This is a genomic window from Rhodobacter sp. (assembly GCA_020637515.1).
Lineage (GTDB): Bacteria > Pseudomonadota > Alphaproteobacteria > Rhodobacterales > Rhodobacteraceae > Pararhodobacter.
Window position 1 is genome coordinate 449,290 of the sequence record JACKKG010000001.1, and the last position, 57,671, is coordinate 506,960.

Below are 57,671 nucleotides of genomic sequence, written 5' to 3' on the forward strand. Positions count from 1 at the left end.
CCCCTACCAGGCGCGCACCCTGCGCACCCGCGACCCCTCGGGCATTCCGCTGGAGTTCTACGTCACCATGGACCGCCTGCCGCCGATCCATCAGACGTTCAAGCTGTACAACGGCGTGAAGCCCCTGCGCATCGATCATTTCAACATGTTCAGCGCCGACGTGGATGCCTCGATCGCGTTCTACAACGCCATCGGGTTCCGGGTCACAGAATACACCGAGGATGCCGAAAGCGGCAGGGTCTGGGCGGGCTGGATGCACCGCAAGGGGGGAGTGCATGACGTGGCCTTCACCAACGGACGCGGGCCGCGATTGCATCACACCGCCTTCTGGGTGCCGACGCCCCTGAACATCATCGACCTGCTCGACCTGATGTCCACCACCGGCTACCTGGCCAATATCGAGCGCGGCCCGGGGCGGCACGGAATCTCGAACGCGTTCTTCCTGTATGTCCGCGACCCGGATGGCCACCGGATCGAGATCTATTGTTCGGACTATCAGACCGTGGACCCTGATCTGGAGCCGATCAGATGGGACCTCAAGGACCCGCAGCGGCAGACCCTGTGGGGCGCGCCCGCACCGCGTTCGTGGTTCGAGGAAGGGTCGGTGTTCGACGGCGCGACCATGGTCGACTCGGCCCTGAAGGCGCAGCCGATCATCGCCCCCTGAGCGGGTCCGGTCCCGATTGCGCGCGCCCGGGGGGTTTTCCACCCCCCGGGACCCCCCGAGGATATTTGGAGCACAAAGATGAGACCACGTTTCGCCACCATCGAGGCCGACGGCCAGCAGGTTTACGGGGCGGTCGTCGCTGGCGGCGTGGTCGCGCTGTCGGGCGACTTTCCGCAGTGGCGCACGCTCAGGGACGTGATCGCGGCGGATGGCCTGGGGGTGCTGGCGCGCGCCGCCGAGGGGCGCGCGGTGACACATCCCGACGGCCGCTTCGCCTTTGCGATCCCGGTGCCCGACCCCGAAAAGATCCTGTGCGTCGGCGTGAACTTCCCCGACCGCAACGCGGAATACAAGGACGGCAGCGCGCAGCCCAGCCACATGTCGCTGTTCCCGCGCTTTGCGCGCAGCTTTACAGGGCACGGCCGGCCGCTGATCCGCCCGCCCGAGAACCACACGCTGGATTACGAGGGCGAGGTGGTGGTGGTGATCGGCAAGGGCGGCCGCCGCATCCGCCCCGAGGACGCCTATGGCCATATCGCGGCGCTGACGTTGTGCAACGAGGGCACGATCCGCGACTGGGTGCGGCACGCCAAGTTCAACGTGACACAGGGTAAGAACTGGGACAACTCGGGCGCCATTGGGCCCTGGCTGGTGCCCTTCGATGACCCGGCGCAACTGGACGAGGCGCGCCTCGTCACCCGGGTGAACGGCGAGGTCCGGCAAGACGACAGGCTGGCGCGCATGATGTTCCCGATCCGCGAGGAAATCGCCTATATCAGCACCTTCACCACGCTGGTGCCCGGCGACATGATCGTGACCGGCACCCCCGCCGGAGCGGGGGCGCGGTTCGACCCGCCGCGCTATCTGAAGCCCGGTGACCAGGTCGAGATCGAGGTCGCAGGCATCGGCCTGCTGGCGAACGGAGTGGCGGACGAATGACCCCGGATCAGCACGACGCCGCCGGCGCGGCCTTGTTCGAGGCCGAGCGCACGGGGCGCCAGATCGGCCTGCTGTCGCTGGCCCATCCCGGCATGACGCTGGACGACGCCTATGCCGTGCAGGCGGCGCTGGTGCGCCGCAAGGTCGCCGCCGGCCGTCGGATCATCGGCTGGAAGATCGGCCTGACCAGCCGCGCGATGCAGGACGCGCTGAAGATCGACACGCCCGACTCGGGCATTCTGTTCGACGACATGCTGTTCCCCTCGGGCGCCGAGGTTCCCGCAGGCCGCTTCATCCAGCCGCGGGTCGAGGCCGAGATCGCCTTTGTCCTGAAGGCCCCCCTTCGCGGGACCGATGTCACCCGCGCGCAGGTGCTGGACGCCACCGACTTTGTCGCGCCGTCGCTGGAAATCCTGGACACGCGCATCCTGCGGGCCGACCCCGGGACGGGCGCGCTGCGGGTGATCGCCGACACCATCAGCGACAACGCCGCGAACGCCGGGATCGTGCTGGGCGCGGCGCGTCACGATCCGCGCGTGGTGGACCTGCGCTGGGCAGGCGCGATCGTGAAACGCGACGGCGTGGTCGAGGAAACCGGCCTGGGCGCCGGGGTGCTGGACGACCCGGTCACCGGCATCGTCTGGCTGGTGCGGCGGCTTGCCCACTACGGACAGGGCCTGTCGGCGGGCGAGACGGTCCTCTCGGGCAGTTTCATCCGCCCGGTCGAGGCCCCGCCCGGCAGCCGGTTCGAAGCCGATTTCGGAACCTTCGGCAGCGTTTCCATTTCTTTCGCCTAGATGGCCCGCTGCCGGGCGCTTCCAACGCGGCCAGCGATGGTGTAGCGTCCCCGCCATTGGCAAGGCACGTCGAGGCATGAACGAGAACCACCACTTCCTGGTTCAACAGGTCGGCAAGGGGGACAAGCAGGCCCTGGCCGCGCTGTATCGTGCCTATGAACGCCCGGTCTACAAATTCATCGTCTCGCGATTGAACGATCCGCACGAAGCCGCCGACATACTCCACGAAGTCTTCATGGACATCTGGCGTGTCGCCGCCACCTTCGAGGGGAGAAGTCAAGTGCGGACCTGGATCTTCGGCATCGCCTATCGCAAGGTGATCGACGTTCATCGCAAGCGCGCCCGGGTAACGGTCACCGACGAGGTGCCCGAGCCCCTGGATATGGCCGAAGCCGCCGACGCGGGCTATGCCGCCCGCGAGGAAGCCGCGCATCTGGCCCATTGCATGGGCACCCTGTCGGACGACCACCGCAGCGCCGTGTCGCTGGCCTTTTACGAGGACATGACCTGCGCCGAGATCGCCGAGATCGCGGGCGTGCCCGAGGGCACCGTCAAGTCGCGCCTGCATCACGCCAAGAAGCTGCTGCTGCATTGCCTGTCCGGCCGCCTGAAGGGGAGGGCCGTGGCATGACCCGCACCCGCGACGCCATCGAACTGGACCTGCCGTTCCATGTGAACGGCACGCTCGATCCCGCGCAAAGCGCCGAAATCGAGGCCTGGCTGGCCGAGGACGCGCAACTGGACGCCGAACGCGCGGCGCTTGCCGCGATCCGCGACGGAATGCAGGCCCAGGACATCCGCAGCCCCGGCGACCTTGGACTGGCCCGCCTGATGCGCGACGTGGGCCACGAGGCCGCCGCCAGCGCCCCGCCGGCCGGCCCGCGCCGGACCTGGGTGTGGCAGGCCGTCGCCGCCATCGCGGTTGCCGGGTTCGTGACGCAGGCGTTCTGGCCCGGCGCGCCCCGGGCACCGGAGGGGGATTACCGGATGGCCTCGGCGGTGATGCCGGGCGGTCTGGTGGTCGCCTTCCTGCCCGACGCGACCGAATCCGCCATTCGCGACCTGCTGTTGTCGGCCGGGCTCGAGATCGTCTCGGGGCCCTCGGCGCTGGGGTTCTATCGTCTCGCCGGGGTGGAGGGTGGCGACCTGACTGCGGCGGCCGAGGCGTTGAGAGCCGCGACAACCGTGGTGGAAAGTGTGGAGAATGCCCAGAACTGACGTCCGTCGCCGCCCATGGCTGGCACGCCTGATCGCAGGACTGGTTCTCGTGCTGGGATTGCCCGGCGCGGGCCTTGCGCAATACGGACCGCCGTCACCGATCGGGGGCGGCCTTGCCGGCTCGTCCGAGATCGCCAGCTTCGGCGACGGCAGCGCCGAACCCCCGGCCACGCGCGTGCAGACCGCAGGGGGCGGCGCTTATGAATATGTCGTGGTCGGCCCGCAAGGCGATTCCGACGCGGTGCGCCGCGCCATCGAGGCGGCGGGCGGCACCGTCCTGCGCACCGGCACACTGAGCGCGCTGGGCGAGGTGACGACGGTTTCCACCTTTCCCAGCCAGGCGTCCTATGACCGCGCGCGGGCGCTGATCGCGCAACAGGCTCCGCGGTCGTCGCTGGCGCCGCAGCATCTGTATCGCTTTGCCGCCGGTGCCGGGCCCCGGCTCTACGCACCCGGCCTGATCGGCGACCCCGCGCCGGGGCGCTGCCGGCTGACGCGGCCGGTGACGATCGGCATGATCGACGGGCCGGTGAACCCCGACCACCCGGCCTTGCGGCGCGCGGATGTGACCTATGAGACGCTGGTGCCCGGCACGCTGGTGCCCGGCGCCGATCACGGCACCGCCGTTGCCGCCCTGCTGGTCGGCGAGGACGACGGCGGCGCGCTGGCGGGCTTTGCCCGCGGCGCGCGGCTTTACGCGGTCTCGGTCTTCAGCGAACGCGACGATCTGGAGGGTGCCAGCGTCGAACGGGTGGCGCAGGGGATCGACCGTCTGGTCGCGCATGGCATCAAGCTGATCAACCTGTCGCTGGCCGGCCCCGAGAACGCGGCGCTGGGGCGCGCGATCTCGGCCGCGGCCGCCCGGGGCGCGGTGATGATCGCCGCCTCGGGCAACGACCGTCGCCCGCATGTCGCCTGGCCCGCCGCCGCGCCCGAGGTGATCGCGGTCACCGCCGTCGATGCCGCGCGCCGACGGTTTTTTCTGGCCAACACGGGTGCCGAGCTGGAATTCGCGGCGCCTGGGGTCGATATCTACGCCGCGCGCGAACGCGGCGCGGGCTACATGAGCGGCACATCCTTTGCCGCGCCTATCGTCACCGCGCTGGCGGCGCGGCAGATGGCCCATGGCGTCCGGTCGATCGGGGCGATCCGTCAGGCGTTGCAGCGCGGGGCGCAAACGCTGGGGCCCGGCCAGCGCAACACCGATTTCGGCTGGGGTCTGGTGCGCGCGGACGGCTGCTGAGCGGCACCGTTCGACCGCAAGCGCCCCCTGGGTCCAGGCAGCCCGCGCCTCGGGGGCATCGAGCCCCCTCGGCGCGGCGCGCGGTCCGCGCGCACCCCTTGCCACCTTGCCGCGTCGAACATTCCGAAAAAACTTTGAACCCGCAGGCGCCGCCGGCCGACCTATCCCTGTGATCGGATGCGGCCCGTTCGGCAAGGTTGCTGCCCCTTGGCGGTTCGTCCCTCGTTCCCGCCTTGCCTGGAGCATCCCGTTGCACTCTGTCCCATCGACTGACGCCCCGGAGTTCGCTCCGGGGCTTTTTTTCGCCCCCCGTCCGGCACCCATTCGGCGCCCGGCGGCGCGCGCGCGAGGCGAAGATTTCTTTGAACCGTTTCGGCGCCCGCCACGACCCATGAACATTGAAGCGGGGCAACCCGCCGTATCGGGACCAGTTGCCGCGTCTTACCGGCTTTCATCACGCAAGCTTGTTCCAGACCTTTTCAGCACGCAGGCGCCTCGGAGGGAGACCTCCGGGGCGTCGATTTGACCGAAAAGGACGTTGGCGCGCCGCGCCGACACCCGCCGGAACGCCATTCCCCGCAAACCGCCCCGAACCGACCGGAATCCTGCGCCGCCGGGGCCCCGTAGATCAACCGCCCGCTGCGCCCCGTTGCCTGCGGCCCGCCGATGCCTTAGCCTCGCGCGCAAAGCCACAGGGAGGCCCCATCATGACCCAGACCGTCGGTTTCGACACGCTTCAGATCCACGCCGGCGCCCGGCCCGATCCCGCCACCGGCGCGCGCCAGGTGCCGATCTACCAGACCACCGCCTATGTCTTTCGCGATGCCGATCACGCTGCCGCGCTCTTCAACCTGCAAGAGGTGGGCTACATCTATTCGCGCCTGACCAACCCGACCGTGGCCGCGCTGGGCGAACGGCTGGCGGCGCTGGAGGGCGGCGCGGGCGCGGTCTGCACGTCGTCGGGGCACGCGGCGCAGATCATGGCCCTGTATCCGCTGATGGGACCGGGCAAGAACATCGTGTCATCGACCCGGCTCTATGGCGGCACGATCACCCAGTTCACCCAGGTGTTCAAACGCTTTGGCTGGTCCACGCATTTCGTCGATACCGATGATCTGGCCGCCGTCGAGGCCGCCATCGACGAGAACACCCGCGCCATCTTCTGCGAGACCATCGCCAACCCGGGCGGCTATGTCACCGACATCCCCGCGCTGGCGGCGATTGCCGACCGGCACGGCATTCCGCTGGTCGTGGACAACACCACGGCAACGCCCTACCTGGCCAACCCGATCGCCATGGGCGCCACGCTGGTCGTGCATTCGACCACGAAATACCTGACCGGCAACGGCACCGTCACCGGCGGCGCGATCATCGATTCGGGCACCTTCAACTGGTCGAACGGCAAGTTCCCCTCGCTGTCAGAACCGGAACCCGCCTATCACGGGCTCAAGTTCCACGAGACCTTTGGCAGCCTCGCCTATACGTTCTTCGGCATCGCCATCGGCCTGCGCGACCTGGGCATGACGATGAACCCGCAGGCGGCGCATTACACGCTGATGGGGGTCGAAACCCTCAGCCTCAGGATGCAAAAGCACGTCGCCAACGCCGCCAAGGTCGCGGCCTGGCTGGAAACGCATCCCGCGGTCGAGGCCGTCACCTATCCCGGGTTGGACAGCTCGCCCTACAAGGAACGCGCCGCGCGGATCGTGCCCAAGGGCGCGGGCGCGCTGTTCACGGTTGCGCTGAAGGGTGGCTATGACGCCTGTGTGCGCTTTGTGGATTCGCTGGAGCTGTTCAGCCATGTCGCCAACCTGGGCGACACGCGCAGCCTGGTCATCCACTCGGCCAGCACCACGCACCGCCAGCTCAGCCCGGAACAGCTGGTGGCGGCGGGTGCTGCGCCCAACGTGGTGCGCCTGTCGATCGGCACCGAGGACGCGGACGACCTGATCCGCGACCTCGACCAGGCGCTGAACGCCTCGCAGGGCTGACCCGCGCTTCACGCAAATGTGGCCCGGCAGACGCACTGCCGGGCTTTTTGTTTCCATCGGCGGATTCCTGCTATAGGGAGGGAAAGTCCCGAGTCGGTGACTCGGCCTGTCCCCGTTGGCTGTGGTAAACGCGCGGCATGAAACCGAATTTTGCCCTCAAGCTGTCGAATGACGGCGTCGAGTTCCTGCACCGTTCCGCTGGTGGCTGGGTTCCTGTCGGGACCCTGTCCTTTGCATCCGAGGACGTCGCACAAGGCTGCGCGCAACTGGTCGCCAAGGCCCGGGATCTGGAACCGGGCGGGGTCCGGACCAAGCTGGTGCTGCCCGACAGTGAGGTCCGCTATGAAAGCGTGATCGCCCCCGGCCCCACGGACGAGGCCCGCCGCTATCAGATCGAGGCCGAGATCGAGCGGCTGACGCCTTACAACATCGACGAGCTGGCCTATGACTGGGCGGTCGAGGAAGACTCGGCGCTTGTGGTGATCTGCGCCCGCGAAACCCTGCTCGAGGCCGAGACGTTCGCCGAGGGCTACGGTTTCAACCCGGTGTCCTTTGTCGCCCTGCCCGCCGCCGGTCAATTCGTCGGCGAACCCTTCCTGGGCGAGACGAGCGTTGCGCGCGCCTATCTGCCCAAGGGCGAAAAGGTGCAACGCGATGCCGAGGCCCTGCGCGTAATCGCCGCGCCCCGCGCCGAACCGGCCCCGGCCGCGCCCGCCCCCGCGAAACTGGCGCAACCCCGCGAACCGGCCAGCCCGGCGGCCCCGGTGGCGCGCCCCGTGACGCCGCCGGTAGCGCCGGCGCCCGCGCGCCCGGTTCCGCCCCCGGCCCCGCCCCTTGCGACCGCAACCCCGGCGCCCGCGCCCGCCGCCAGATCCGCGTCGGCTGACAAGCCGGCGGTGCCGGCCATGCAGGACGCGCGCGCCAAGGTCGGCGACCTGGTGCGCCGGATGGGCACGCGCCTGCGCCGCGAACAGGCCAGCGCGGCGGACAAACCCGTGCCCGCGCCCCAAACTCCGGCGGCTCAGGCCACCGGGACGCCCGCGCCCGTGGCGCCCGTGGCCGCGCCGCGCGCGCCGATCGCGACCCGGCCCCAGACCGGAGCGACGTCCGGGGCGATGGCCGTGCCGAAACCCGCAGCGCCGGGCGCCGTCGCAAAGGATGCCGCCGCGCGGGATACCTTGAGCAAGGGCGCCACCGACAAGGCCCCGTTGCCTCCGCCCCCGCGCCCTCTCGCTGGCCCCGCGGCCAAGGCCCCGGCCCCTGTGGCCGAAGCGCGCGCGGACCTTACGCCGCGCCCGGTGCCGGGCGCGCCCGACGTCCCCCCCGGCGGGCCTGCGTTTGCCTCGCGCCGGCGCCCGGCGCCGCCACAGACCGGCCCGGCCGGACCCAGCCTCGCGGCCTCGGGGCCGGGACCGTCGAAACCGGCGGGCGACGCGCCCGGCGGGCGAATCGCAGTGACGAAAGGCCGGGACGGTGCGCGATCCGCCGCCGGGGCGTTGACCGCGCGTCTGGCCCGCAACGTTCAAGGCGCGATGGCCCGCCTGACCGCGCGCAAGAGCGATGCGGACAGCCCGCAGCGCGCCGACACCCGGCGCCGTGCTTCGACCGTGCCGGATGCGATCGTGCCCGCCTCGCGACCGCCGGTCAACGAACAGGACAAGGTGCGCGAGGCCGAGGCCCTGACCATCTTCGGCGCGCGCGGCATGCAGCGCCCGCAGGCCAGCATGGCCGGGCGCGGCCTGATGATCGCGGGCGCGGCGCTGCTGCTGCTGGTCGCGGTCGCCGTCTGGACGCTGTATTTCTCGCCCTCGCCGACGCAGGTCGCAGACAGTGGCGACAGCGTGCAGACCACGGACCTGCAAACGACCCAGGCCGCAGGCGCCATCGCGGCCCCCGACCAGGTTGCAACCGAAACGCCCGCCCCGGCGGATACACCGCAGTCCGCGGACGCCGCCGCCCCCACCCCGGCCGGGGGCGATACGACGGACCCGGATGCGATGCTGCAATCGCTGGTCGATCAGGCCCTGAACGAGGCCCTGCCCACCGAAACGCTGGATCAGGCGACGCAGGCCATGGCGGCCGCGCCCACCGATCCGGCCGACGCGGCGCAAACCCCGGACACGGTCGGAACCGCCGATGCCGGGGCCGAGGCGACCGACACCGCGCAAGCGCAACCCGACAACGCCCCGAGCGACGGGACAGCGCAAACCGAGGCGGCGCAAACTGCCGGGGCGCAGCCCCGCAGACAGGCGCAGGCGGGCACCGCCGCCAGGCACGTCCGAAGCCAGCGACACGCCACAGGTCGCTGCGACCGAAACCGCGGATCAGCCGCTGTCGCTGCCGACCGGGTTCCAGGTGCCCCCCTCGGCCGAGGTGGCCTTTGCGCCGCGCCGCCTGCGCCGCCGCCGCTTTGGAACGCAGTTCACCTTTGACGATCAGGGGCCTGGTCGAGGCTTACGCCAGACGGCGCGCTGACGCCATCCGGGCGTCACCGTCTATGCGCGGCGCCCGCCGTGGTGCCGGCACCACGCCTGGCCGGCATCCCGCCGCCACGCCCGCCGGACGCCCGCCGCCTGCGAGCGGAGAAGCCGCGTCGAGCCCCCGCCCAGCCCGTGACGACGGCCATCGAGAATGCCGTGGCCGAGGCCGTCGGCACCCTGCGCCCGAGGCCCCCGCCGCGACCGCGCTCGCGCCCGAGGTCACCTATGACGACACCCCGCGCGCCGATCCCGCGTTGGCCCGGTTCCGCCCGCAACCGCGCAGTGCCCGGGTTCGGGCGCTGACCGCTCCTCAGGCCCCGGCAGCGCAGCCCGAACCGGACCCCGGCACCGATCAGACCCTGCTGGACGCCCCGGCCGAGGGGACGCCGACAGACACCGCCGCGCTTGAAACCCCTCCTCCCGGAGGGGTTTCGCTTGCGGCCCTGCGCCCTCAACGCCGGCCCAGCGATTTCGCCGCGCCCGCCGATCCGACAGCGACCGGCACCCCCACGGCGGATGAAATCGCCGCGCTGGACCTGGACGGCGCCACGCCCGAGGCCGTCACCCGATCCTTGATCCCCGGCGCGCGTCCGGACGATTTCGCCCAGCGCGCGGAACAGGTTCTGGCCGCGACCCAGGCCCAACCGGCGACCGGCGGGGCCGCAGGCGACGATGGCGAACCCGACGCCGGCAGCGCACGCGCCGCGCCCGAGATCCCCACCTCGGCCTCGGTCGCGCGTCAGGCCACCGAAACCGACGCGATCCGCCTCAATCGTGTCAACCTGATCGGCGTCTTCGGAACCCCCGACGCGCGCCGCGCCCTGGTCCGCACCTCGAACGGGCGGATGGTGCGGGTGTCGGTGGGCGACCGGCTGGACGGCGGCCGCGTGACGGCAATCGGCGAAGACGAGCTGCGCTATTCGAAGAACGGCCGCGATGAGGTCCTGCGCATCGGCGGCTGACCGCCGCGTCCGCCCCCCCCCGGCCGGACCGCACGAAAACCCCCGGGCCCGCACGCGGCGCCCGGGGGTTTCGTTTCGGGCCGCGCGCCCTCAGGCGACGTGTTGCAGCGCGACCGCCGGCGTGACGCCCAGCGCGTAGCACACATCGCGCGTCAGGCTGGCGCGGTTCAGCGTGTAGAAGTGCAGCGCGGGCACGCCCTCGCCCAACAGGGTGTCGCACATTTCGGTGCACAGCGCGGTCGCCAGCAGGTCCTCGCGCCCGTCGCGCTGCGCTTTGGCAAAGGCCTCGTCCAGCCAGGCCGGAACCGAGGCGCCGGTGGCCAGCGCAAAGCGGCGGATCCCTTGCCAGTTCTCGATCGGAATGATTCCCGGCAGGATGCGGCTCGCGTCGATACCCGCCTTGTCGGCCTTGTCGCGGAACCTGAGAAAGGTCTCGGCCTCGAAGAAGAACTGCGTGATCGCCTGATCCGCGCCCGCTTCGAACTTGCGCTTCAGCCAGGCCACATCGGCGCCATCGTCCGCGGCCTCGGGGTGGCGTTCGGGATAGGCGCCCACGCGCACCGTGAAATCGCCTGTCTCTTTCAGCGCCGCGATCAGCTCCAGCACGTTCGCGAACCCGTCCGCATGGGGGCGGAACGCGCCCTGGCCCTTTGGCGGGTCGCCGCGCAGCGCAACAATCTGGTTCACCCCGGCGGCGGCATAGCCGCGGGCGATCTCCAGCGTTTCGGCGCGGCTGGCATCGACGCAGGTCAGATGCGCGGCGACGTTCAGGTCGAACTCGCGTCCGATGGTGGTGACGGCTTCATGCGTCAACTGCCGGGTGGTCCCGCCGGCACCATAGGTCACCGACACGAAATCGGGCTTCAGGGGCGCCAGCATCCGCACCGTGTCCCACAGCCGAAAGCTGGCCTCCAGCGATTTGGGCGGGAAGAATTCGAACGAAACGCGGGGTGCGGTCATGGTGGTCCTGCTCCTTGGTTGCCCCCTTGTTGCACGCGCAGCAATGTGAGACAAATTCATTGTTTTCATCATCTGCATGAGGTGAGCCGCATAATGCATCTGGAATTCCGGCACCTGCGCACCATTCGCGCGATTCATCAGGCGGGCGGCGTGGGCCGCGCCGCCGACATCCTGAACATCACCCAATCCGCGCTGAGCCATCAGTTGAAGGGCCTCGAGGACCAATGCGGGGTCGAACTGTTCGTGCGCCGCACCAAGCCGCTGCGCCTGTCCGCGGCCGGGCACCGGATGCTGAAACTGGCCGAGGACGTGCTGCCCCGCATCGACGCGCTGGAAGAGGAATTCCGCGCCATGATCGCCGGCAAGACCGGCCGCCTGCACATCGCCATCGAATGCCACGCCTGTTTCGACTGGCTATTCCCGGTGCTGGAACGCTTCCGCCACGCCTGGCACGACGTGGACGTGGACATCCGCCCGAACCTGGCCTTCAACGCCCTGTCCGCCCTGGAACGCGAGGACGTGGACCTGGTCGTGTCCTCGGACCCTGAGGATATCCCCGGAATCACCTTTACCCCGCTCTTCGACTACGAGCCGCGCTTCATCGCCGCCGCGACCCACCCTCTGGCGGCGAAGCCCTTTGTCGTGGCCGAGGATTTCCGCGACGAGGTGCTCATCACCTACCCGATGGACCGCACCCGGCTGGACATCTTCACCGGCCTCTTGAATCCCGCCCGGGTGGAACCCCGTTCGGTGCGGCCGGTCGAACTGACGGCGGTGATCCTGCTGCTGGTCGCCTCGGGGCGGGGGGTGTCGGTGCTGCCGGACTGGGTCCTGCGCGAGGTGAAATACAACGCCGACTACATCACCCGCCCGGTGACCGAACGGGGCCTGACGAAACGCCTCTATGCCGCGACTCGCAGCGAAGATACGGTGAAACCCTTCATGGCGCATTTCCTGCGGCTCGCCCGCACCGAACCCGTGAAATTGCAGAGGGCCTGATGCGGATCGTCATTCTCACCGGCGCGGGGATCTCGGCCGAATCGGGGCTGGGCACCTTTCGCGACAAGGACGGGCTGTGGACCCGCTACGATCTGAACGATGTCGCCACGCCCCAGGGCTTTGCCCGCAACCCCCGGCTGGTGACCGAATTCTACAACGCGCGCCGCGCCAATTGCGCCCAGGCCGAACCCAACGCCGCCCATTACGCGCTGGCGCGTCTGGAAACCGCGCTTCCCGGGCAGGTGCTGATCGTCACCCAGAATGTCGATGACCTGCACCAACGCGCGGGCGCGCGGGCGGTGATCCAGATGCATGGTGCCCTCATGTCGGCCCTGTGCGCAGCGTGCGGCCACCGCTGGCCCGCGCCGCCCGTGATGACCGAGACCGATCCCTGCCCCGCGTGCGCCGCGCCCCGCACCCGGCCCGACGTGGTCTGGTTCGGCGAGGTGCCCTATCACATGGACACCATCGCAGACGCCGTCGCCAGGGCCGAGATCTTCGCCGCCATCGGCACCTCGGGCCAGGTCTGGCCCGCTGCCGGCTTCGCCGCCGAGGCCCGCCGCGCCGGCGCGCATTGCGTCGAGCTGAACCTCGAACCATCCGAGGTGTCGCGCGCCTTTCACGCCCACCATTACGGCCCCGCCACGCAGGTCGTGCCTGCCTGGGTCGATACCCTTTTGCCAACCTGAGGTTCCGCCATGCCGACCGTCCCCCTCCTGTCCGACCAGACCGCCAGCGCCGCCGCGCTCGCCGTGTTCGACGACATCCGCGCCAAGCGGAACACCGACTATGTGAACAATTTCTGGCGCGCCCTCGCCAACGATCCCGCGCTGCTGAAAGCCACCTGGGAACGCCTCCAACAGGTCATGGGCCCCGGCGCGCTGGACCCCTTGTTCAAGGAGATGATCTATGTCGCCGTGTCGGTCGCGAACGGCTGCGAATATTGCATCCACTCGCACACCGCCGCTGCCCGCTCAAAGGGCATGACCGACGCCATGCACGGCGAACTTCTGGCGGTGATCGCCATGGCCGCGCAGACAAACGCGCTCGCCACCGCGCTTCAGGTGGAAACGGACGACCGCTTCAAGACCTGACCTGCTGCACCTCGCTTCCCAGGACGCCCCCGCCCCCGGGCGGGTGGGTGGCGCGGGGGGCTGGCCCCCCGCCCTGCCTTTACGGCAGCAAAACCGTCGAGCCGGTGGTCGTGCGCGCTTCCAGCGCCCGGTGTGCCGCCTGAACCTCGTCCAGCGGGAACCGCTGATCGATGCGGATCGTGACCTCGCCCGACAGAACCTTGCCGAACAGATGCCGCGCCATCGCCTGGCAGGTCTCGTGCTCGGCGATATGCACGAACAGCGTCGGCCGGGTGATCTTCAGCGATCCCTTCGCCGCCAGACGGCCCAGATCGAACGGCGGCACCGGCCCCGAGGCATTGCCGAAGGTGATCATCATCCCCAGGGGCCGCAGGCAATCCAGCGACCCGTCGAACGTAGCGGCGCCGACCGAATCCATCACCGCATCCACGCCCTTGCCGCCGGTCAGCGCCCGCACCTTGGCCGGCCAGTCGGCGTCGCGGTAGTTGATCGCATGGGTCGCCCCGTGATCCAGCGCCATCTGGCATTTCTCGTCCGAACCGGCGGTGGCGATCAGCGTGATCCCCTCGCTGCGCGCCCATTGGCAGGCAATCAGCCCCACCCCGCCGGCGGCGGCGTGAAACAGCACGGTATCCCCCGCCTTCAGGGGCGTCGTGCGGTGGAACAGGTATTCGACGGTCAACCCTTTCAGCATCATCGCCGCGCCGGTCTCGAAACTGATGCCGTCGGGCAAAGGGCAGACCTGCGCCGCCGGCATCACCCGGGCCTCGCAATACGCGCCCGGAGGCTGGCTGGCATAGGCCGCCCGATCCCCCGGCTTCAGATGCGTGACCCCCTCGCCCACCGCCTCGACCACGCCGGCGGCCTCCATGCCCAGCGCGTGCGGCAGGCTCATCGCGTAAACCCCCGACCGCTGGTAGACATCGATGAAGTTCAGCCCGCAAGCGTGATGCCGGATACGGATCTGCCCCGGCCCCGGTTCGCCCACGGGCTGCTCGGCAAGGGTCAGGACCTCGGGTCCCCCCTGCGCGTTGATGATGACGGTCTTTGCCATGTCGGCCTCCCTGACTGCGGCGCAAAGATGGCCCGCACCGCCCCCCGGGGCAAGACCCACCCCTTCTTTGTGCCGGAAATATCCTCGGGGGGTGAATTCGCGGCACGCGAAGAGGGGGGCAGACAGCCCCCCTGCCGCGCGGCGCGTCCGCGCCGCGCCGGGTCGCCCGAGGGCTGCGGCCTGGAAGGCCGCCGGCCGAGGGCGAAACCCCCGCGCCCGGCGGATCAGCTCCGCAGCGCCGGCAAGCCCACGCCGGTGCTTTCGAACCCGCCGTCGGCCGCGATGATCTGGCCCGTCACATAGCTCGCCTTGTCCGAGCACAGGAACACGATCACCTCGGCGATCTCGCGTTCGCTGCCGTAGCGGTTCAGCGGGATCGCGTCATGATAGGCGTCGATGATGTCTTGCGTGTGCACCGCCATCGCCAGCTTGGTGCGCACCGGCCCCGGGCAGACGCAGTTGCAGCGGATCCCGTGTTCCCCCAGTTCCGCCGCCTGCTGCTTCGTCAACTGGATCACCGCAGCTTTCGAGGTCCCATAGGCCACCCGCAACGTCGAGGCCCTCAGCCCCGAGATCGAGGCGATGTTCACGATCGCGCCCCGGCTCTCTTTCAGCGCGGGCGTCACCGCCTGGCTGACCAGGAACACCCCGTCCAGATTGGTCTCCATCACCGTGCGCCAGCGGCGGAAATCCGTCTCTTCGATGGGGCCGAAATCGGCCACGCCGGCGTTGTTCACCACCGCATCGATGCGACCGAACCGCGCCAGCACCTCGGGCACCATGGCCGCGACTTCGGCCGGTTGGGACACGTCGCAGCAAAAGCCACGCGCCCCTTCCAGTTCCGCTGCGGCGGCGTCCAGCGCGGGCTGGTCGCGGTCGATCATGGCCACCTGCCACCCCTGTTCCAGAAACAGCGTCGTGGTGGCCAGTCCGATGCCGCGCGCGGCGCCGGTTACCAGGGCAATCTTCTGCATGGGCTCTCCTCGGCTCGATCCGGCCACGATGGCGCAGAGCATCGCGAACATCAAGAAGGCGGCGCGCGCCAACGGGCCCTTGTCACGCCGTCGTCCGGCGCTAGGCTGGCTCCATCCATTCGCGGAGGGATCATGCCGATACTCGCCATCGACCAGGGCACCACGTCGAGCCGCGCCATCGTCTTTGGCGACGATCTGGCCGTGAAGGCCCTCGCGCAGCAGGAATTTCCGCAGCATTTCCCGGCCTCGGGCTGGGTCGAGCACGACCCGCGCGACCTGTGGCGCAGCACGCTGGACACCTGCCGCGCTGCGCTGGATCAGGGCGGCCCGGTGCAGGCGATCGGCATCACCAACCAGCGCGAGACCCTGGTGATCTGGGACCGCGCGACCGGCGCGCCGATCCACCGCGCCCTGGTCTGGCAGGATCGCCGCACCGCCGATCACTGCGCGCGGCTGAAGGACCAGGGCCACGAGCCCGAGGTGACAGCCCGCACCGGCCTGCTGCTCGATCCCTATTTCAGCGCGACAAAGGCCTCGTGGTTGCTGGACAACGTGCCCGGCGCCCGGGCCCGGGCGGCGCGGGGCGAGCTGGCGCTGGGCACCGTGGACAGCTTTCTGATCTGGCACCTGACCGAGGGGCGCGTGCACGCGACCGATGCCACCAACGCCGCGCGGACGATGCTTTACAACATAGGCACAGGCCAGTGGGACGCCGAGCTGTGCCGCCTGTTCGACGTGCCCATGGCGCTGCTGCCCCAGGTGCGCGACTGCAATGCCGCCTACGGCGAGACCCGGCTTTTCGGCCCACCGATCCCCATTCTGGGCGTTGCCGGGGACCAGCAGGCGGCGACCATCGGCCAGGCCTGTTTCCAGCCGGGCATGATGAAATCGACCTATGGCACCGGCTGTTTCGCGCTGATGAACACGGGCACGACACGGGTGCCCTCGCACAACCGGCTTCTGACGACCGTTGCCTATCAACTGGACGGGCAGGTCAGCTATGCGCTCGAAGGGTCGATCTTCATCGCCGGCGCCGTCGTGCAATGGTTGCGCGACGGGCTGAAGATCATCGCCGCCGCGCCCCAGACCCAGGCGCTGGCCGACTCCGCCGATCCGGAACAGACACTCATCATGGTGCCGGCCTTCACCGGCCTGGGGGCGCCCTATTGGCAACCGCACGCCCGGGGCGCGGTGTTTGGCCTGACCCGCAATTCGGGACCGGCGGAATTCGCGCGCGCGGCTTTGGAAAGCGTGGGTTTTCAGACCCGCGACCTGGCCGAGGCGATGTGCGCCGACTGGGCGGCCAGCGGCGAAACGGCGGCGCAGGGCGTGCTGCGGGTCGATGGCGGCATGAGCGCCAGCGATTTCACCATGCAATTCCTGTCCGATGTTCTGGGCGCGCCCGTGGACCGGCCCAGGGTTCTGGAAACGACGGCGCTGGGCGCAGCCTGGCTGGCCGGGCACAGCGCGGGCATCCTGCCGGACGCCGCGGGCTTTGCCCGCCACTGGGTGCTGGACCGCCGGTTCGAACCCACCCTGCCGCCCGCGCGGCGCGAGGCCCGCTATGCCGCCTGGAAACGGGCCGTCGCGGCGACCATCGCCGCCGCCTGAGCCCCTCCGCGCCTAGACCTTTGGCCGACCAAAGGCGTGGATCATGCGGTTCAGCTGCCCCTCGGCCTTGCCCCGCACCAGGCGCAGCGATTGCAACGCCAGTTTCGCCATCATCGTGTGGGCGGTCACGTCGGCGCGGGCGATCACCCGGCACCCCCCGTCGGGCAGATCGTAGAAATCCAGCGCGATCCCTGCGCTGGCCAGGGTCGAGGCGACATCGAGGTGCATCGCCTCGTTCTCGGTCACCTCTTCTAGCCGGGCGGTGAACTGGCGGGGTTCGTTGCGCCAGGTCACGGCGCAATCCCATCGCGGCACGGGCTGCGTATGCGCCAGGCGGCTGGCGATGCCGAACTTCTGCATCACCTCGGAAAACCGCCCGGGATCGCGAAACGCCGCCAGCACGCGCGCCCGGGGCCGCTGGAAATCGCGCGTGGTCTCAATCCGCATCCGTCCGTCCCACAGGGCCGGGGGCCGGGGTCCGGCCGATCGCGCCAGCCAGCCAGCGCGCCAGCAATTCATGGGCAATTGCCCCGGACCGGGGCCGGCGCACGCGGGGGTGGGTCCCGTCGAGCGCCTGGGCCAGTTCGTCGCGGGTCAGCCACAGCGCGTCGTCCAACTCGTGGTCCAGGGTAATCGCATCGGTTTCGGCATCCGCGGCAAATCCCAGCATCAGCGAATTCGGCCACGACCAGGGCTGCGAGGCGACATAGGTGACCGCCCCCACGCGGACGCCGGTTTCCTCGCGCACCTCGCGGCGGACGGCGGCTTCCAGCGATTCGCCCGGCTCGACAAAGCCGGCCAGGGTGGAATACATCCCCTCGGGCCAACCGGGCGATCGGCCCAGCAACACGCGGTCGTCCTTTTGCACCAGCATGATGACCACCGGGTCCGTGCGCGGGAAATGCGGCGTGCGGCACGCGGGGCAGACCCGCTGCCATCCCGCCTGCGCGATGTCGCTGGGCTGGCCGCAGGCCGAACAAAAGCGGTGCGAGCGGTGCCAGTTCAACAACGCCCGCGCGGTCGAGACCATCGCCGCCTCGACCCCGTCCAGACGCATCATCAGCCCGCGCAATTCGGCGTAGCGATACCCCTCGGGCAGGGCGGGGTGCGGGTATTCGGTGGGGTCGAAAAAGCCCGACATCGCGGCCTCGTCCAACCCCTCGGGCACCCACGAGGACAGATCGGCGGCGAATCGTGCCTGGCCATCGTGGCGGCCCAGAAAGATCCACGCCTCGGCCGCATCGGCCAGCACCGGGTCCGCGGGCGCCAGCCAGGCGATTTCAACCTGCTCGGCGCCCCGGATCAGTGGCCTGCCGCGCCATAGCGGCAGAACCCGCGTGTCGGAATCCTGCCGCAGATTGCCCAAAGTCTGCGCATCCCCGCGCAGTTCGGCCATCCGGTCATCCCATTCGGCGGAAAAGACTATGTTGCGCGACAAGAATACCCCCTTTGGATTGTGTTCTCCTTATGCCATTCTGGAAACCTTGAAAACACACCGGCTGAATTCCGTTTGTATTGCACATTGCAATTCAACCCAGAGGTGTAGATACTTGCCGCGTAAGTGTCTGTGTTTTGTCTCAATTGTGCCATTGAGTCTCGACAATTTAGCAGCGCACTGTGCGCACCCTTCGTGTTCTTGTCGGTCAGGCGACAGTGGGATGTGAAACCGTGATTGCCCGAGGGAAGTCCTTGCTCAATTCTGCACTCTTCAGTGGCCTGGCCGTCGGGCAACGCGCCGTGCACCTGCGGGTGATCGAGACCACGGACCTGCACCAGCACCTGCTCCCCTATGATTATTACGCGGATCGCCCGCTGGACGGCATCGGCCTGGCCCACGCCGCCCATCTGATCGACGCCGCCCGGGCCGAGGCCCCGAACGCGCTGCTGTTCGACAACGGGGATTTCCTGCAAGGCACGCCAATGGGCGACCTGGTCGCCTATGAGAAGGGGCTGCGCGACGGCGATCTGCATCCCGTCATGGCGGCGATGAACGCGCTGAGCTTCGACGCGATCACGCTGGGCAACCACGAATTCAACTATGGGCTGGATTTCCTGATGAAGACCCTGGGCGGGGCGGCCTTTCCGGTCGTCTCGGCCAACCTGGCGGTTGCCAAGGGCACCGAACCGCGCCGGGACCGCACCCTGGTCAAACCCTATGTGTTGCTGGACCGGATGTTGCAGGACGATCTGGGCCATCCGCATCCGATCCGCATTGGCATCATCGGCTTTGCCCCGCCGCAGGTCATGAACTGGGATCACGCGGCGCTGGAAGGGCGCCTGCAGGCGCGCGACATCGTCGAAGCCGCCCGCGCCTGGGTTCCCGAAATGCGCGAGGCCGGGGCCGATCTGATCCTGGCGCTGGCGCATACCGGCATCGGCTCGGCCCGCCACGCGGACGGGATGGAGAACGCCGCCGTTCCGCTGGCCCGCGTCGCGGGGATCGACGCGATGCTGACCGGGCACAGCCATCTGATGTTCCCCTCGCCCGTGTTCAACGACCTGCCCGAGGTGGACGTCGCCGCCGGCACCATCGCGGGCAAGCCGGCGGTCATGGGCGGCTGCTGGGGCGCGCATATCGGCCTGATCGACCTGTTGCTGCTGCGCGAGGCCGGCGAATGGCGCGTTCTGGGCACCCGGTCCGAGGTGCGCTCGCTGAGCGAACGCAACGGGACGGCGAAACCGCACGCGGTGTCGCGGGTCGTGGCCTCGGCGCACGAGGAAACCCTGCGGGCGATCCGCCGCCCGGTCGGGCAGAGCGATCGCGCGCTGCACAGCTATTTCTCGCATCTCGGGGTGATCGGTTCGCTGCAACTGGTGGCCGAGGCCCAGCGCGACTATGTGCGCGCCCGTCTCAGGGACCCCGAGCTTGCCGACCTGCCGATCCTGTCGGCCGTCGCCCCGTTCAAGGCGGGGGGACGCAACGGCCCGGCGGGCTATACCGACGTGCCCAAGGGGCCCCTGGCACTGCGGCACGTGGCCGATCTCTACCCGTTCCCCAACGCCATCGCCGCGCTGTGCCTGACCGGGACCGAAGTGATCGAATGGCTGGAACGGTCGGCCTCGGCCTATAACCAGATCCGCCCGGGATCGACCGGCACGTTGCTGCGTGACGCCGAGGTGCCCGGCTACAATTTCGAGGTGATCGACCCGCTGGATGTCGTGTTCGATCTGTCGCAGCCTGCCCGCTACGGGCCCGACGGCGCCCTGATCGACCCGCAGTCGCGGCGCGTGGCCTCGGTGTCGCTCGACGGCCAGCCGCTGGACCCGCAGGCGCAATACATCCTGTGCACCAACAGCTACCGAGCCGGCGGCGCGGGCAGTTTCGTCGGCGCCCGCGCGGCCAATCTGGTGCTGGCCGACGAACGGGTCACCCGCGACATCCTTCTGGGCCACATCCGCCAGAACGGCACCAGCGCCGAGCCGGCCGGGGTTGCCGCGGCCGGGCGGCTTCGGTTCAAGGCGATGCCCGGAACCTCGGTCATCTTCGAGACCGGCCCCTCGGCGCGCCGCTACATGGACCAGATCGCCACGTTCCAACCCGAACCGCGCGGCCTGACGCGCCAGGGCTTCCTGCGGCTGAAACTGGACCTGTCGAACGGCGCCTGAACGGGGGACCATCCGCAGATCCCGCAGCCAGTCGTGCGGGCCATGCCCCCCCGGCGCGCGGGCAAGGACACGGCCCACGAACGACAAGGGGCCGCGTGTGCGGCCCCGGTCTTTCATTCTGCGGTAAGGTGCGTGCTCGCACGCACCCTACGGCGTCAGCCATCCTTGCGGATGACGGCATTGGTGGGATCGTAGGGGCTGTCCTCGGCCACAACCGCATCCCATTCCTTCAACTGGATCTTGACCTTCAGCCGGGTGCCGACCTCGGCCAGATCGGGGCGGACATAGCCCATCCCGATCTGCTTGCCGAACGCGACCGACCAGCCGCCCGAGGTCAGCCGCCCGACCTTCTCGCCGTTCAGCAGGATCGCTTCCTTGCCCCATGGATCCGTGTCAGCCGGACCGTCGATCAGCAGCGTCACGCATTTCGAGCGGATGCCCGTGGCCAGCATCGCCGGCTTGCCGCGGAAATCCTTGGTCAGGTCGATGAAGCGATCAAGGCCCGCTTCGGCCGGGGTGGCGTCACGACCCAGCTCGTTGCCAAAGGCGCGATAGCTCTTTTCCTGCCTGAGCCAATTCTGCGCCCGCGCGCCCACCGGCTTCAGCCCGTGCTTCGCGCCGGCCTGCATCAGCAGATCCCACAGGTAGCGACCGAATTCGACCGGATAGTGCAGCTCCCACCCCAGTTCCCCGGTATAGGCCACGCGGATCGCGCGGACCGGGCACATGCCCAGCTCGATGTCGCGATAGCTCAGCCACGGGAACCGCTTGTTCGACAGCGCGGTTTCCGGGGTCGCGTCCTTGACGATCTCGTTCAGGATCGCGCGCGCGTTGGGGCCGGCCAGCGCGTAGACGCCCCATTGCGTGGTGATGTCATGGCAATCGACGTAATCGCCGCCTGCGACGCGGAAATCCTCGATGGCTTTGCGCAGGAAGTCGCCGTCGTAATCCGTCCAGGCCCCGGCCGAGATCAGGTAGTATTCGTCGTCCTTCAGTCGGACGATGGTGTATTCCGTGCGCGTCGTGCCCGCGTCGGTCAGCGCGTAGGTCAGGTTGATCCGGCCGACCTTGGGCAGCTTGTTGCAGGTAAAGTGGTCCAGGAACGCCGTCGCGCCCGGCCCGCGCACCAGATGCTTGGTAAAGGCCGACGCGTCGATGATGCCGCAGGTCTCGCGCACGGCCTGAGCCTCGTCGCGCGCATAGGTCCACCAGGCACCGCGGCGGAATGACCGCGCGTTGTGGTCGAAATCGGCGGGGGCGCCGATCGGGCCGTAATAGTTCGGCCGTTCCCAACCGTTCACCTGGCCCATCTGCGCGCCCAGCGCGATCTGGCGATCATAGGCGGGGGCGGTGCGCAGCGGGCGGCAGGCCTCGCGCTCCTCATCCGGGTGGTGCAGAATGAAGACGTGCTCGTAGCACTCCTCGTTCTTGCGCGCCGCGAATTCGGTGGTCATCCAGCCGCCGTATCGCTTGGGGTCGAGGGACGCCATGTCGATCTCGGCCTCGCCCTGGGTGATGAGCTGGGCCAGATATTTGCCCGTGCCGCCGGCGGCGGTGATGCCAAAGCTGAACCCCTCGGCCAGCCACATGTTCCGCAGGCCCGGCGCCGGACCCACCAGCGGGTTGCCATCGGGGGTATAGCAGATCGGGCCGTTGAAATCGTCCTTCAGCCCCACGGTTTCCGAGGTCGGAATCCGGTGAATCATGGACATGTATTCTTCCTCGATCCGCTCCAGGTCCAGCTGGAACAGGTCGGCGCGGAAGCTTTCCGGCACGTCATAAAGGAACCGCGCGGGCGCATTGCGCTCATAGGGGCCCAGGATCCAGCCGCCGCGTTCCTCGCGCACATACCACTTGGCGTCCGCATCGCGCAGCACCGGGTGCTCGGGGTTGCCGGCGGCCCGCCAGGCTTGCAGCGCGGGGTCGGGCTCGGTCACGATATACTGGTGCTCGACCGGGATCGCGGGGATCTTGATCCCCAGCAGGCGCGCGGTGCGTTGTGCGTGGTTGCCGGTCGCGGTGACGACATGCTCGGCGGTGATCTCGAACGTTTCGTCCGAGGGCACCAACATGCCGCCCTTTTCCACCATCCGCGTGCAGGACACGATCCATTCCGAACCGGTCCAACGATAGGCATCGACCTGGATCTTGCGCTCGATCGTGCAGCCCAGTTGCCGCGCGCCCTTGGCCATCGCCTGCGTCACGTCGGCAGGGTTGATATAGCCGTCCTGCGGGTGGAACAGCGCGCCCTTCAGGTCTTCGGTGCGCACCAGCGGCCAGCGATCCTTGATCTGTGCGGGCGTCAGGAATTCATGATAGACCCCCGCCGTTTCCGCGACCGAGGAATAGAGCATGTATTCGTCCATCCGCGCGTCGGTCTGCGCCATGCGCAGGTTGCCACAGATGGAAAAGCCCGCGTTCAGCCCGGTTTCGGCCTCGAGCGTCTTGTAGAAATCAACCGAGTATTTGTGGATATGCGTGGTCGCATAGCTCATGTTGAACAGGGGCAACAGACCCGCCGCATGCCAGGTCGAGCCCGAGGTCAGTTCGTCGCGCTCGACCAGCATGGTGTCCCACCCGGCCTTGGCAAGGTGATAGGCGATGCCGGTGCCGACAGCACCACCGCCGACGACAAGGGCTCTCACATGGGTTTTCATGGCTGGCTCCGCTGAACAGGATTTGCCACGTCATCGCAGCAAATCCCGCAGGGCGGCGCAATGCACCCGACCGATGGAGGCGCGAAAACGACTTGCGGTGTCGCCAGCCGTCAGTGGCCGAAGTCGCCGGGCCCCATCTGGCCGTCGCCATTGGCGTCCAGATCGGCGAACAGCCGCGCGGTGGCCGCCTCCCACTCGGCGCGCGCGATCACGCCGTCGTGGTCGGTATCGGCATAGGCGGCCGTCATCGCGGCATGGATCCGCGGCCCGGGGCCCCGCTGACCGCCCATCTGGCCCTGGCCCTGTCCCTGGCCGTGACCCTGCCCGCCGTGGTTCACCTCCTGCATGCCGGCGATCGTCTGGGCCATGTTGGCCTGTTCCTCGGCATCGATGCCACCGTCGCCGTTCAGATCGAACATTTCGAACTGGTCGCCGCGCCGGGTGGCGAAATCGTCCAGGGTCACGACGCCGTCGCCATTCATGTCCCATTCGGACACAAAGGCCATCATCCCCCCGCCCTGCTGGGCGATCGTCGGGGTGGCCAGCGCGGCCATGCACAGCGCGGCGAGGGTCAGGGATTTCTTGCGGTTCATGTGCGGATCCTTCGGCTATCACTCATATTCAACGTCCGGAATTCATATTTCCGTCGCCGCGATCTTGCAAGTCGCGGCCCAGCACCCCCGACCCCGAATTGCCGTCGCCCCGGGGCGCCGCTATGCAGGGACAGCGGCAGTGGACACAGACAGCGGACAGAGGGCGCGCGGATGGCGATCATCACCACGAAATCGGCGATGCGCGCGCTGTGCGGGACCTGGCGCGCGGCCGGCAACAGCATCGCGCTGGTGCAAATTGCGGGGGCGCCGCACCGCGGTCACGCCGCCCTGTTTGCCCGCGCCCGGGCCGAGGCCCGCCGCGTCGTCGTCGCCCTTGTCCCCGCCACCCCCGCGGACACCGCGATGCCCACCCCCGACACACCCTCCGATCCGGTCGAACACCTGCGCGAGGCCGGGATCGACGCCGTCTTCCGGCCCGAACCAGGCGATTGGCCCCTGCCCCAGGGGCAGACCGTCGTCGATACCCCCGATCTGACCCGCGTCCTGATCGGCAAGCTGCGCCCGGGGCATTACCGGGCCATGGCCACGCAGACCGCCCGGCTTTTCAACATCGTGCAGCCCGACACCGCCTGCTTCGGGGACAAGGATTACCAACTGCTCTGCGTGATCCGGCAGATGGCGCGCGACCTCGACAGCCCGGTGCGGATCACCGGAACGGCCACGGTGCGCGACCCCGACGGACTGGCCGTGTCACGGCGCAACCGGCTGCTCACCCCCGCCGACCGCGCCGCGGCCCGAATCGTGCCCGACACCCTCGCCCAGGCCCAGGACATGGCAAGGACCGGCATCACCCCCTCGCGCCTGCGCGCCTGGGTCGCCGCCCGGCTTCAGACAGAACCGCGCGCCGATCCGCTTCTGGCCGACATCCGCGATGCGGATACCCTGGCCAGCCTCCCCGGCCCGCTCACCGGCCCCGCGGTGATCCTGCTGGCGGTCCGCTTCGGCAGGGTGCTGCTGATCGACCAGCGCGTCGTCACGCCCTGATCGGACCGCGCCCCCAGCCCTTCTTTGTGCCCCAAATATCCTGCGGGGGTGAATGGGCGCAGCCCAGAGGGGGCGCAAAGCCCCCTGCGCGCGGCGCGTCAGCGCCGCGCCCGGTCGCCCGAGGGCTGCGGCCTGGAAGGCCGCCGGCCGAGGGCGAAACCCCCGCCCCCGCCCGGCCCTGCGCGCGCGCCCCGCTCAGGCCTCGACCAGCCCCCGCCCCTTGAGCAACGCCTCGACCCCCGGCATCTGACCCCGGAACGCACGATACAGCGTCTCGGCATCCTCGGACCCGCCCGCCGAAAGGATGAACCGCTCCAGCCGCTCGGCCGTGGCCGCGTCAAAAGCATCGCCGGTTTCCTCGAACGCCTCAAAGGCGTCGGCGTCCATGACCTCGGACCACATGTAACTGTAGTATCCGCTGGAATAGCCGTCGCCGGCAAAGACATGGGCGAAATGCGGCGTCGCGTGGCGCATCCGGATCGCATGGGGCATCCCGATCGCCTCCAGAACCTCGGCCTGTTTCTGCATCGGATCGGCGGGCGGCTTCCCTTCGTGGAACGCAAGATCGACCAGCGCCGAGGCGATGAACTCGACCGTCGCGAACCCCTGGTCCCAGGTCGCCGCGCCCTTCAGCTTCGCGCGCAGATCGGCCGGCATCGGCGCGCCGGTCTGCCAGTGGCGGGCGTGCGTCTCGATGACCTCGGGCACCTCCAGCCAGTGTTCGAACAGTTGCGAGGGCAATTCCACGAAATCCCGCGCCACCGACGTGCCCGAGATGAACCCGTAGGTCACATCCGTCAGCATCCCGTGCAACGCATGGCCGAACTCGTGGAACAGCGTGCGCGCATCGTCCCACGACAGCAGCGCCGGCGCCCCCTTGGCAAAGTTGCACACATTGACCACCACCGGGCGCACGGTGCCATCCAGGTTCGACTGGTTGCGGAAATTCGACATCCAGGCCCCCGACCGCTTCGACGGCCGGGCGAAATAATCCCCGATGAAGACGGCCATGTGGCGGCCGTCGCGGGTGACGTCCCAGGCGCGGGCGTCGGGGTGATAGAGCGGCACATCCAGCGGCCGGAACTCCAGCCCGAACAGCCGATGCGCCACGTCGAACGCCGCCTGGATCATCGCCTCCAGCGACAGATAGGGTTTCAGCGCGGCCTCGTCGAAATCGTGCAACTGCGCGCGCCGTTTCTCGGCGTAATACCGCCAGTCCCAGGGCTCCAGCGGGCCGGCGAACCCGTCCGCATGCAGCAAGGCCTCCATCGCCGCCGCATCGCGTTCGGCGCTGGCCCGCGCGGGTGCCCAGACCCGCATCAGCAGGTCGCGCACGCGCGCCGGGGTGCCGGCCATCTCGGGCTCCAGCTTGTAGGCCGCGAAATCGGGATAGCCCAGCAGCGTGGCGCGTTCGTGACGCAGCGCCAGCGTCTCGGCGGCGATGGCCCGGTTGTCGGTCTCGCCGCCATTGGCACCCCGCGCCACCCAGGCCTCATAGGCGGCCTCGCGCAGGTCCCGGCGGGTCGAATACTGCAAGAACGGCACGATCAGCGAGCGATTCAACGTCACGACATGGCCTGCCTGCCCGCGTTCCTCGGCGGCGGCGCGCGCGGTATCGACCACAAAGTCGGGCAGCCCGGCCAGGTCGGTCAACGGCATGAACCAGTCGCGCTCGTCCGCCAGCAGGTTCTGCGTGAACTGCGTCCCCAGGGACGCCAGCCGCGCGGTCACCGCCGCCATCCGCGCCGAACCTTCCGCATCCAGCGCCGCGCCCGCACGCAGGAACATGCGGTGATAGAGCATCAGCACCCGCGCCTGCTCGTCGGTCAGCCCCAGGGTGTCGCGGGCCTCCCAAAGGGTGCGAATCCTGGCCCACAGCGCCGCGTTCGAGGTGACCTCGCTGGCATAGGCCGCAAGCCTGGGCGCCAGGTCCCGCGACAAGGCTTCACGCGCGGGATTGGAATCCGATCCGACCAGGTTGTAGAACACCCCCGACACCCGGTCGAGCGCGCGGTCCGCCCGTTCCATCGCCTCGATGGTGTTGGCGAAATTCGGCGCCTCGGGATTCGCCGCGATGGCGGCGACGGCGGCGCGCCCCTCAGCCAGGGCCGCGTCAAAGGCCGGGCCGAAATCCGCGTCCCCGATCGCGTCGAAGGGTGGCAGGGCAAAGGGCCCGGTCCAGTCGGTGAGCAGCGGGTTGGTCATTGCACATCTTTCTCGCAAGGGGCGTTTGCCCATAAATGGGCCAGACCGCCGGGGTTCTCAACCGCCGATCCGCGCGCACAGCGCATCGGTGTCCGAGAGTCGCGCGAAATCGCCATCCAGCAGCACCATGGTCGCGTCAAAGAGCGGCCGCGCCGCCATCCGCCCGGGCAGATCGAAGCCCAGAACCGCATCCACGGGCACCGTCACCCGAAACCCCAGATCACTGGCGGCGCGCAAGGTGGTGTTGACGCAGAACCCGGCGACGGCGCCCACGACGATCAACGCATCGCACGCCCCCGCGCGCAGATGCGCCTCCAGCCCCGTCGCGACAAAGGCCGAGGACGTTTCCTTCACGAACACCGCCTCGCCCGGCATCGCGGCGGCGCAGGCCATGGGGGCATGGCCCGGCGCATCGGGATGAAACGGCCGGGACGGATCGGTCTGGCGATGGCGCACATGCACGACCGGAACACCCGCCGCCCGGCAAACCCCGGCCAGACGCGCGATCGCAGCCCCCGCGCCGGGGTTCACGCAATCGCGCCCCGCGTCGATCCGCAGCTGCATCTCCTGCTGCATGTCGATGATGAGCAGCGCCAATCCCGTCACGATCCGGCCCCGCCCTTCTTTGTGCCGGAAATATCCTCGGGGGTATCCAAAGGGGGTGGAAAACCCCCTTTGGCGGGGGGGGTCGGGGGGCGCGCAGCCCCCCGATGCCTCAGACCCCCAGGCACCACCGCATCACCGCCTTCTGCGCATGCAGCCGGTTCTCGGCCTCGTCCCAGATCACCGATTGCGGCCCGTCCATCACCGCCGATGTCACCTCGTCCTCGCGATGCGCGGGCAGGCAGTGCATGAACAACGCGTCGGACCGGGCCTGCGCCATCAGCCGTTCGTTGACCTGGTAGGGGCGCAACTGGTTGTGGCGGCGTTCCTTGGTGGACTGGCTGTCATGCATCGACACCCAGGTGTCCGTGACCACCAGGTCGGCGCCGGCGACGGCCAGCGCCGGGTCGCGCTGGATCTGCACATCCGACCCCTTGTCGCGTGCAAAGCGGATCCATTCGGCCTCGGGGTCCAGGGTCGGCGGGCCCGTAAAGGTAAAGTCAAAGCCGAACTGCCCCGCCGCCTGCAACAGCGAAGCGCAGACATTGTTGCCGTCGCCCGACCAGACCACGCGCTTGCCGGCGATGGACCCGCGGTGTTCCTCGTAGGTCAGCACGTCGGCCATGATCTGGCACGGGTGGGTGCGGTTGGTCAGGCCGTTGATGACCGGCACGTCGGCGTATTCGGCCAGCTCTTGCAACACCGATTCCTCGAACGTGCGGATCATGATGAGATCCACATAGCGGCTGAGCACCCGCGCGGTGTCGGCGATCGTCTCGCCGTGGCCGAGCTGCATCTCGCTGCCCGACAGCACCATGGTCTGCGCGCCCATCTGCCGCGCGCCCACGTCAAAGCTGACGCGCGTCCGGGTCGAGGGTTTCTCGAAGATCAGCGCGACCATGCGCCCCTTCAGCGGCTGGTCGTCGTCCGGCTCTGCCTTGGGCCGGCCATGGCGCGCGGTCTTCATCCGCTTGGCGTTTTCGATCATCGACCGCAGTTCGGTCGCGTCGGTGGTGTGGATATCCAGAAAATGGGTCATCGTCAGGTCTTTCGGAAACGGGGTGAGGGGGGTCCGCCCCCCTCTCGGCCTGTGGCCGGATCACCCCCGGCGCAGGGTCGGCACGGTGAAGATCACTGGCCCTCGACGGCCGAGGCGGCAGTATCGAGGCGGCGAACCGCCTCGGCGATATCGGCGTCGGGAATGTTCAGCGCGGGCAGCAGGCGCAGCACGTTGTCGGCGGCCGGCACCACCAGCAAGCCCGCGTCGCGCGCCGCCGCGGTCAGGTCGGTGTTGGGTTTGCGGCACTTCAGCCCCAGCATCAACCCCAGCCCGCGCACGCTGTCGAACGTGTCGGGATGCGCCGCGACCAGCCCCTCGAGCTTTTGGCGAAGCAGACCCGACTTGCGGCTTACACCCGCCAGAAAGTCGGGGTCCGACACGATCTCGGTCACTTTCAGCCCCACCGCGCAGCCCAGCGGGTTGCCGCCATAGGTGGACCCATGCGTGCCCGCAACCATCCCCGAGGCCGCGTTTTCCGTCGCCAGCACCGCGCCCAGCGGGAAGCCCCCGCCAATGCCCTTGGCGACCATCAGGATGTCGGGCACGACGCCGGCCCATTCATGCGCGAACAGCTTGCCGGTGCGGCCCATGCCGCATTGCACCTCGTCGAGGATCAGCAAGGCGCCGGTGCGGTCGCAGGCTGCGCGGATCGCGCGCAGGTCCTCCTCGGGCATCGGGCGGATGCCGCCCTCGCCCTGCACCGGTTCGACCATCACCGCGCAAACGGTGTCGTCCATCGCGGCCTCGAACGCGGCCATGTCACCCCAGGGCAGTTGCCGGAACCCGGGCATCAGCGGTCCAAAGCCCTTGGTCATCTTTTCCGACCCGGCGGCGGCGATCGCGGCGGTCGAGCGGCCGTGGAACGCCCCCTCGAAGGTCAGGATGGTTTCGCGCGGCGCGCCTTTGTCATACCAGTATTTCCGCGCCATCTTGATCGCCAGTTCGGCGGTTTCGGTGCCCGAGTTGGTGAAGAACACCGTGTCGGCAAAGGTTCTGTCCACCAATGCGTCGGCCAGCGCCTGCTGTTGCGGGATCTGGTAAAGGTTCGACACATGCCACAGGCTCTGCGCCTGGTCGGTCAGGGTCTGCACCAACACGGGGTTGGCGTGCCCCAGCGCGTTCACCGCGATGCCCGCGCCCATGTCCAGGAATCGGCGCCCGTCGGCCTCGACCAGCCAGGAGCCTTCGCCCTTCACAAAGGACAGGGGCGCGCGGGAATAGGTGGGCAGAACGGTGGTGATCATTGGGAATACCCTTGGAAGCGAAGGCCCATTCGTGCCGAAGGCAGGGGGCCAAGTCAATGCAGGTTCAGGGGGGGGTGCCTGGCGTGCAGGCAGGACCGATCAGACGCTGGGGCGTCGGCGTCGCAGCACAACAGAGGCGATCAGAGCGGTCATGCCGCCGCCATAGCGCGGCGCGCAGGAATTGTCGAGCGGATTGTCGGAACGCCCCGGGCGCGGGCTCAGCCGCGGGTCAGCGCCATACGGATCAGCTTTGCCGCCAGCAACACAACGGGCGTCGCGTGCAGCACCAGGTCGAAGATGTCGATCGGCCGGCTCAGCGTGCCGGCCACCAGCATCTTCAGCTTCTCCCAAAGATGCGGTTCGGGAAAGAACGGCGCCAGTCCCAGCGCCAGCGCGGCCAGCGCGAGGGGGGCCAGCGGCATACGGTCCAGGACTTCCAGCATGGGGCGATTCCTTGCGCGGGGCGACTGCCCCCGCAGCTAGAGGCAGCGGCGCATTACCGCAACCCCCCGGGCCTGCGGCAGAATCGCCCGTTCAGCGCCCTTGCCCAACGCGGGCGCAGGCTTTATCCCGGTGAGGACCCATGCGGATGACGACCATGCCCCCCTGCCCTTCGCTGCCTTGTCCGGCCTGCCAGTGCCCCGGCGTCTCGGTTCTGATGCGCCGGTTCCGGCCCGGTTGAGATCGGCCCACCCGATGTTGCGTGCGCGTTCGTCCCTTTCCGCCCTGGTGTGGCTGCTGGTTCTGACCCTTGGTCTGTCCGGCTGCTTTGAAACCGAGCCCCTGACCCAGGCCGCCAGCCGCGGACTGCAACCGGCGGCGGGCCCGCCGCAGGCACAGGTGCTGAACGGGTCCGTCACGGTGGCCGGGCCGGCCGGCTATTGCATCAACGTCGAGGCCACGACCGAAAGCGACATCGAAGCCTTCGTGCTGCTGGTGCGCTGCCGGCCGACGATGCGATCCTCGCCCGTGCTCAGTGCGACGATCACCGGCCTGCAATCGGACGAGACGAACGACACCCTGCGCGGCCTGACGGCCTTTCTGCAAACCGCCCCCGGGCGCGCGCAGCTCAGCCGGTCGGGCGATCCGCGCGATGTCGAAGTGCAGGAAGCAACCTTTGCCGAGGGCGCGATCTGGCTGCTGATCCGCGATCAGGGCAACCCCGACAGTTTCGACCAGACCTATTGGCGGGCCATCCTGCCGGTGGCCGGGCGCATCGTCACCCTGTCGGTTCTGGCCGCGCGCGACCATCCGCTGGACCATGACAGCGGCCTGTCCGTGCTGCGCGGTTTCGTCATGCGGATGCGCGCGGCCAATCCCCCGCACTGAGGCCCCGGCGACAGCCAAGTGCTGGACATCCGGCGCATTTCCCGAAAACATGCTGCGCGGTCGGTCAGGGATGGGCAGGCGCTATGACACTTCGGGTGCATGTCCTCGGGCATTGGGCACTGTATCGGGACGACGCGCTGGTGGTCTTGCCGACGCGCAAGGCGCGCGCGCTGCTGGCCTGCCTGGTGCTGGAACCCGGGCGGCCGCAGGCACGCGACACGCTGGCCGCCCGCCTGTGGAGCGGCTCGGCGCCGGTGCAGGCGCGTTCGTCCCTGCGGCAGGCCCTGTTCGAGATCCGCAAGGCCCTGGGCCCCGACGCCGGCGCCGCGCTGGTCGTCCAGGGCGCCGAGATCCGCCTGGATCCGGCCCGGATCGAGACCGATCTCGACCGGCTCTGCACGCAGATCGCGGCGCCGCGCCAGATCGCCGACGCGGCCGACGCCATCGCCGCGCTGGATCGGCTGTTGCCCGACTTCGACACCATCGACGCCGAATTCGCCATCTGGCTGGGTGCGGCCCGGGCCACGACCCGGGCCCGGATCGAGGCGCAGCTTGCCGCGATCTACCGTGACCCGGGCGCGGGCGTGCTGCACCGGCTGACCGCCGCCCAATATGCCTATCGCCTGGACGAGTTCGACGAAGAGGCCGCGCGCGCCGTGATGGAGGGTTATGTCCGAACCGGGCGCGCGCCGGCCGCGATCCGGGTCTACGACGCGCTCTATGCCCGCCTGGACGAGGACCTGGACATCGAACCCTCGTTGCAGACGCAGGATCTGGCGGTGCGCATCAAGACCCAGGATCTGGGCGGCGACATGCGGCCCCAGACCAGCGCGCCGACGGCGGCCCAGCGCACCCTCTCCGACGCGGTCGCGATCCTGCCCTTCGACCGGCTGGGCGGGCGGCCCGATGACGGCCTGGGCGCGTTGGGCCTGCTCGAGGAGATGACCTGCATCCTGGCCGGTCTGTCCTCGCCGCCGGTGGTATCCAGCAACTCGACCCGCCAGTATCTGGGCAGCACCCCCAGCGCGCAGACGGTGCAGGCCGATCTGGGGGTGCGCTATGTGCTGTGCGGCAGCGTGCGCGCCGCCGGCGGCAGCACGACCGTTTCCGCGCAACTGGTCGAGGCCGCGACCGGCACCATCGTCGCCGCGCGGCTGCTCGACTATCCCGGCGAGGATGCGCTGCTGCGCCCGACGCGCATCGCCCGCGACATCGTGAAGATCGTCGTGCCCAGTCTGCACGCCGCCGAACTCAGCCGCACCCGCGCCATCCCGACCAAGGCGCAAGAGCCCTATCACCTGTATCTCAGGGCGCGCGAGCAATTCCTGGCCCTGACGCCCGAAAGCCAGACCCGGGCCCGCCAGTTGCTGGACATGGCGCTGGACCGCGACCCCGGCTTTGCGCCCGCGCACACGCTGATGGCCGAATGGCACAGTCTCAGCATCTGGCAGGGCTGGACCCGTGACCGCGCCGCCAGCGAGGCCGCGCTGGAAGACAGTGCCCACCGCGCTGCTGCCCTGTCGTCGAACGAGGGGCGGGCGCTGGCGCTTCTGGGCCACAATCGCGTCATCCTGCACCGCCGCTATGACGAGGCCGAGGCCCTGTTCCAACGCGCGCTGGACACCCTGCCCAACGATGCCGAGACCCTGATCTGGACCGTCCCCAGCTATGCCTATGTCGGGCAGGCCGCGCGCGCGGTCGCGAACGGCGAAAAGGCGCTGCGCCTGTCGCCGCGCGATCCGCTGCTGTTTCGCAACCAGCATTTCCTGGGCATCGCCCATTATGCGCTGGGCGAGGTCGCGCGCGCCGTCGAGCTGGGCCTGGCCTGCTATCGCCGCGCGCCGCGCTACACCTCGAATCTGCGCATGACGCTGGCCGCCCTGGCCGCGCAGGGGCAGACCGACGCCGGGATGCTGCGCGCCCACGCGGCGCTCGAACCGGGGTTTTCCGTGCGCGGCTTCATGCAGGCGCAGGCGTTCCGCGACCCCGACCAGCGCACACGCTACGCCGACCATCTGTTGCGCGCGGGTCTTCCCGCGTGATGGGCCTTTGACGTCCGCTTGACGCGCCGTCCCTAACGTCAGGGGAATCGCGGCACAGAGAGGTTGAGGCATGGCACCCAGTCAAAGCGGAGTCGGCGCCGGGCACGGTGGGATGCATGGCGGAATGCACGGCGGGATGCATGGGGGAATGCACGGCGGTATGCATGGCGGCATGAACGCCGGGGCCTATCCCGGCCTGGGCAACGCCTCGGCGATTCCGATCTCGGACGCGCTGGTGCCGGGCGCCGTGCCCGACCATTTCGTGCTGATGCAGCCGGCCAGCTTTCCGCCACAGGAATGGGACGCGGGGCTGTCGGTGACGGCGCTGTTGCCGGTGATCCTGCCCGCGCTGTCGCTCGCCGCGCTGGAACCGGGCCCCTACCCGGCCGTGAACAGCTCCGACGCGGCACAGGAAATCCGCGACATCCTGATCCTGCGCAATGAGCATCTGCGCGACCGCGCGGCCGAAATCGCCGATCAATCGGGGCGTTTCGATCAGTATTTCCACAACCTGCTCAGCGTCAGCGGCTATTCCAAACCGGCGACCGCGCGGCTGATCGCGCTGGGCGTGCTGGTGGCGGGCATCGTCGGGCTGCATTTCAAGGCCCGCTTCAACCGGCCGCGACCGGTGCAGCTTTATCCCGGCCTGCTGCCCTTCCTGCCGACGCCCGCCCATGCCTCGTATCCGTCGAACCACGCGACGCAGGCCTTCACCGTCGCCGCGCTGCTGGCGCAGGCCCTGGACCGCGAGAATTCGGGGCTGAAGCACTATGTGGATGCGCTGGCCGAACGCATCGCCGTCAACCGCGAGGTGGCCGGCCTGCATTACCGTTCGGACACGCTGGCCGGTCAACACATCGCCGGGGCGCTGGCGGCGCAGCTTGCCACCGTGCCCCAGGTCGCCGCAATCCGTGATGCCGCGCGCGAGGAACTGGCGGGCTTCGGGTTGAACGGCGCGCCGATCGACACCCGCGACATCCTGGCCGGCCGCTGGACGATCGAGGGGCAGGACGATGCGCAGGATTGACCGCACGGCGCTGGGTGGCGCGATCCTGGGCCATCCCGCGCACCAATGCAGCGCGTTCTTTCAGGGCCGCGCGCAGCGGCTGCGCGACTCGACCTTTGATCTGTGCGACGGCGCCCTGCTGCCCGCCGTCGCCCGGTTGATCGGCGTCGAGGCGCCCGCCCCCGACGCCCCCCTGCCCAGCCTGGCGCCGCCGCTTCCCGCGGACTGGCCGGTGCGCGACCAGGGGCGCATCCGGGGCACCTGCGTGGCGTTTTCCGCGCTGGCGGCGGTCGAACTGGGCGAGGTCTGGCAAGGGATCGCGCCCGGCGCGCGCGACTATTCCGAGGAACATCTCTACGCCCTGATGCGCGGCGCCTATGCGCCCGAGGACCCCGATTCGATCCCCGGCTATGCGGACGGGGCGACGATCCTGTTGCAGGCGGCCGCCAGCCTGAACGCCGCGCCGATCCGCAACGAGGCGGATCTGCCCTATGTTTACGACACCGCCGATCCCGCCCATGTCCAGCCCTTGCGCCCCGATCCCGCGCAGGACGCCGCCGGCCATCAGCCCCGGCCACCGCGGTTCGTCGCCCGCCTGTTCGCCACGGCGCAGGACAAGCCGCTGGACGGTTTCACCCCGGCGCTGCACCTGTTGTTGCGCCACCGCGTCCCGCCCTGCATCGCGCTGCCCCTGTTCGACGAGAACGGCTATTCGGTCTGGACCGACGGGGTCGGCTGGGACAAGGGCATGGTGATGGAGCCCGAGCCCTGGGGCCGCAAGACCAAGATTGCCGGCGGCCACTCGATCTGTCTGGTCGGTTACGTCGCCGACCGGACCGCGCCGGGCGGCGGCTGGTTCCGGTTTCGCAATTCCTGGGGCCGCCGCTTTGCCGCGACCGCCGGTCTGGGTGGCACCGGGCAGGCTGCCGCCGAGGCGGGCTACGGCTACCTCTCGCGCCGGCATGTCGAGGATCACTGCTGGGAATTGATGTTCCGCTCGCGACCGGCGGACTGCCCCTGAAAAGGGGCCGGGCGGGCCGCGCCTCCCTCACGGCCCGCCCGACAATCGTCTGCGACCATCCGCCCCGGATCACGGGCTTGGGCATTGCCCCAGCGCGGCCGCGCGCATAGACAGGCGGCAGGAAACGGAGACCTGCCCATGACCCGCGCCAAACCCGTCGTTCTGTGCATCCTCGACGGATGGGGGATCAACCCGAACCCCCGTGGAAACGCCGTCGCCCTGGCGAACACGCCGACCTTCGACCGGGTGATGGCGACCTGCCCCTCGGCCACGCTGGTCACCTATGGCCCCGATGTGGGCCTGCCGACCGGCCAGATGGGCAACTCCGAGGTGGGGCACATGAACATCGGCGCCGGGCGCGTGGTGGCGATGGATCTCGGTCAGATCGACCTGGCGATCGAGGACGGGTCGTTCTATCGCAACCCGGCCCTTTTGGACTTTGCCGCCCGGGTCAAGGCCGCGGGCGGCACGGCGCATGTCATCGGCCTGTGTTCGGACGGCGGGGTTCATGCCCATTCCGATCACATGATGGCCGCCGCCCGGGCGCTGACCGGGGCCGGCCTGCCGGTGGCGGTGCACGTGATTACCGACGGGCGCGACGTCGCGCCTACCTCGGCGGGGAAACAGGTTGGCGACTTCGAACTGTCGCTGCCCCCGGGCGCCCGGGTCGCCACCGTCAGCGGGCGCTATTACGCCATGGACCGCGACAATCGCTGGGAGCGGGTCGAAAAGGCCTATCGCACCATCGTCGAGGGCGCGGGCGACGCGCTGAAGGACGCCGCCGACGGGATCGCGACCTGCTACGACCTGAACCAGACCGACGAATTCATCGAACCCTTTGTCATCGACGGTTATGGCGGCATGAAACCCGGCGACGGCGTGTTCTTCGTCAATTTCCGTGCCGACCGCGCGCGCGAGATCCTGTCGGCGATCGGCGATCCCGGTTTTTCCGGGTTCCGGCGCCAGGCCCCGTCGCTGTCGGCGCTGCTGGGCATGGTGGACTATTCCGAGGCGCACAACGCCTACATGACCACGATGTTCCCCAAGCAGGTGATCGTCAACACGCTGGCCGAATGGGTGGGCCGCCACGGGCTGCGGCAATATCACTCGGCCGAGACCGAGAAATACCCGCACGTCACCTTTTTCCTGAACGGCGGCAAGGAAACCCCCGAACCGGGCGAGGACCGCTACCTGGCGGCCAGCCCAAAGGTGGCGACCTATGACCTGAAACCCGAAATGTCGGCGCCCGAGGTGACCGACCATTTCGTCCAGGCCATCGGCCAGGGCTATGACCTGATCGTGGTGAACTATGCCAACCCCGACATGGTGGGCCATACCGGCGTGGTCGCGGCCGGGGTCAAGGCCGTCGAAACGGTGGACCGCGGCCTGGGCCGGGTGCTCGAGGCGCTGGAACGGGCCGGCGGCGCGATGCTGCTGACCGCCGACCACGGCAATTGCGAGATGATGATCGATTACGCCACCGGCGGACCCCACACCGCGCACACGACCAACCCGGTGCCCGTGGCGCTGATCGGCTGGCCCGAACCCGGGGTGACGCTGGCGGACGGCCGGCTGGCCGATGTCGCGCCGACCCTGCTTGAGATGATGGGCCTGCCGCAACCCCCCGAGATGACCGGCCGCAGCCTGATCCGGCGGGGTTGAGGGCATGGGCCTGCGCCGCCTGGCAAACCTGGTCGCGGTTCTGGTCTGCCTGTGGGCGGGTCTGGGGGCCGCTCCGGGCGCCGCGCAGGACACGCCCGGCCCGGATACCGCCGCCAACGCCCGCGCGGCGGCGGCGGCGCTGCTGAATGCCATCGACAGCCTGACCGAGGCCCGGCGCGCGCCCGATCAGGTGGCGGCCCTGACGCAGGCGATCCAGGCGCACGAGGCCGGCCTGTCGGCCCTGCGCGAGGGTCTGCGCGAGGCGTCCTTGCGCGAGGCCGCCGTCAACCGCGTGCTCGAGGCCCAGCAGGCGCGGGTCAGCCGGATGCTGGGTGCGATGATGGCGGTGGAACGCATCGAAGGGCCGGTGATGCTGGTGCATCCCCAGGGCCCGCTGGCGACCGCGCGGTCGGGCATGATGATCGCCGATCTCGCCGCGTCGATGCAGGCCCAGGCCGACCGTATCGGCGCGCTGGCGCGCGAACAGGCCGACCTCAGGCAGGTGCGCGAACAGGCGGTGCAGACCCTGGCGGCGGGGCTGGCCAGCTTGCAGGACGCGCGCGCCCAACTCAGCCAGGCGATCGCCGATCGCCGCGACCTGCCGCCCCGCGTCGGTGGCGACGAGGCGCGGATGCTGGCGCTGCTCGACTCGGTCCGCACGCTCGAGGACCTCTCGGTCAACCTGGCCGCGAACCCCTCGGGGGCGTCGGCCGACCTGCCGGTCTTTGCCTCGGCCCGGGGGCGCCTGCCGCTGCCGGTGGTGGGAACGGTGCTGCGCCGCGCCGGGGAACCCGATGCCGCGGGCGAAACCCGCCCCGGCATCGTGCTGGCGACCGAACCGGGCGCGCTGGTCGTCTCGCCGTGGTTCGGCACGGTGCGCTACCGCGGCCCGTTGCTGGATTACGGCAATGTCGTGCTGCTGGAACCCGGCGAGGGCTGGCTGATCGTCATCGCCGGACTGGACGCGGTCTATCCGCGTGCCGGCGACGTCGTCGCGCAGGGCGACGCGCTGGGCCTGATGCCCGGCGGCGAGGCGACGGGTGACGAATTCGTGCGTCCCGATGTGGTGGCGGGTCGCAGTGAAACGCTGTATCTGGAACTCAGACAGGATGGGCAGGCCATTGACCCCGCCGACTGGTTCGATTTGACTGGTCAGCGGCCTTGAGCCTGGGAGACGGGACACGACAATGAACAAATACCTTGTGGCGGCACTGGCGGGAATCGTGGGCGGCGTCGTGCTGTCCACCCAGGTCGCGGGGCCGCTGCTGGCGCAGGAACAGGACGCGAACCAGTCGGTCTATGACCAGCTCGACCTGTTCGGCGACGTGCTGGAACGCATCCGCAGCGAATATGTCACCGAGGTCGATACCGGCCAGTTGATCGAAGCCGCGATCAACGGGATGCTGAATTCCCTGGACCCGCACTCCAGCTACCTGTCGCCCGACGATTACGACGACATGCGCGTGCAGACCCGGGGCAGCTTTGGCGGCCTTGGGATCGAGGTCACGCAACAGGACGGCTATATCCGCGTCATCACGCCGATCGACGACACCCCCGCCGCCCAGGCCGGCGTTCAGCCCGGCGATGTCATCACGCATGTTGACGGCCAGTCGGTGCTGGGCCTGACCATGGCCGAGGCAATCGACCAGATGCGCGGTCCGGTCGGCTCCGAGGTGGTGGTCACCATCATGCGCGAGGGGGTGGCCGAGCCCTTTGACCTGTCGATCATCCGCGACACGATTCGCATCCAGGCGGTGCGCAGCCGGGTCGAGGGCAACATCATCGTGTTGCGAGTCACCACGTTCAACGAACAGACCTATGACAATCTGGCGTCCGAACTGGCGCAGGGGATCGAACAGCTTGGCGGCATCGACGGGCTGCAAGGCGTCGTGCTGGACCTGCGCAACAACCCCGGCGGCCTGCTGAACCAGGCCATCGACGTGTCGGACGCCTTCCTCGAACAGGGCGAGATCGTGTCCACCCGGGGCCGCGCCAACACCGAGGGCGAGCGCCACAACGCCACCCCCGGCGACCTGATCGAGGGGCGGCCGATGGTCGTGCTGATCAACGGCGGGTCGGCCTCGGCCTCGGAGATCGTTGCAGGGGCCTTGCAGGATCACCACCGCGCCGTGGTGGTGGGCGAACGCAGCTTTGGCAAAGGCTCGGTGCAGACGCTGATCCCGCTCAGGGGCGACGGCGCGATGCGGCTGACGACGGCGCTGTATTACACGCCGTCCGGGCGCTCGATCCAGGCGCTGGGCGTGGCCCCCGACATCGTCGTGCACCAGCTTCCGCGCGCGGACGAGACGACGCCCGCCGAGGACGCGCGCCCGCAACGCACCGAGGCCGGCCTGCGCGGCGCCTTCCGCAACGAGACCATCACCGACGACGAACGCCGCCAGATGGAGGAAGAAGAGCGCGCCGCCGAGGAGGTCTCGCGCCTGCGCGGCGAGGATTACCAACTGGCTTATGCGCTGGACATCCTGCGCGGGCTGTCGGTGATGAACGGGCACTGACCGCATGACCCCCGACCAGATCGCCGCGCTGCCCTATCGGCCCAATGTCGGGATCATGCTGATCGACGGGCGCGGGTTGATCTTTGCCGCCCAGCGGCTGGACAACCCCGTGCCCGCCTGGCAGATGCCCCAGGGCGGAATCGACAACGGCGAAGACCCCCGCCGCGCCGCCCTGCGCGAGCTCGAGGAAGAGATCGGCGTGCCGCCCGCGCTGGTTCAGGTGCTGGCGGAGACCGACGACTGGCTGACCTATGACCTGCCCCCCGATCTGCTGGGCAAGGTCTGGAAGGGCAAGTTCCGGGGCCAGCGGCAGAAATGGTTCCTGATGCGCTTCCTGGGCCGGGACGAGCAGATCGACCTGGCGCAAGAGCACCCCGAGTTCAGCGAATGGCGCTGGATCGACGCCCAGACGATGATCGACGCCATCGTGCCGTTCAAGCGCGACATCTACACCCAGGTCGTCGCCGCCTTTCGCACGCATCTGGCCTGAGCGCGGATTGAGCGCCCCCGCCCCGCCTGCGACAAGAGAGCTGGCGCGAATCGACAGGGGTGACCCATGTTCGAAACCATCATCCTGGGCTTTGCCTTTGTCTTTGGCCTGACGGCGCGGCGGCTGGGCTTGCCGCCGCTGGTGGGATTCCTGGCGGCCGGGTTCGCCGTGCATCTGGCCGGGCCCGTCCTGGGCCTGCCGGCGGCGACCGGCCCCATCCTGCACGAGGTCGCGCATTGGGGCGTGCTGCTGCTTCTGTTCTCGGTCGGGCTGAAGCTGGACCTGCGGCAGATCGCGCAGCCCCATGTGATCGGCACCGCACTGGCCCATTTCGCCCTCAGCGTCGGGCTGGTGATGCCGCTGGCGCTGCTGCTGGGCCTGGATCCGAACGGGGCCTTGCTGCTGGCGGTGGCACTGTCGTTTTCCTCGACCGTGCTGGCGGCGAAGATGCTGGAAACCAAGCGCGAGCTGGGCAGCTTTCACGGCCGCACCGCGATCGGCATTCTGGTGGTGCAGGACATCCTGGCGCTGGCGGTGCTGGCAATCTGGGAAGGGCAGGCGCCAACACCCTGGGCGCTGGCGCTGCTGGCGCTGCCGCTGATGCGCCGCGCGCTGCACCGCGCGCTGACCTGGGCCGGCCATGACGAGTTGCTGGTGATCCTCGGGATGCTGGCGGCGCTGGTGGTCGGCGGCGCCGGCTTTGCCGCGATGGGGCTGTCGTCGGAAATCGGCGCGCTGGTGGCGGGGCTGATGCTGGCCGGCCATCCCCGCGCCAAGGAACTGGGCCAGGCGTTGTGGGCGCTGAAGGAACTGTTCCTGGTCGGCTTTTTCCTTGAAATCGGGCTGGCGGGATTGCCCGACGCCCGCGCGCTGGGATTCGCGCTGGCGGCCGGGGTGTTGCTGCCGATCAAGGGCGTGCTGTTCTTTGCCCTGCTGGCGGGGTTCGGCCTGCGCGCGCGCAGTGCCTTTCTGGCCGGGCTGAGCCTGTCCGCCTATTCCGAATTCGGCCTGATCCTGGGCACGGCGCTGATGCCCGGACAGGTCGCGGGGCTGGCACTGGCGCTGGCCATGTCCTTTGTGCTGGCCGCGCCGCTGAACCGCGCCGCGCACCCGTTGTTCGAACGGTTCGAGAGGGCGCTGTCGCGCTGGCAGCGCCGCACGCGGCACCCGGATGAAGAGCCGCGCAGCCTGGGCCGCGCCGATGTCGCCGTTTTCGGAATGGGCCGCACGGGCACCGCCGCCTACGACCGGCTGGCCGATGACGGCCTGGTGCCGGTGGGGCTGGACGCCGACCCGTTCAAGGCCCGCGCCCATGTAGCCGCGGGGCGCAACGTGCTGTTCGCCGACGCCGAGGACGTGAATTTCTGGCGCGAGGTGGACCTGGGCCGCGTGCGCGCCGCGGTGCTGGCGATGGACGACCTCGAGGCCAAGCTGAATGCCGCGCGCAACCTCAGGGCGCGGGGACTGACCGGACCGATCGTCGCCCACGCACTGCACCACGACCAGCAATCGATGCTGACCGAGGCCGGGGCGGATTGCGTCTATCTGACCATGACCCAGGCGGGGATCGGCCTGGCCGACCGGATGCAGCAGGCGCTTTCGGTGTGACGGGCGGCGGGACGGGCGGCGGGACGGGCGCGCGCCACGTTTCCGATCTGGACCTTGCGCGGTTTTTCGGCACACTGCGCGTTGCTTCCTCGGTTCAGGACCCCGGCTCATGCGCTTCGGCATCTTCATTCTGGTCATTGCCTATGTGCTGAGCCAGTTCTACCGCGCCTTTCTGGCCGTTCTCTCGCCCTTTCTGGGGGCCGAACTGGGCGCCCTGCCCGAGGATCTGGCGCTGTCCTCGGGGCTGTGGTTCATGACCTTCGCGGTGATGCAGGTGCCGGTCGGCGCCGCGCTGGACGCGATCGGGCCGCGGCGCACCGCGGCCTGGCTTCTGGGGGTCGCGGGCGGGGGCGGGGCGCTGATGTTCGCACTGGCGCAGGCACCCTGGCACCTGCATGTGGCGATGATCCTGATCGGCATCGGCTGCTCGCCCGTGCTGATGGCCAGTTACTACATCTTTGGCCGCACCTATTCGGCCGCGGTCTTTGCCACGCTGGCAGGGGCGATCATCGGTTTCGGCACGCTCGGCAACCTGGCCGGCGCCTGGCCCCTGGCCTTTGCCGCCGAGACCCTGGGCTGGCGTCAGACCGTGGGCGCGCTGGCCGGGGTCACGCTGCTGGTCGCCCTGGCACTGGCGCGCTTTGTGCAGGACCCGCCGCCGGTCACCGCCGCTGCGGGCGGCAAGGGGTCGCTTCTGGACCTGCTGAAGATCCCGGCGCTATGGCTGATCCTGCCGCTGATGGCGGTCAACTATGTGCCGGCCGCGGCGATGCGCGGGCTCTGGGCCGGCCCGTTCCTGGGCGATGTCTATGGCGCCGACGCGCGGGGGATCGGCCTGGTCACGCTGGCGATGGCGCTGGCGATGGTCGCGGGCTCGTTCGCCTATGGGCCGCTGGACCGGGTGTTCGGCACGCGCAAATGGGTGGTGCTGATCGGCAACCTGCTGGGCGGCGCCTGCATGATGGCGCTGTGGGCCTGGCCAACGGTCGGCATCTGGCCGGCGACGGCGCTTCTGGCCGGGATCGGCCTGTTCGGATCGAGCTTTCCGATGATCATGGCGCATGGCCGCAGTTTTTTCCCGCCGCATCTGCTGGGCCGGGGCGTGACGTTGATGAACCTCTTTGGCATCGGCGGGGTCGGCGTCTTGCAGACCGTCTCGGGGCGGGTGTTCCGCGCAACCCCCGCCACCACGCCCGAGGCCCCCTATCAGGCGATCTTCCTGATGTTCGGGGTGCTGCTGCTGGCGGGCTGCGTGGTCTACCTGTTCTCGCGCGATCGCACCGACTGAGCGGGCCCGCGCTCACCGCGTCGCATCCAAGGATTTTTGGCGGGATGAAGGGCCCGGGGCTTTCCCTGCGCCGCGTTTCGGCGTATGCGCGCGAACGTCCGCTGGGTTTTGGAGGCTTCTGATGGGCTATCGAGTTGTCGTTGTCGGCGCCACGGGAAATGTGGGCCGCGAAATGCTGAACATTCTGGCCGAACGGGAATTCCCGGTGGACGAGATCGCCGCCCTGGCGTCGCGCCGCAGCCTGGGAACCGAATGCAGCTTTGGCGACAAGACGCTCAAGTGCCAGGACATCGAGCATTTCGATTTCGCAGGCTGGGACATCGCCCTGTTTGCCATCGGCTCGGACGCGACAAAGATCTACGCGCCCAAGGCCGCGGCTGCGGGCTGCGTGGTGATCGACAACTCGTCGCTCTATCGCTACGACCCCGACGTTCCGCTGATCGTGCCCGAGGTGAACGCCGACGCGATCACCGGCTACACCAAGAAGAACATCATCGCGAACCCCAACTGCTCGACCGCGCAGATGGTCGTCGCGCTGAAGCCCCTGCATGACCGCGCGCGCATCAAGCGCGTCGTCGTCAGCACCTATCAGTCGGTGTCCGGCACCGGCAAGGAAGCCATCGACGAATTGTGGAACCAGACCAAAGGCATCTTCGTGCCCGGGCAAGAGGTCGCGCCCTCTGTCTATCCCAAGCAGATCGCCTTCAACGTCATTCCCCATATCGACGTCTTCCTGGACGACGGCTCGACCAAGGAAGAGTGGAAGATGGTCGCCGAGACCAAGAAGATCCTGGACAAGAACATCAAGCTGACCGCGACCTGCGTGCGCGTGCCGGTGTTCGTCGGTCATTCGGAAGCGATCAACATCGAGTTCGAGGATTTCCTGGACGAGCACGAGGCCCGCGACATCCTGCGCGAGGCCCCCGGCATCCTGGTCATCGACAAGCGTGAGCCCGGCGGCTACATCACCCCCGTCGAATGCGTCGGCGAATATGCCACCTATATCAGCCGCATCCGTCAGGATTCGACGATCGACAACGGGATCAACCTGTGGTGCGTCAGCGACAACCTGCGCAAGGGCGCGGCCCTGAACGCGGTGCAGATCGCCGAGGTTCTGGGCCAGCGTTGCCTGAAAAAGGGCTGACACGCCGGCACGGCCGACAACGCGAAAGGGCGCCCCGCGAGGCGCCCTTTTTCATGCCGGCTGGCCGGGGGCCATCCGTGACGGGGTCCGGGTCAGCGCCCATTGGCGGCCGGGCCCGGCCTTGACCAGGCGCCAGTCGCTTTCGGCGATGAAATCCTGAAGCGCGCGCCAGACACCGTGATGCGGCGAATCCGGGCGCGGGTCCCAGTCGTCACCGATCAGCAGGCCGTCGGGTTTCAGCTGCGTCTGGATGGCGCGCAGCTCGGCCAGGGTCGGGGCGTATTTGTGGCTGGCATCGAGATACGCGAAATCCAGCGGCTCGGCGATCTGGTTGGCACAGGCGGGATAGGTCGCCTCGAGGATCACGCAATCGATGCCCGGGTGGCGTTGCACATGGGCACGGGCGTCCTCGCGGGCGACGCGGGTCGGCAGCGTGTCGAAGTTGGTATAGGCCTTGCCCCAGCCAAAAGTCTCGCCCAGGGTGGTCCAGGGATCGACCAGATACAGTTTCCGCGGCTGCGCGATCTGGCAGATCAGGTTGCTGAAATGGCCGCGGAACACGCCGATCTCGACCCCGACCCCGCCCTTGGGCAGCAGTTCCAGCACCCAGCGGCGCTTTTCCAGGCGCTCCATCTCGCCCGCCGGCATGGGCCAGCGGGTGTGCGAATCGCGCAGGATTTCATCCGGGGTCATTGCGTCACCTCCATTGCCGGTTCACCGCATACTTCAGAACGTTTGCCAGAGATAGTCTCGGATTCCCGCATGATTTGCCCGTCTGGAACCGGACCGACGGCCCTGTGCGTTTCCCCATGGCGGCACCCGACCGGGCCGGCCTTTCCATCAGCCCGGCGACGTCACGCCGGCACGCAGACGGGCCATGCCGGCCGCGTTCAGGTCGGGCAGGCGCGCGAGCAGGGCGTAATCCTCGGCATAATGGGCGCGGACCTCGTCGATCAGGTGGGCGGGGATGTCGGGGGCCGACCGCTGGCGGCTGACGTTGGCGGGGGGCAGATCGGGCAGGCCCAGACCCAACCCCGCGCAGATCGCGCCGAAGCCCTGCGCGACCCCCTCGTGCGGCAAGATCACATCGGCCAGCACGGTCTGACGATCCGCCGACAGGAACTTTTCGGATTGCAGGTTCTTCGCACCGTTCGCCCGCACGATGTTCCAGTCGCGCCGCGCCCAGAATTCGGCAAAGGTCATGTCGGCGGGCAGCGGGCTTTCGACCTCGGGCTGTTTGCGATAGCGATACCACGACCAGATCCATTGCACCGGGTCGCGCATCACACCGAACTTGAAGAACCCTTCGAGCCCGCACCCGGCCCGGCGAAAGACCCAGGGCGCCTGGGCCTCGATCTGCGACAGGGCGACATGCTTGCGCTGCGGGCTGCCGCCGTGGCGATAATCGGCCAACGGATCGAGAACCCGCTCGATGGCCGTCGATGCCGTCTTGGTGTTGGCGACAAAGATGAACCGCTTTTCAATCCCGATCAGCATCGGGCGCTTTCTTCTTCAGGTGGGTCAGGGGCGTATCCAGCACCGCCTTGACCCGGTCCCGATCGAAGGGCTCGCCGAGGAAGTCATACATGGGCTTCAGCGCCTCGAGATCGGCGGTATAGTCGTTGTAGTGGATGCGCACCCCGCGTTCGGGATGCTTTTCCAGATACTCGGCGAACATCGCGTCGGCGCGCGCCAGCTTGGCCTTGACCGCCTCGACCGACATGTCGGCCCACCAGCCGGATTTGGCGACCTCGTCGTGATCGCGCGTGTTGAACACAAAGCGCGTGTTCGGGAACATCTTGTAGGCAAAATTCAGGGTCGGCGCGAATTGCGCGGGATCGTTCGTCCAGCGGATTTCCTTGAACCCGGCGACACGGGTTCCGACCGGAGGCGCCAGAACCTCGCGCACAAAGGCATTCGCCAGGTTGCGCCCGTATTGAAAGGCGCGGATTTCCTCGGCACCATACCAGGGATGCTCGGAGGTTGTCGGCACCTTGCGGGTCACGGCGTTGGTGACGTTGGGATTGCTGGTCAGCAGATGCCACGACATCGCCAGCGGCACCAGCGCGTTCGCGTTCTCACCCCGGATGCAATAGCCGTCGATCGCGTTCAGAAGGTTCTGCACCAGGGTCGAACCCGATCGACCATAGGTGACGACGAACACATAACCGTCGAGATCCTTTGGCAGGGTAATGGGGGATCGCAAGACAGGTCCTTTCATCGACAAGACTTGTCGGCAGGTTTAGACGATTCCGCCTTTGCTGGACAAGCGAGAAGCGCGTTTCACCCTTTACTTGCAACCGGATCGGCGGGAACTAGGCATATGAACGCCGATCTGCCTCCGCTCGTCACGGTCGTCATCCCGGTCTTCAATGTCGGGGATCTGGTCGCGCGCGCGATCCGCAGCCTTCAGGCGCAGGACCTGCCCGATTTCGAGGCGATCGTGGTCGATGACGGATCGACCGACGGGTCCGGCGCCATGGCCCAGGCCGCCTTTGCCGGCGACTCGCGGTTCCGGCTGATCCGGCAGGAGAACCGGGGCCTGTCGGCAGCGCGCAACCGGGGGATTGCCCAGGCGCGCGGGACCGCCCTGGCATTTCTGGACGCCGACGACGAATATGCGCCCGCGTTCCTGGGGCAGCTTTGGCAGGCGATGCAGCGCGACGGCACCGATTGGGCCGCTTGCGGCATTGTGCTGTGTTACCCCGACGGCCACACGGTCGCGCACAGTGCGTTGCACGCGCAGCCACAGGCGGGTCCGGCGCGGGTGCTGGATCTGGGCGACGCGCGGGTCACGGCCGGGGTGTTCCCCTCGGCCTGGAACAAGCTCTATCGCCGCGCCGCCTTCGGCGACCTGCGCTTTCCCGAAGGCGCCTGGTTCGAGGATCACGAAGTTTTCTGGGCCATGGCCCGCCGCGCGCCACGTCTGAGCTATGTGCCCGCGCCGCTCTATCGTCACTGGCGCCAGCGGGACGGGCAGATCACCGGCACCGACAGCGAGCGGGTGTTCGACCAGGTGGCGGTGCTGGAGCGTCTGCACCCGGTGGTGCTGTCCATGGACCACGGAAACGAGGGGTTCGACCGGCTGGCTTCGCGGCTGGTGCATGAGCGCGCGCTGGTGTTGCGCGACCCCCAGCGCCGGGCGCGGTTCTTCGCGGCGATGCGGGACCTGTTCAACCGGCTCGGCGCGACCTGGAGCCCCGCCTGGGACCCTGAAATCCTGCCCAGCCTGGGCCCCTTGATGGCGGGCGACTTGCCGCTGTCCATCGTGCGGCTGGGACCCGGCGACCCGCCCGCGCCGCAGACCCTGCCGGATCTGGAAGTCGTCCATGCCCCCGATGCCCCCACGCCCGCCGCGCTGGCCGCCCGCTTGCAGGGCCGGTATGTGCTGATGCTGGCCCGGGGCGAGGGGCTGTTGCCCGATGGCGCGATGCGCCTGGTGGCGCTGGCGGAGACCATGGGCACGGCGCTGGCCTTTGGCGGTGTCGAACGGCAGCATCGCGGCTATCACGACGGGTGGAGCGACAACACCGTCGCGCCCGATCTGGCGTCGCTACCCGTTTCCGGCGGGCGCGTCGCGCTGGGCCCCGAGCAGGCGTTGCGGCTGCACCCCGTGCTGGCCAATCGCATCGTCGCGCGGGACCTGCTGGCGCGGCTTCCGGGCGCGCTGCGGCTGGATGGCGGCGCGGCCTCGTCGCAGGCGCTGGTGCTGGCCGCCGCGCTGGCCGCGGGCAGCGCCGGCTACACGCGCGTCCCGGTGGCCACCGCCGCCGATCTGCCCGGCCCGGTGCCGCCGCTGCGCGCCCTGGCGCGTTGGGCGCGGGCGCTGCCGCATCCCGACGCCGGCCCGCTCCTGCCCCGGGGTTGGCGCGGCACGATGTTCCTGCGCCTGGCGCGGTTCCGGGGCGGCGCTCTGACCTGGGCCGGCGCACTGGGGCTGGCGGCTTTCAACGGCTGGCTGTGCCCCGACCCCGGCGCGCGCCCCGATCCCGAATCCCCGCGCTGGCTGCGCCGGATCGTGCGCTTGTGTTCACGAATCCGTTGAGCCCCGGTTGCGCGATCAGGGCGAACGCGAAATAGTGCGCCCTTGAACTGCAACGATTTTGATGGCCATGCACCCGTTTGGAACCGCTCAAGGCGCCCGTTTCCATTGTCGCGCCGATTTCCGCGCGGACGCGGTGCTGAACCTCAACTTTTTCGATGCCGAACGCGCGCAAATTCCCTTTCACCTGTCCCTGCGCCGCGATGAGCGGCTGGCGGTGGTGAACCGCCGGGACGCGCAGGGCTGGCGCCGCGAAATCCGCATTCCCCTGGACCTGGAAGCGCGCGGCATTCCCGTCGAGATCCACTTTGCCGGGGCGGCGGTGGACCTGTGGGTCGATGGCCAGCATCTGGGCCGGTTCGACGCCATGCCCCGCCCCTCGCGCGAGGGGCGGATGTTCCTCAGACGCGGGTTCCCCGATCTCAGGCGCATCGCCTGGCTGGACATCCATGGCACCCTCGAACCCGGCAGCGCGCTGTTCGACAGCCTGGAAACCCGCGCCACGGGCCGGACCGGGCTGCACCTGACCGACAGCATCGAGATCACCTTGCGGGGCCTGTCGTCCGCGCAGGCCCGGGGCGCCGTGCTGGCGGTGCCCGGGCTCGAGGCGCCGATCCCCACCACCAGGCGCAGCCTGCCGTTCCTGCTGGCCGATGGCGGCGCCGAGCAAGAGATCCTGGCCGTGCTGCCCGGGCGGATCTGGGCGGGCGATACCGCCACGCTGGACCTGCGCATGACCGGCGCCGACGGCGCGGTGCTGGGCCGGATGACCCTCGATCGGGCCGATTTGGGCCGGCGGATCGCCACGCTGGCCCAGGCCGGTGGCCTCGCGGCCGACGACCGCGCCGCCTTGCAGGCCATCGAACACGTGCGTCACGCGGGTTTGCTGGATGCGCTGCCGGTCGCCGCGCGCCGGGCCCTGTTCGACGCCGCCGCGCGCTTTCGTCTGGGCGACTATCTGGCCGAGGGCAGCCAGCCCGAGCCGCCACCCCGGGTGCCCGGCCCGGACCCGGACGCCCTGCCTGCCGCCGCGGCCGAGCGGTTTTCAGGCCGGATGCGGGCCGCGCCTGCGTCCGATCCCGTGGCGTTGCTCAAGGGCGAGCTGGCCGTCCTGCCGGACAGCGAGACCCGCCTCTCGTTGATGCAGCGTGTCACCGAATGGTTCTGCCTGACCGGCCGCATGGCGGATCTGATGGCGCTGCGCCGGTTGTTCGCGCTGCCGTTGCCGCCCACACCGGACCCCGGCAACCTGTGGCTGATTTCGGTGCAATTGCCGGCCCTGCTGGACGCACGCCAGACCTGGCCCATGGTCGAGTCGCTGCGCCGGCTGGCGGTCGCCAGTCGCGCCTGGGTCTCGACCCCGCCGCTGGCGGCCGTGGTGATCGCCCTCGCTCAGGCCCGCCCCGCCGATGACGGCTGGATCCCCCCCGCCGGCCACCGGATCGAGGGGATCGTGGCGTTTCTCGATTTCCTGGACGCCCGCGCGCCGGACTACTGGGAACGCACGCCCTGCCGGATGCTGATCGCCGCGACCGTGGCCTTGCTGCGCGCGTCCGGCACGCTGCCCCTGGATCTGCGCGAGCGGGTGCAATGGCGGGCCATCGCGATCTATGCGCTGTCGCCCGCCTTTTGGCAGGCCCTGGCCGATCTGCCCGATGACCGCCTGCCCTGGCGGTTTCGGGTGCTGCGCCAGGGGTTCGCCGATCTGCGCGCCCTGATCGAGACGGACGGCCCCCGCGATACCGACTGGGAACACCGCGCCAACGCTGCCCTGCACCTGTTCGAAACCGTCGGCGCGGTCGGGCTGGACCGCTTCCGACGCGAGATGTTCGCACCCTCGGGCCTGCCCTCCTCGGACACCACGCACGGGCTGGGGCTGGGGCTGGACCCGGGCGAGGGCGCGTTGCGCCGTCTGGCCTGGCCGCTGTCCGACGCGCCCATCGACTCGCCCGCCCTGCCCGAGGGGTTGGCGCGCGCCAATCCGCAGGTCCACAGCGCCCCCCTGCGCGACCACGCGCGCGCGCTGAACCGCGCCGCCCATGCGGTGCTGGCCGGTCCGGGCAAGGGCGATGTCGCGGCGCTGGCCGACGCGCTGCCGACATTGATGAGCGATCTGCCCCGGTATCTGGGGCTGACGCTGGGCCTGTCCACCGCGCGCGGCCTGCTGGACCAGGCCCGCCAGGCCGAGGCCGAGACGCTGCTGTCGCGGCTGGTCGGCCTATCGCCGACCCTGGGCCCGCCCGAGGCCTGGCCCCCGCTGGCCGAGGCCTCGGTGCCCGCGCAGGCCCTGCACGCGCTGGCCACCGCGCATCCGCACAATGCCTGGGTGCGGCGCGCGGTGCAGGCGCTGGCGCATCGCCTTCCGCCTACCCCCGAGGCCCCGGGCGCCACCCCGGCCGACACCCGCGGCGACGACCGTGCCGGCGATCTCTACGCCGCAGCCAGCCCGGTGCAGGACACGCTGCTGTGCCTCTATTCCTGCCGGCCGAACCTGGACACGCGGGTTTCGGTCCTGCGCCAGACCTGGCTGCCGCTTCTGGCCGACATGGGCGTGCCGGTGCTGATTTTCGTGGGCGGCGGCGATGGCCGGCGCGAAGGCGACGTCGTCCACCTGCAAGCCCCCGACGATTACGAAGGACTGCCGCAGAAATCCCTGGCGCTGGCCCGCTGGGTGCTGGAGCACACCCGCTTTGGCCATATGGTCAAGGTCGATGACGACTGCTTCCTGGACCCGGCCGCCTGGTTCGGGGATCTGGCGCACCGGCGCTACGATTACTATGGCCGGCGCCTGCACCGCGTGCGCGGGCAGATGGACCGCACCTGGCACATGGCGAAATCGCAAAGCGCGCGCGGCCGGCTGGAACTGGACAAGTCGCCCGAACCCTCGACCTATGCGGACGGCGGGTCGGGCTATGCGCTGTCCCGCGCCGCGATGCAGGCCCTGTGCCGCGCCGCCGACAGCCCCGAGGGGCAGGGCCTGACGCGCCTGTCCTTCATGGAGGACAAGCTGGTCGGCGACCTGCTGGCGCTGTCGGGCATCGCCGTCGAAAGCGCCGATTATCAGGTCTCGGTGCTGCGCCGCACCCGGCCTGGCGGCCCGCTGGTCGCGCAATGGGAAAACGGCTTTCTGCCCTTTGCCGGCGGCGGCGTGAAGCTGGCGCATCTCGATGGCGTGGACAAGATGGCCGAGGTTCTCGCCGGGTTGCGCGCGGCCCGGCCGCAACCGCGCAAGGTCTGGCCCAGTTTCCAGCCCGCGCGGCTGGGATCGTGGACCAACGCGCTGGACCTGGTGTCCGCCCCCGACCGGCTGGCCCGCGCGATCGAGGCCGAGGTGGCGGTCGTCGCCTGCATGCGCAATGAACGCTTCCTGCTGCCGCGTTTCCTGGACCATTACCGCGCCCTGGGGGTCACGGGCTTTCTGATCGCCGACAACGGGTCCGACGACGGCAGTTTCGAATATCTGGCCGACCAACCCGATGTGGCCCTGTTCGCGGTGGATACCGATTACAGCCAATCGACCTATGGCGTGGCGTGGCAGCAGGCGCTCATGGCGAACTTCCGCCCCGGGCGCTGGACCCTGGCGGCGGATGCCGACGAATTGCTGTTCTGGTCGCGCGATCTGTCGGGGTCGCTGCCCGACCTGGTCCGCTCGCCCGAATTCGCGGGCGCCGACGCGGCGCGGGTCTTCATGCTGGACATGTATCCCCAGGGCCCGCTGGCCGAGGCCGATTTCCGCGCGGCCGACCCCTTTGCCCAGGCCGGGTTCGTGGACCGCACGCCGTTTCTTGCGGTGTCGGGGTCGCGCGGGCCGTATTCCGACGCGCCGGTGTGGACCAGCGCCCTCAGGCACCGTCTGATCCCCGGATCGCGGGCCGAACTGTTCGTGGCGCAGAAGGTCGCCTTGCTGAAATACCGGCCCTGGATGCGGCTGTCCGCAGGCCTGCATTTCGTCAGCGACACGCGGCTGGCGCAGCGCGACCTGCTGTTCGGGCATTTCAAATACAACGCCGCCTTTCACGCCAAGGCCGAGGCCGAGGTCGCCCGCGCCCAGCATTTCAACAACGCCGAGGAATACCGCAAATATCTGGCTCTGGTGTCCGAGGGGCGCGACCGCATCCACGATCCGGCCGTATCGGTGCCCTGGCAAACGTGCGAATTCGTGCAACGGATCTGCGCCGGCAAGCCGGTCTCGGCCTAGGGCGGGCGTCAGAACAGGCTGGTGCGGTCGGGAAACCGCCGGGCGCGCAGCCGTTCGTTCGACCGGGCGAAATGCTGGGCGATGCGGGTGCGGGCCTCGGGCGGCAGCGTCAGCGGCGTAAGCACCCCGCGGCGCACCAACATCAACGCGCGCACCAGCCCGTAGTGCAGCGGGCTGAACCGCCCGTTCCTGCGCCGCACCGGCAGCCAGCGATTGACCCGGCGGCGCACGGCGGCCTCTTGCGTGCTCAGCGCGGTGTTCATGCGCGCGGGTTCCGCCAGACCGGCGCGGGGCGTGCCCATCACGGCGCAGAAATCGTGGATCAGGTCGCCCTGAACCAGCGCGTCGCGGGTCAGCAGGCGCACATCCAGCCGGTCGGCACCGACGGCCTCTTCCCATTTGGTGACGATCCAGTTGAAGTTCAGCGCCTTCAGCCGCCCGTCGAGATGGGTGTCAAAGTCCAGCGTCTCGCCCCGGCGGATGCGTTCGGACCATGACGAGATCATCAGCTCGGCCTGATCGCGCAGATAGATCACATAGCGCACGTCGGTGAAACGCGCGGTCAGAAAACGGTCCAGCGCCTGCATCATCGCCGACTGGTGCAGCCAGGGCTGGATATGTTCGCTCGAGGCGATGAACAGATCCTCGGTCCAATGCGCCAGCCCGTCGTCCAGGAACTGGCGGTAGCGGTCCACATAGGCGGCTTCGGCCTGGGGCGTGGGCAGTTGCAGGATCAGCCGCGAGTGGGCGTCGCGGATCGTCTGCCCGGCGCCGACCACCCCGGTCGCGGCCAGCTCGAACTGGCTGCCAAAGGCGGGGTTGAGGGGCGCATAGCGGATGCCGCGCGACAGCAGGGCCTCGCGGTTGAGCTTCAGGAATTCCTGGATCGAGGACGAGCCCGTCTTGGGCATCCCGATATGGATCACCGCCCTCATGCGTCACCCCGATAGATCGTCAACAACGCGTCCAGATGGCCAGGCAGATCGACCGGCGGGCGTGCATGGGCCCAATAGTGCGCGGGCGTCAGACTGCCATCCAGAACCCGGCCCAGAACCGCCCGGAACGCCGAAAGGTCGTCGGCGCGGAACACCAGATCGGGGCAATGACCCAACTCCTGCGCGCCGCCTCGGTCCGAGGTCATCAGCGGGATATGGCGGGCGTGCATCTCGATCGCGACCTGGGGCAGGTTGTCCTCCCAGATCGGGGGCACCACGCCCAGCGCGACATCGTGCAACAGATCGGCCAGGTCGTCGTGGCGGTAGCCATCGACATGGCGCAACTCGGCCAACCGGGGGCGCAGGGCCTCCATCGCGGACATCGCGTCGGCCTCGCCCTGCGCGGCGGCCACGGTCAGGCGCAGGCGGCTGGCCATCTCGGGGGGCAACGCGGCCAGCGCGCGCATCAGGAAATAGAACCCCTTGTCGCGCCGCATGTAGCCCAGATAGGCCAGCCGCAGGGTGCCATCGTCTTGCAGGAACCGGGCGCGCGGGCGGGTGTGGTGCCATTCCGCCGCCTCGCGCGAGCCGATGCGCAGCGTTGTCATCCGCGAGGCGTGGATGCCATGCGTCAGTGCAATCTGCCGCACGCGGTCGGACACGCACAGCACCACGTCGCAATGCGCATTGATCAGCCCGACCATGCGCGCGCGCCGCTGGGCAAAGGCCAGCGCGGCCTCGGCGTGAAAGCTGGGCACCGAGGGTTCGGGCGTGGCGGTCCGGTCGTCTTCGCGGCGCGCGTGGCGCCAGCGCAGGACCCGCCGGACCGTGCGCCAGGCAAACCCCAGAACCGGCCGCGCGACCCCGCGATACAGCGCGCTGCCGGGGCCCATGCCAAACCGCCCCAGCGTCCGGCCGGTCGCATACACCGTGCGCACCGCGCGTTCTTCGGGGCGGGCGGTCAGGCAGCGCGTGCAGGCCCGGCCCGCGTCGAAGTTTTCGCAGCTTTCGCGTTCGGCGAACCACAGGTTCACCTGCGGGCAGATCGGATAGTAATTGTGCAGGCTCAGCACAAAGCGGGTGCCGGGCCAACGGTCCCGCAAGGCCAGAACCTCGGCCGGCAACCCCTCGAGATTGTTGAAATGGATCACGTCCCAGGGGCCGGTGCGGTCCACAAAGGCGGCAAAGGCGGCCACGGTGGCGGGGTGATCCAGTTGCGCGGGATTTCCGAAACCGGCGTGGGCGGGCGCGATGGTGCCCGAGTTGATCAGAGCATACCGCGCCCCCTCGCCGCCCGCGGTCGCCGCCGCCAGGGTCACGACGCGCGGCTTGCGACCGATCAGATCGTAGCCCAGCCCGGCGGACAGCATCGCGGTTTCGATCCCCTCGAGTCGGCTGAACCCGTCCAGCAGATTGCGCTGGTAGACGCTGACGCCACCGCCGCGCCCCTCGGCATCCTGCGGATCGGCCCAGTTGTAGAACAGAACCCTCATACCAGGGGCCCGCGCGGCACCACGCAACGCGGGCACCGTTCGCAACCGGGGGGGAAATCACGGAACAAGGGCATGGGCAGGAACATTTCGGCAAGGCCCGCATCGGGCCGGAAAGGGGACAAGGCGCGGCAAGGGAAACCCGTGCTCAACTCATGTTGAACTTGTGTCGGTCCACGGCGTCTTCCAGATCATTGAAATAGGTCAGCTTGCCCTGATGCAGCAAGATCGCGGCGTCGCAGAACTCCTTGAGCTCCTCAAGGTTGTGATTGACCAGGATCGCGCTGGACCGGTGCATCCGGTCGCGGAACACCGCGCGGCTCTTGCGGCGGAATCGCTGGTCGCCGACCGCCGTCACCTCATCGACCAGATAGGTGTCGAACGGGATCCCCATGGAAATCCCGAAGGTCAGCCGCGACCGCATCCCCGAGGAATAGGTGCGGAACGGCATATGGAAATGCGGACCGATCTCGGCAAAGTCCTGAACGAAATCGGACAGCTCGTCGGTATCGACGCCATAGACCCGGGCCAGGAAACGGGTGTTCTGCGCCCCGGTCAGATCGCGGTTGAAGCTGCCGCTGAACCCCACCGGCCACGAGATCGACCCGTCGCTCCAGACCTGGCCGGCATCGGGTTTCATCGTCCCGGCGATCAGTTGCAGCAGGGTCGATTTGCCCGCGCCGTTGCCGCCCAGCAGCGCCAGCGACCGCCCGGTCGGCAGCGTCAGGTTGAGCCGGTCGATGACCACCTGAAAGCGGTTGTTGACCCAGAAACCCTTTGTCAGACCCTCGAACTGGATCATCGCGCGGCCCCCAGCCTAGCCCCGGTCGCGCAGGCTGTAATAGATCAGCGCCGCCGAACCCCATCCCAGCACCAGAAACAGCGCCGCCATGAAGGTCAGCAGATAGCGTTGCGGGTATTCGGCACTTTGCGCCAGCGTCGGCTGAACGTAGGTCGCCAGATACAGGCTCTGGCGTTGCGCGTTCGAGCGCGCGGCGTCCAGCGCCGCCAGCGCGGCGGTATAGGTCGTCTCGGCAAAGTGCTGGTTGACAGTCAGGCTTTCGAACTGCGCGATGAGCCGGGGGTAATCGGTGTCGAAGACGGTGACATCCTGCGTCGCGAAATTGCGCCGCTCCTCCGAGATGCGCTGGCGGATCACCTCGATCCGGCGATCCGCCTGACGCACGCGGGGGTCGGTTTCGGCGGTGCTTTGCAGCAGCAGGTCGTAATCCACCAGTGCCTGCGCCAGTTGCTGTTGCAGGCCGTTGATGACGCCCATGCGCCCTTCGATATCGGCCTGCGGATCGACGATCTGGGTGCGGGCACGGAAACTGGCCAGATCCTCGCGCGCGGTGCGCAGCCGCGCCAGCGCATCCTCCAGGTCCTGCTCGGCGTTGGCCATGCTGTCGCGCCGGGCCTGGGCGTTCAGCGCGTTGATCATCGTTTCGCTTTCGCGCACCACGATCTGGGCGATGCGTTGCGCCATCTCGGCGGTGTGGGCGCGAACCTGCACGTCCATCAACCCCGAATTCTTGTCATAGGACACGATCACCACCCGGTCCCAGAACCAGACCAGATCCTCGATCGAGGCGTCCGGCCACAACGAGAACACCGGGTCGGTCGCCCAGAATTCGGAATAATGGGCGCGCAGGTCGATCTGCTGCTGCACCCGTTCGACCAGTTGCTGGCTGTGGATATAGGCGTAGAGAACGTCGGTGTTCGACGACCCGCCGCCACCGATGAAGGCGTTGATGCCGCCGACCAGTTCGGCGGCGGCCGCCCCTTCCTCGCGGCGGACGGTGAACCCGGTGGTCGAGGCATACTGATCCCGGGCAAAGCCGAACAGATAGACCGTCACCGCGATCAGCGGCACCACCACCAGGACCAGGAAACTGGTGCGCATCCGGCGGTGGCGTGGCTTGAACACGGCGGGCGAGGCCACGGGGCGGACCTCGGGCATGGCACCCTCGGCACCGCCCGCGGCCCTGCGCTTTGCCTGTCGGGCCTGCCGGGCGGCCCATTGGCCCTGTCCCTTGCCTTTGGGCGCCTGTTGCGGGGCGTCGTCCTGCGTGTCGTCATCCACGACGCTCTCCAAAGGTTGTTTGCCTCTTCGGTCGGTTTTCTACATAGTCCGGCCGATGAAGACCAGTAAAAGGAAGTCGCGCGCGCGATGTCCAGCCCCACCCTGTCACCGTCCGGTGAGATGATCCGCCCCGGCGCGCTGAGCCGCAGCCACCCGACCGCGCGCACCATTTCCGCACTGGTCCTGCGCGAGATGACCACCCGCTTCGGGCGGACCCCGGGCGGGTTCCTGTGGGCGCTGCTGCAACCGCTGGCGACGATCATCATCCTGGGCATGGCGTTCTCGCTGCTGGCGCGCTCACCCGCGCTGGGCACCAGTTTCATCCTGTTCAAGGCGACAGGGATGATGCCCTTTCAGACCTTTCGGTCGAACGCGACGATGGTCGGCGGCAGCATCTCGTATTCGCGCTCGCTGCTGCTGTATCCGGGCGTGACCTGGGTCGATGCGCTGCTGGCGCGGTTCATCCTGAACACGTTGGTGATGATCGTGGTGACGGCACTGATTCTGGTGGGCGTCGTGCTGGTGCAGGGCGTGACCCTGATCATGGACTGGAATGCGGTGATCCTGTCGATGGCGCTGAGCGCCTTTCTGGGGCTGGGCGTCGGCACGCTGAACTGCTTCCTGACCGAACGGATCGAGATCTGGTCGCGGATCTGGCAAATCCTGAACGCCCCGCTGATGATCCTTTCGGGCGTGCTGATGCTGCCCGAGAGCCTGCCGACCGACATCCAGACCTGGCTGTATTACAACCCGCTGATCCATCTGACCGGGCTGATGCGGCAGGGATTCTATGCCACCTACCAGCCGCAATACGTGTCGATCCCCTACGTGTTGCTGTGGTCGATGATCCCGTTC

Annotated in this window: 48 protein-coding genes (2 of these 48 only partly in view); 29 read left to right on the forward strand and 19 right to left on the reverse strand. The window is 69.0% G+C overall.

Going from position 1 to position 57,671, the window contains the following annotated elements:
• The 9 genes from hpaD to H6900_02270 all read left to right on the forward strand — a co-directional run.
• A protein-coding gene (hpaD, locus tag H6900_02230; protein MCC0072085.1) for a 3,4-dihydroxyphenylacetate 2,3-dioxygenase crosses the window boundary here: on the forward strand, positions 1 to 667 show its 3' portion. 314 nt of this gene lie to the left of the window's left edge; only the last 667 of its 981 coding nucleotides appear in the window; the start codon falls outside the window, past its left edge; its stop codon occupies positions 665 to 667.
• Positions 668 to 745: 78 nt separating this feature from the next.
• On the forward strand, positions 746 to 1,606 hold the full coding sequence (locus H6900_02235) for a fumarylacetoacetate hydrolase family protein (protein MCC0072086.1): 861 nt from the start codon (positions 746 to 748) through the stop codon (positions 1,604 to 1,606).
• Positions 1,603 to 2,403, forward strand: a complete 801-nt coding sequence (hpaH, locus tag H6900_02240; GenBank protein ID MCC0072087.1) for a 2-oxo-hepta-3-ene-1,7-dioic acid hydratase — start codon at positions 1,603 to 1,605, stop codon at positions 2,401 to 2,403. The genes H6900_02235 and hpaH overlap by 4 nt, the downstream gene beginning before the upstream one ends.
• A gap of 76 nt (positions 2,404 to 2,479) precedes the next feature.
• Entirely contained in the window at positions 2,480 to 3,034 is a 555-nt protein-coding gene (locus H6900_02245) for an RNA polymerase sigma factor (GenBank protein MCC0072088.1), read from the forward strand.
• Complete coding sequence (locus H6900_02250; protein MCC0072089.1) at positions 3,031 to 3,621, forward strand: hypothetical protein; 591 nt, start codon at positions 3,031 to 3,033, stop codon at positions 3,619 to 3,621. Before H6900_02245 ends, H6900_02250 begins: the two co-directional genes overlap by 4 nt.
• Positions 3,608 to 4,864 carry a S8 family serine peptidase gene (locus tag H6900_02255; protein MCC0072090.1) on the forward strand — a complete coding sequence of 419 codons (1,257 nt, stop codon included), beginning with the start codon at positions 3,608 to 3,610 and terminating at the stop codon, positions 4,862 to 4,864. Before H6900_02250 ends, H6900_02255 begins: the two co-directional genes overlap by 14 nt.
• Before the next feature lie 707 nt (positions 4,865 to 5,571).
• A complete protein-coding gene (locus H6900_02260) occupies positions 5,572 to 6,855 on the forward strand; it encodes an O-acetylhomoserine aminocarboxypropyltransferase/cysteine synthase (protein MCC0072091.1) in 1,284 nt (427 codons plus the stop codon).
• Between the two features lie 137 nt (positions 6,856 to 6,992).
• The gene (locus H6900_02265) at positions 6,993 to 9,287 is read left to right on the forward strand and encodes a hypothetical protein (protein MCC0072092.1); all 2,295 of its coding nucleotides are present in this window, start codon (positions 6,993 to 6,995) and stop codon (positions 9,285 to 9,287) included.
• Between the two features lie 302 nt (positions 9,288 to 9,589).
• Complete coding sequence (locus tag H6900_02270) at positions 9,590 to 10,297, forward strand: hypothetical protein (protein MCC0072093.1); 708 nt, start codon at positions 9,590 to 9,592, stop codon at positions 10,295 to 10,297.
• A gap of 90 nt (positions 10,298 to 10,387) precedes the next feature.
• Here H6900_02270 and metF read toward each other — a convergent pair whose 3' ends face one another.
• Positions 10,388 to 11,257 (reverse strand): methylenetetrahydrofolate reductase [NAD(P)H], encoded by an 870-nt coding sequence (metF, locus tag H6900_02275; protein MCC0072094.1) that lies wholly within the window; start codon positions 11,255 to 11,257, stop codon positions 10,388 to 10,390.
• 93 nt (positions 11,258 to 11,350) lie between these two features.
• On the opposite strand from metF, the gene H6900_02280 reads away from it, so the two are divergent.
• Genes H6900_02280 through H6900_02290 form a run of 3 tightly spaced genes read left to right on the forward strand, consistent with a single transcriptional unit; the run spans position 11,351 to position 13,350 of the window.
• Positions 11,351 to 12,256, forward strand: coding sequence for a LysR family transcriptional regulator (locus H6900_02280; protein MCC0072095.1), 906 nt, complete (start codon positions 11,351 to 11,353; stop codon positions 12,254 to 12,256).
• Entirely contained in the window at positions 12,253 to 12,945 is a 693-nt protein-coding gene (locus H6900_02285) for an NAD-dependent deacylase (GenBank protein ID MCC0072096.1), read from the forward strand. The genes H6900_02280 and H6900_02285 overlap by 4 nt, the downstream gene beginning before the upstream one ends.
• 9 nt (positions 12,946 to 12,954) lie before the next feature.
• The gene (locus tag H6900_02290; GenBank protein ID MCC0072097.1) at positions 12,955 to 13,350 is read left to right on the forward strand and encodes a carboxymuconolactone decarboxylase family protein; all 396 of its coding nucleotides are present in this window, start codon (positions 12,955 to 12,957) and stop codon (positions 13,348 to 13,350) included.
• 79 nt (positions 13,351 to 13,429) lie between these two features.
• Here H6900_02290 and H6900_02295 read toward each other — a convergent pair whose 3' ends face one another.
• Together H6900_02295 and H6900_02300 are read right to left on the reverse strand one after the other, a co-directional pair.
• Positions 13,430 to 14,404 (reverse strand): quinone oxidoreductase, encoded by a 975-nt coding sequence (locus H6900_02295; protein MCC0072098.1) that lies wholly within the window; start codon positions 14,402 to 14,404, stop codon positions 13,430 to 13,432.
• Between the two features lie 224 nt (positions 14,405 to 14,628).
• Entirely contained in the window at positions 14,629 to 15,378 is a 750-nt protein-coding gene (locus tag H6900_02300) for an SDR family oxidoreductase (protein MCC0072099.1), read from the reverse strand.
• A gap of 129 nt (positions 15,379 to 15,507) precedes the next feature.
• Here H6900_02300 and glpK point away from each other — a divergent pair, with 129 nt between their 5' ends.
• Positions 15,508 to 16,989, forward strand: a complete 1,482-nt coding sequence (glpK, locus tag H6900_02305) for a glycerol kinase GlpK (GenBank protein ID MCC0072100.1) — start codon at positions 15,508 to 15,510, stop codon at positions 16,987 to 16,989.
• Between the two features lie 12 nt (positions 16,990 to 17,001).
• Here glpK and H6900_02310 read toward each other — a convergent pair whose 3' ends face one another.
• Together H6900_02310 and nudC are read right to left on the reverse strand one after the other, a co-directional pair.
• The gene (locus H6900_02310) at positions 17,002 to 17,436 is read right to left on the reverse strand and encodes a hypothetical protein (protein ID MCC0072101.1); all 435 of its coding nucleotides are present in this window, start codon (positions 17,434 to 17,436) and stop codon (positions 17,002 to 17,004) included.
• Positions 17,426 to 18,385 (reverse strand): NAD(+) diphosphatase, encoded by a 960-nt coding sequence (nudC, locus tag H6900_02315; GenBank protein MCC0072102.1) that lies wholly within the window; start codon positions 18,383 to 18,385, stop codon positions 17,426 to 17,428. The genes H6900_02310 and nudC overlap by 11 nt, the downstream gene beginning before the upstream one ends.
• A 293-nt stretch (positions 18,386 to 18,678) precedes the next feature.
• Here nudC and H6900_02320 point away from each other — a divergent pair, with 293 nt between their 5' ends.
• Positions 18,679 to 20,595: a bifunctional 2',3'-cyclic-nucleotide 2'-phosphodiesterase/3'-nucleotidase gene (locus H6900_02320; protein ID MCC0072103.1), complete on the forward strand. Its 1,917-nt coding sequence runs from the start codon at positions 18,679 to 18,681 to the stop codon at positions 20,593 to 20,595.
• Positions 20,596 to 20,750: 155 nt separating this feature from the next.
• Here H6900_02320 and H6900_02325 read toward each other — a convergent pair whose 3' ends face one another.
• Together H6900_02325 and H6900_02330 are read right to left on the reverse strand one after the other, a co-directional pair.
• Positions 20,751 to 23,252 carry an FAD-dependent oxidoreductase gene (locus H6900_02325; GenBank protein MCC0072104.1) on the reverse strand — a complete coding sequence of 834 codons (2,502 nt, stop codon included), beginning with the start codon at positions 23,250 to 23,252 and terminating at the stop codon, positions 20,751 to 20,753.
• Positions 23,253 to 23,362: 110 nt separating this feature from the next.
• Positions 23,363 to 23,845 carry a hypothetical protein gene (locus tag H6900_02330; GenBank protein ID MCC0072105.1) on the reverse strand — a complete coding sequence of 161 codons (483 nt, stop codon included), beginning with the start codon at positions 23,843 to 23,845 and terminating at the stop codon, positions 23,363 to 23,365.
• A 171-nt stretch (positions 23,846 to 24,016) separates the two neighbouring features.
• Here H6900_02330 and H6900_02335 point away from each other — a divergent pair, with 171 nt between their 5' ends.
• Positions 24,017 to 24,850: a 4-phosphopantoate--beta-alanine ligase gene (locus H6900_02335; GenBank protein ID MCC0072106.1), complete on the forward strand. Its 834-nt coding sequence runs from the start codon at positions 24,017 to 24,019 to the stop codon at positions 24,848 to 24,850.
• 195 nt (positions 24,851 to 25,045) lie between these two features.
• Here H6900_02335 and H6900_02340 read toward each other — a convergent pair whose 3' ends face one another.
• The 5 genes from H6900_02340 to H6900_02360 all read right to left on the reverse strand — a co-directional run bounded on the left by H6900_02340 (position 25,046) and on the right by H6900_02360 (position 30,405).
• Complete coding sequence (locus tag H6900_02340) at positions 25,046 to 27,055, reverse strand: M3 family metallopeptidase (GenBank protein ID MCC0072107.1); 2,010 nt, start codon at positions 27,053 to 27,055, stop codon at positions 25,046 to 25,048.
• 57 nt (positions 27,056 to 27,112) lie between these two features.
• On the reverse strand, positions 27,113 to 27,631 hold the full coding sequence (locus H6900_02345) for an isochorismatase family protein (protein MCC0072108.1): 519 nt from the start codon (positions 27,629 to 27,631) through the stop codon (positions 27,113 to 27,115).
• Between the two features lie 139 nt (positions 27,632 to 27,770).
• Complete coding sequence (gene argF / locus H6900_02350) at positions 27,771 to 28,697, reverse strand: ornithine carbamoyltransferase (protein ID MCC0072109.1); 927 nt, start codon at positions 28,695 to 28,697, stop codon at positions 27,771 to 27,773.
• A 92-nt stretch (positions 28,698 to 28,789) separates the two neighbouring features.
• Positions 28,790 to 29,962, reverse strand: coding sequence for an aspartate aminotransferase family protein (locus tag H6900_02355; protein MCC0072110.1), 1,173 nt, complete (start codon positions 29,960 to 29,962; stop codon positions 28,790 to 28,792).
• Between the two features lie 218 nt (positions 29,963 to 30,180).
• Positions 30,181 to 30,405 (reverse strand): RND transporter, encoded by a 225-nt coding sequence (locus H6900_02360; protein ID MCC0072111.1) that lies wholly within the window; start codon positions 30,403 to 30,405, stop codon positions 30,181 to 30,183.
• Between the two features lie 253 nt (positions 30,406 to 30,658).
• Here H6900_02360 and H6900_02365 point away from each other — a divergent pair, with 253 nt between their 5' ends.
• The 11 genes from H6900_02365 to H6900_02415 all read left to right on the forward strand — a co-directional run bounded on the left by H6900_02365 (position 30,659) and on the right by H6900_02415 (position 44,068).
• Complete coding sequence (locus H6900_02365; protein MCC0072112.1) at positions 30,659 to 31,291, forward strand: hypothetical protein; 633 nt, start codon at positions 30,659 to 30,661, stop codon at positions 31,289 to 31,291.
• 83 nt (positions 31,292 to 31,374) lie between these two features.
• Entirely contained in the window at positions 31,375 to 33,333 is a 1,959-nt protein-coding gene (locus H6900_02370) for a winged helix-turn-helix domain-containing protein (protein ID MCC0072113.1), read from the forward strand.
• Positions 33,334 to 33,403: 70 nt separating this feature from the next.
• Positions 33,404 to 34,360 (forward strand): phosphatase PAP2 family protein, encoded by a 957-nt coding sequence (locus H6900_02375; GenBank protein ID MCC0072114.1) that lies wholly within the window; start codon positions 33,404 to 33,406, stop codon positions 34,358 to 34,360.
• Positions 34,347 to 35,360: a hypothetical protein gene (locus H6900_02380; GenBank protein MCC0072115.1), complete on the forward strand. Its 1,014-nt coding sequence runs from the start codon at positions 34,347 to 34,349 to the stop codon at positions 35,358 to 35,360. Before H6900_02375 ends, H6900_02380 begins: the two co-directional genes overlap by 14 nt.
• 138 nt (positions 35,361 to 35,498) lie before the next feature.
• The gene (locus H6900_02385) at positions 35,499 to 37,022 is read left to right on the forward strand and encodes a 2,3-bisphosphoglycerate-independent phosphoglycerate mutase (GenBank protein MCC0072116.1); all 1,524 of its coding nucleotides are present in this window, start codon (positions 35,499 to 35,501) and stop codon (positions 37,020 to 37,022) included.
• 28 nt (positions 37,023 to 37,050) lie between these two features.
• On the forward strand, positions 37,051 to 38,187 hold the full coding sequence (locus H6900_02390) for a peptidoglycan DD-metalloendopeptidase family protein (protein ID MCC0072117.1): 1,137 nt from the start codon (positions 37,051 to 37,053) through the stop codon (positions 38,185 to 38,187).
• 22 nt (positions 38,188 to 38,209) lie between these two features.
• Positions 38,210 to 39,538 (forward strand): S41 family peptidase, encoded by a 1,329-nt coding sequence (locus tag H6900_02395; protein MCC0072118.1) that lies wholly within the window; start codon positions 38,210 to 38,212, stop codon positions 39,536 to 39,538.
• Between the two features lie 4 nt (positions 39,539 to 39,542).
• Positions 39,543 to 40,028 carry an RNA pyrophosphohydrolase gene (locus H6900_02400; GenBank protein MCC0072119.1) on the forward strand — a complete coding sequence of 162 codons (486 nt, stop codon included), beginning with the start codon at positions 39,543 to 39,545 and terminating at the stop codon, positions 40,026 to 40,028.
• 66 nt (positions 40,029 to 40,094) lie between these two features.
• Positions 40,095 to 41,636 carry a cation:proton antiporter gene (locus H6900_02405; GenBank protein MCC0072120.1) on the forward strand — a complete coding sequence of 514 codons (1,542 nt, stop codon included), beginning with the start codon at positions 40,095 to 40,097 and terminating at the stop codon, positions 41,634 to 41,636.
• 109 nt (positions 41,637 to 41,745) lie between these two features.
• Complete coding sequence (locus H6900_02410; protein ID MCC0072121.1) at positions 41,746 to 42,924, forward strand: MFS transporter; 1,179 nt, start codon at positions 41,746 to 41,748, stop codon at positions 42,922 to 42,924.
• 121 nt (positions 42,925 to 43,045) lie between these two features.
• The gene (locus tag H6900_02415) at positions 43,046 to 44,068 is read left to right on the forward strand and encodes an aspartate-semialdehyde dehydrogenase (GenBank protein ID MCC0072122.1); all 1,023 of its coding nucleotides are present in this window, start codon (positions 43,046 to 43,048) and stop codon (positions 44,066 to 44,068) included.
• 51 nt (positions 44,069 to 44,119) lie between these two features.
• Here H6900_02415 and H6900_02420 read toward each other — a convergent pair whose 3' ends face one another.
• The 3 genes from H6900_02420 to H6900_02430 form a co-directional block, all read right to left on the reverse strand.
• Complete coding sequence (locus tag H6900_02420; GenBank protein ID MCC0072123.1) at positions 44,120 to 44,761, reverse strand: class I SAM-dependent methyltransferase; 642 nt, start codon at positions 44,759 to 44,761, stop codon at positions 44,120 to 44,122.
• Positions 44,762 to 44,908: 147 nt separating this feature from the next.
• Positions 44,909 to 45,565: a hypothetical protein gene (locus H6900_02425; protein MCC0072124.1), complete on the reverse strand. Its 657-nt coding sequence runs from the start codon at positions 45,563 to 45,565 to the stop codon at positions 44,909 to 44,911.
• The gene (locus H6900_02430; GenBank protein MCC0072125.1) at positions 45,549 to 46,289 is read right to left on the reverse strand and encodes a sulfotransferase; all 741 of its coding nucleotides are present in this window, start codon (positions 46,287 to 46,289) and stop codon (positions 45,549 to 45,551) included. The genes H6900_02425 and H6900_02430 overlap by 17 nt, the downstream gene beginning before the upstream one ends.
• Positions 46,290 to 46,391: 102 nt before the next feature.
• Between H6900_02430 and H6900_02435 the strand changes: the two genes are divergently transcribed.
• Together H6900_02435 and H6900_02440 are read left to right on the forward strand one after the other, a co-directional pair.
• Positions 46,392 to 48,113: a glycosyltransferase family 2 protein gene (locus H6900_02435; protein ID MCC0072126.1), complete on the forward strand. Its 1,722-nt coding sequence runs from the start codon at positions 46,392 to 46,394 to the stop codon at positions 48,111 to 48,113.
• 61 nt (positions 48,114 to 48,174) lie between these two features.
• Entirely contained in the window at positions 48,175 to 52,308 is a 4,134-nt protein-coding gene (locus H6900_02440) for a glycosyltransferase family 2 protein (GenBank protein MCC0072127.1), read from the forward strand.
• Between the two features lie 8 nt (positions 52,309 to 52,316).
• On the opposite strand, the gene H6900_02445 is transcribed toward H6900_02440, so the two are convergent.
• The 4 genes from H6900_02445 to H6900_02460 all read right to left on the reverse strand — a co-directional run bounded on the left by H6900_02445 (position 52,317) and on the right by H6900_02460 (position 56,693).
• Positions 52,317 to 53,243 carry a hypothetical protein gene (locus tag H6900_02445; GenBank protein MCC0072128.1) on the reverse strand — a complete coding sequence of 309 codons (927 nt, stop codon included), beginning with the start codon at positions 53,241 to 53,243 and terminating at the stop codon, positions 52,317 to 52,319.
• The gene (locus H6900_02450; GenBank protein MCC0072129.1) at positions 53,240 to 54,736 is read right to left on the reverse strand and encodes a glycosyltransferase; all 1,497 of its coding nucleotides are present in this window, start codon (positions 54,734 to 54,736) and stop codon (positions 53,240 to 53,242) included. The genes H6900_02445 and H6900_02450 overlap by 4 nt, the downstream gene beginning before the upstream one ends.
• A gap of 145 nt (positions 54,737 to 54,881) precedes the next feature.
• Positions 54,882 to 55,535 carry an ABC transporter ATP-binding protein gene (locus H6900_02455; GenBank protein MCC0072130.1) on the reverse strand — a complete coding sequence of 218 codons (654 nt, stop codon included), beginning with the start codon at positions 55,533 to 55,535 and terminating at the stop codon, positions 54,882 to 54,884.
• Between the two features lie 15 nt (positions 55,536 to 55,550).
• Entirely contained in the window at positions 55,551 to 56,693 is a 1,143-nt protein-coding gene (locus H6900_02460) for a sugar transporter (protein MCC0072131.1), read from the reverse strand.
• Positions 56,694 to 56,903: 210 nt separating this feature from the next.
• Between H6900_02460 and H6900_02465 the strand changes: the two genes are divergently transcribed.
• On the forward strand, positions 56,904 to 57,671 hold the 5' portion of the coding sequence (locus tag H6900_02465; GenBank protein MCC0072132.1) for an ABC transporter permease. 54 nt of this gene lie beyond the right edge of the window; only the first 768 of its 822 coding nucleotides appear in the window; the start codon lies at positions 56,904 to 56,906; the stop codon falls past the right edge of the window.

Bases quoted from the DNA above. Each gene is read 5' to 3' on its own strand.
- H6900_02310 (MCC0072101.1), bottom strand. From the start codon at position 17,436: ATGCGGATTGAGACCACGCGCGATTTCCAGCGGCCCCGGGCGCGCGTG.
- H6900_02420 (MCC0072123.1), bottom strand. From the start codon at position 44,761: ATGACCCCGGATGAAATCCTGCGCGATTCGCACACCCGCTGGCCCATG.
- H6900_02335 (MCC0072106.1), top strand. From the start codon at position 24,017: ATGGCGATCATCACCACGAAATCGGCGATGCGCGCGCTGTGCGGGACC.
- H6900_02365 (MCC0072112.1), top strand. From the start codon at position 30,659: ATGTTGCGTGCGCGTTCGTCCCTTTCCGCCCTGGTGTGGCTGCTGGTT.
- H6900_02265 (MCC0072092.1), top strand. From the start codon at position 6,993: ATGAAACCGAATTTTGCCCTCAAGCTGTCGAATGACGGCGTCGAGTTC.
- H6900_02355 (MCC0072110.1), bottom strand. From the start codon at position 29,962: ATGATCACCACCGTTCTGCCCACCTATTCCCGCGCGCCCCTGTCCTTT.
- H6900_02375 (MCC0072114.1), top strand. From the start codon at position 33,404: ATGGCACCCAGTCAAAGCGGAGTCGGCGCCGGGCACGGTGGGATGCAT.
- argF (MCC0072109.1), bottom strand. From the start codon at position 28,697: ATGACCCATTTTCTGGATATCCACACCACCGACGCGACCGAACTGCGG.
- H6900_02440 (MCC0072127.1), top strand. From the start codon at position 48,175: ATGGCCATGCACCCGTTTGGAACCGCTCAAGGCGCCCGTTTCCATTGT.
- H6900_02400 (MCC0072119.1), top strand. From the start codon at position 39,543: ATGACCCCCGACCAGATCGCCGCGCTGCCCTATCGGCCCAATGTCGGG.
- H6900_02405 (MCC0072120.1), top strand. From the start codon at position 40,095: ATGTTCGAAACCATCATCCTGGGCTTTGCCTTTGTCTTTGGCCTGACG.
- H6900_02245 (MCC0072088.1), top strand. From the start codon at position 2,480: ATGAACGAGAACCACCACTTCCTGGTTCAACAGGTCGGCAAGGGGGAC.
- H6900_02260 (MCC0072091.1), top strand. From the start codon at position 5,572: ATGACCCAGACCGTCGGTTTCGACACGCTTCAGATCCACGCCGGCGCC.
- H6900_02345 (MCC0072108.1), bottom strand. From the start codon at position 27,631: ATGCAGCAGGAGATGCAGCTGCGGATCGACGCGGGGCGCGATTGCGTG.
- H6900_02425 (MCC0072124.1), bottom strand. From the start codon at position 45,565: ATGCTGATCGGGATTGAAAAGCGGTTCATCTTTGTCGCCAACACCAAG.
- H6900_02340 (MCC0072107.1), bottom strand. From the start codon at position 27,055: ATGACCAACCCGCTGCTCACCGACTGGACCGGGCCCTTTGCCCTGCCA.
- H6900_02445 (MCC0072128.1), bottom strand. From the start codon at position 53,243: ATGAGGGCGGTGATCCATATCGGGATGCCCAAGACGGGCTCGTCCTCG.
- H6900_02255 (MCC0072090.1), top strand. From the start codon at position 3,608: ATGCCCAGAACTGACGTCCGTCGCCGCCCATGGCTGGCACGCCTGATC.
- H6900_02435 (MCC0072126.1), top strand. From the start codon at position 46,392: ATGAACGCCGATCTGCCTCCGCTCGTCACGGTCGTCATCCCGGTCTTC.
- hpaH (MCC0072087.1), top strand. From the start codon at position 1,603: ATGACCCCGGATCAGCACGACGCCGCCGGCGCGGCCTTGTTCGAGGCC.
- H6900_02415 (MCC0072122.1), top strand. From the start codon at position 43,046: ATGGGCTATCGAGTTGTCGTTGTCGGCGCCACGGGAAATGTGGGCCGC.
- H6900_02455 (MCC0072130.1), bottom strand. From the start codon at position 55,535: ATGATCCAGTTCGAGGGTCTGACAAAGGGTTTCTGGGTCAACAACCGC.
- H6900_02450 (MCC0072129.1), bottom strand. From the start codon at position 54,736: ATGAGGGTTCTGTTCTACAACTGGGCCGATCCGCAGGATGCCGAGGGG.
- H6900_02430 (MCC0072125.1), bottom strand. From the start codon at position 46,289: ATGAAAGGACCTGTCTTGCGATCCCCCATTACCCTGCCAAAGGATCTC.
- nudC (MCC0072102.1), bottom strand. From the start codon at position 18,385: ATGGCCGAACTGCGCGGGGATGCGCAGACTTTGGGCAATCTGCGGCAG.
- H6900_02370 (MCC0072113.1), top strand. From the start codon at position 31,375: ATGACACTTCGGGTGCATGTCCTCGGGCATTGGGCACTGTATCGGGAC.
- H6900_02280 (MCC0072095.1), top strand. From the start codon at position 11,351: ATGCATCTGGAATTCCGGCACCTGCGCACCATTCGCGCGATTCATCAG.
- metF (MCC0072094.1), bottom strand. From the start codon at position 11,257: ATGACCGCACCCCGCGTTTCGTTCGAATTCTTCCCGCCCAAATCGCTG.
- H6900_02360 (MCC0072111.1), bottom strand. From the start codon at position 30,405: ATGCTGGAAGTCCTGGACCGTATGCCGCTGGCCCCCCTCGCGCTGGCC.
- H6900_02395 (MCC0072118.1), top strand. From the start codon at position 38,210: ATGAACAAATACCTTGTGGCGGCACTGGCGGGAATCGTGGGCGGCGTC.
- H6900_02300 (MCC0072099.1), bottom strand. From the start codon at position 15,378: ATGCAGAAGATTGCCCTGGTAACCGGCGCCGCGCGCGGCATCGGACTG.
- H6900_02330 (MCC0072105.1), bottom strand. From the start codon at position 23,845: ATGAACCGCAAGAAATCCCTGACCCTCGCCGCGCTGTGCATGGCCGCG.
- H6900_02380 (MCC0072115.1), top strand. From the start codon at position 34,347: ATGCGCAGGATTGACCGCACGGCGCTGGGTGGCGCGATCCTGGGCCAT.
- H6900_02250 (MCC0072089.1), top strand. From the start codon at position 3,031: ATGACCCGCACCCGCGACGCCATCGAACTGGACCTGCCGTTCCATGTG.
- H6900_02295 (MCC0072098.1), bottom strand. From the start codon at position 14,404: ATGGCAAAGACCGTCATCATCAACGCGCAGGGGGGACCCGAGGTCCTG.
- H6900_02290 (MCC0072097.1), top strand. From the start codon at position 12,955: ATGCCGACCGTCCCCCTCCTGTCCGACCAGACCGCCAGCGCCGCCGCG.
- H6900_02385 (MCC0072116.1), top strand. From the start codon at position 35,499: ATGACCCGCGCCAAACCCGTCGTTCTGTGCATCCTCGACGGATGGGGG.
- H6900_02325 (MCC0072104.1), bottom strand. From the start codon at position 23,252: ATGAAAACCCATGTGAGAGCCCTTGTCGTCGGCGGTGGTGCTGTCGGC.
- H6900_02235 (MCC0072086.1), top strand. From the start codon at position 746: ATGAGACCACGTTTCGCCACCATCGAGGCCGACGGCCAGCAGGTTTAC.
- H6900_02410 (MCC0072121.1), top strand. From the start codon at position 41,746: ATGCGCTTCGGCATCTTCATTCTGGTCATTGCCTATGTGCTGAGCCAG.
- H6900_02460 (MCC0072131.1), bottom strand. From the start codon at position 56,693: ATGCCCGAGGTCCGCCCCGTGGCCTCGCCCGCCGTGTTCAAGCCACGC.